We start from the raw sequence: 49,506 nt of genomic DNA on the forward strand, positions 1-49,506 counted from the left end.
CGATCAGCCGGCCGATCGTGCCATAGCCGATCACCAGCGCCGAGGTCTCGAACAGTTCGAGCTTGCCCGGCGCTTCCAGCGGCCATTCATGGCGGTCGGCGGCGCGGACCACTTCGTCATAGCGTTTGGCGGCGACCAGGCAGCCCATCACCGCATATTCGGCGACGGTGTGCGCATTGACGCCGCTGCCGTTGGTGACCCGCGTCCCGCGCGCATGGAGCGCCTTCGTGTCGAGCGCGTCGAGCCCGGCATAGATGGTCGATAGCCATTTGAGCCGCGTGCCTGCCGCCACCGCCTTGGCCCATAGCGCCGGCTTGTTGATGTCCACCCAGCCGATGTCCGCATCCGCGACCATTTCCATGGCTTCGTCGGGCGAGGTGAACCAGCGGACGTCGAGCCCGGCGGGGATATGCGGCTCGACCAGCGGGCGGGCGAGGGCGGGGAGGACGGCTTTCATGCCACCGGGATAGCCCGGCGAAGGGCAAGCGGGCAATTCCTCCCCGCCGACGGGTCAGTTGCGGTCGCGATCCTTGTCGCCATCCCGGTCGCGGCGCGGCTGATCGCTGGGTCGGGGCGAAGGACGGTCGCGGTGGTCATCCCGACCGCGTCCGGTCGCCGTCGGCGAAGGCGTGGGTGTCGGGGAGGCGTGAGGGCGTTCCGGCCGGCCGCGATCACTGTCGGGGCGGGCATGCTCGCGCGCCTGCTCGGCCTGGTCGTGGCGGGTGCGGGCCTCGCGCGCGGCGTCCGCCGCTTCCTTGGCATGGTCGGCCTCGGGCGCGCGGCCACGGCCGTCATGATCGAACTCGCGGACCGGCTTGTCGCCCTGATAGGCGAAGGAACGGTCGCCGCGCTGGACGAAGAAGGGCTTGTCCTCGCCGCGGCGGAAATAGGCGATGTTCTTGCCGTCGCGATCGGCGGTGCGGACGATGCGGCCGCTTTGCGTCCAGGCCCAGCCGTCGCCGTAGCGGACGCGCTGGATGCCGGTTCCCGTACGGATTTCCTGCTCGATCTCTCCCGCATCGGCGAGCGGCGCGGCCTCGGCCGCGGGCGTGCCGGCAACCGGCTTGGGCACCGCCGGAATGGCGACCGCCTCGGTCGTTTCCGCACCGACATCCTCGATCACCGGCGCCTCGTCATTATCGGGCACATCGTCCAAGTCTTCCGCGCCGGCGACGTTGACCAGCGCATTGTCGGTGGTCTCGGGCGTCTTGTTGCAGCCCGCGAGCGCCAGCGCCGCCACCAGCGCGGTCAGGGGAAGGGATTTATAAGCCATGCACATCTCTCCGGTTTGCGGCGCGCCGGGCGGGCGGCCGTCGTCCGGCTGTGCAATGCATGAATGTCCCGTATTTCTCCGTATCAGCCGAGCGCGGGCTTCCAATCCCAGCCGAGCGGATCGCCGTCCATCACTTCGACGCCCGCAGCGCTCAGCTCGTCGCGGATCATGTCGGAGCGGGTGAAATCCTTGACCAGGCGTGCCTGCTTGCGCTCGACGAGGCGGTCCTCGATCTCCTCGGCCGTCAGCGTGGTGCCGGCGGGGCGGACGCGCAGATCCTCGCGGCTGAGTCCCAGCAAATTCAGCCCCAGCACGGCGTCGAACTCCGCCAGCGTGGCAAGGCGATCGGCGGGCGACAGTTTTTTCTCGGCGAGCAGCTCGTCGAGGATCGGCAGCGCCTTGGGCGTGTTGAGATCGTCCGACACCGCTTCGTCCAGCCGCTTGACCCAGGGCTCGGGCACCGCCCCTTCGCCCTCGGCACGGGCCTTGAGCGCCGTGACCGCCATCACCAGCCGCTTGAGCCGGGTAAGCGCGGCGGCGAGGTTCTCGGCCGAGAATTCCAGCTCGCTGCGATACTGCGCCTGGAGGCACAGCAGCCGATAGGCGAGGGGATGCACGCCCGCGTCGATCAGCGACTGGAGCGTGGTGAAGCCGCCCTTCGATTTCGACATCTTCCCCTGGCGATCGACCAGGAAATTATTGTGCATCCAGAAATGCGCGCCGGTATCGGCGCAGCCGCAATAGGCCTGGTTCTGGGCGATCTCGTTGGGATGGTGGATCTCGCGGTGATCGATGCCGCCGGTATGGATGTCGAACGGCGCGCCGAGATACTTCAGGCTCATCACCGAGCATTCGAGATGCCAGCCCGGCGCACCCTTGCCCCAGGGGCTGTCCCATTCCATCTGGCGCTGCTCGCCGGGAGGCGACTTGCGCCAGATCGCGAAGTCCTGCGGGTGGCGCTTGCCCTCCACCGCCTCGATCCGGCCTTCGCGCGCATCGTCCTGCGATCCCGCCAGCTTGCCGTAATCGGGAACGGTGGTGCTGTCGAAATAGAGGCCGCTATCGAGCTCGTAGCAATGCTCGGGCGCGATCTTCTTCGCGAAATCGATCATCTCGCCGATATGATCGGTCGCGACCGACCAGCGCGAAGGCTCGCGGATGTTGAGGTCGCGGATGTTCTGCTTGAATGCCGCCGTATAGTGCGCGGCGACGTCCCAGATGCTCCTGGCCTGGGATCGCGCCGCGGCCTCCATCTTGTCGTCGCCGGCATCGGCGTCCGAAGTCAGATGGCCGACATCGGTGATGTTGATGACATGGGTGAGCTTATAGCCCTTCCACGTCAGCACCCGGCCCAGCGTGTCGGTGAAGACATAGGCGCGAAGATTGCCGAGATGGGCATAGTTATAGACCGTCGGCCCGCACGAATAGACGCGGACGCCCTTTTCGGGATCGAGCGGCGCGAAGGGCTCGAGGCTGCGGGTCAGCGAATTGTAGAGCGTCAGGCCGGTCATGACCGTGCCATAGCGCGCGTGCCGTTTTGGGCAACCTCAGACGGTGGCTTCCTGCTCCAGCGCGGCGCGGACCATCGCGTTCCAGACCTCGGCGGGGTCGCCCCCGGCTTCGCGTCCGGCCTGCACCATCTCCGGCGTCGGCTCGCGCAGCGTCTTGAGCACGGCGATCGCCCGGCCGATCTCGCCGCGCCAGGCCGCGTCGATCTCCGGCCCGGCGCTCGCATCGTCGCCTTCGCCGTTGATGCTCAGATCCTCGGCGGCGAGGACGCGCGCGATGCGCTCGACGGGCGACGTGACGGCGATATCGGTCATTGCGGCTGCTCCAGAGGGATCAGCCCGCCAACGTTCGATAGACCGGCGCGTTCCGACGGCTCAGGCGGCGAGCGAAGCCGCCTCTCCGCCGCGCTTGCGGAACAGGCCGGTGCCCGTGCTGCCCCCGCCGATCAGGGGCAGCGCGGTGCCGCAAAAGGCGCATTCGGCGGTGAGCCGCCCGATCATCCAGTGCGATTTGCCGCAGCCGGGGCAGTGATTCGTTTCCTGTGGGCGATAGGCAATGCGGTACCCGGTATACGCCTGGCGGATTCCGAAATCGTACATTCGTCGTCTCCCAGTATTCGTGCCCGAAACGAACGTGAATCACGCATTGTTCCGATGAGTCGGTCTTTTCCGTAGGTAAATTGCTGCAAACTGCGCCCAGGGCGCGGGATGAACGGCGGGTAACAATCGCGTTCAGCGTGGAAACACAGCGAAAATCCTATTGAGTCGTTCGACGGCGGCACGAAGCGCCACCGCGAGGAGTAGATATGAAGAAGTTTCTCATCACCGCCGCGATGGCCGCCAGCGTTCTAGTCGGCGGTGTCGCCGCGACCCCGGCCTCGGCCCAGAATTACGGCCATGGCTATCAGGACCGCGGCTATGGTCATGGCCGCGACTATCGGGATCACCGCGGCTATCGTGGCGATTACCGCAACTATCGCGGGTATCGCGGTAATTATCGCTATCAGCGCTGCAGCAGCGGCACGACGGGCACGATCCTCGGCGCGATCGCCGGCGGGCTCCTGGGCGGCGAGATCGGCCGCGGCGACTCCTATCGGGGCCGCAGCACCACCGGCACGATCATCGGTGCGGGTGCCGGCGCGCTCGCCGGCCGCGAGATCGACGGGGGCAATTGCCGCCGCTGATCCGGCCTGACCCCGGAAACAGCAAGGGCGCCCGCGAGCAATCGCGGGCGCCCTTCTTGCTTGCGCGCTTGGGAATGGAGGCCCGACCGGGAATCGAACCCGGGTGCAAGGATTTGCAGTCCTCTGCGTCACCACTCCGCCATCGGGCCAACCGAAGCGAGGCGCGCGAAATGCGCAGGGGTGTGTGGTCATGTCAACATAGTTTCAAAATCGCACTCGGTTAACTTGGCGGCGACGTTGCGGCGCGATAGAAGCGCGACGATATCAACAAGTGTATTGCACGGCTAATACGGTTGTGCGACAAGCCCGGAGTGATGATGGCCCTTTCGGTCGATACCGCGCCCGTCGAGACCCAGCGTTTCGAAGCGATGCGCCATGCGATGGTGGTAAGCCAGTTGCGGACCAATGCCGTGAGCGATGCTCGCGTCGTCGAAGCGATGGCGAAAGTGCCGCGCGAAGCCTTTCTTCCGCCCGAGCATCGCGGCATCGCCTACCGCGATACGCTGCTGCCGCTCGTCGGCGGCCGGCAGCATAATTCGCCGCTCGCCACCGGGCGCCTGATTACCGAGGCGCAGATCCAGCCGGACGACCATGTCCTGCTGGTCGGCGCGGCCGGTGGCTATTCGGCCGCGGTGCTGGCGCTGCTCGCCAAGTCGGTGGTGGCGCTGGAGGAAGAGGACGCGCTGGTCGCTATCGCTCGCGGCGGCCTTGCCGGTATCGCCAATGTCGAGCTGGTCCAGGGGCCGCTCGCCCAGGGCTGGACCAAGAGCGCGCCCTATGACGTGCTGCTGATCGACGGCGCGGTGGAGCATGTACCCGAGACGCTGGTCGAGCAGGTGAAGCCCGGCGGGCGGGTGCTGACCGGCGTGGTCGATCGTGGCGTCACCCGGCTCGCTTCGGGCCGGCGCACCGAGGGCGGCTTCGGCCTGATGGATTTCACCGACATCGAATGCGCGCAGCTTCCCGGTTTCAGCCGGCCCAGGACATTCCAATTTTGAAGAAGATGAGGCTCATGCGACTTTCCCCTCTGTTTCTGGGCGTGAGCCTGATCGCCATCGCCACGCCCGCGGCGGCGCAGACCACCACGACTCGCCACGGTACGGCGAAGACCGTCCGCGTGCAGACGGCGGAGCCGGCGCCCGCGCCGGCCCCGGTGCCGACCACGACCCTGCGCGACGCGCTGGTCCAGGCCTATGGCACCAATCCGGATCTGGCCGGCGAACGTGCCAATCAGCGCGCCAATGACGAGAATGTTCCGATCGCGCGCTCGCAGGGGCGCCCCGGCGTCAGCGGAACCGGATCGGTGACCGACAGCATCTACGATACCGATTCGAGCGCGATCGCGCCCAGCCGCCAGATGCAGCTCGGGCTCAACCTGTCGCAGCCCATCTATAGCGGCGGCGCGGTGCGCAATTCGGTGCGCGCGGCGGTGACGCGGGTCGATGCCGGACGCGCCAATCTGCGCGGCACCGAATCGGACATCTTCACCCAGGTCGTCACTGCCTATGTGAACGTGCTCCGCGACGAATCGGTCGTCCGGCTCAACCAGCAGAACGTCCACGTCCTCGAAGTGAACCTCCAGGCGACCAAGGACCGGTTCGAGGTCGGCGACCTGACCCGCACCGATGTCGCCCAGTCCGAGGCGCGGCTCGCGCTGGCGCAGAGCCAGCTCCGCAACGCCGAGGCGCAGCTCATCGGCAGCCGCGAAACCTATATCCAGGTCGTCGGCACGCCGCCGGGCGTGCTGGCGCAGCCGCCGGAACTGCCCAATCTGCCGGCCGACGTGCAGACCGCCGAGCAGACCGCGCTCGCCAACAATCCGTTCCTCGAGGCGGCCAAGCTCGCGAGCAACGCCAGCCGCTACGACGTCAGCGTCGCCAGGGCCGGCCGCCTGCCGCAGGTGAGCCTGGGCGTGGGCGGCACCTATTATAATTATCTCGGCTCGGTGGGTAACCAGGCGATTGCCAACGGCCTCAGCCGCGACGGCCTGGGGACGACGGTGGGCGCGCAGGTCACGCTGCCGATCTTCCAGGGCGGCCGTCCGGCGGCGCAGGTCCGCCAGGCCCAGGCCCGCCAGGCCGCGGCGATCGAGACCGTGACGCTCACCGAGCGCGGCGTGATCGCCCAGGCGCGATCGGCCTATGCCAGCTATCAGTCCTCGCTGCGCGTGATCGAATCGTCGCGCGTCGCGGTGGAGGCCAACCGGCTGAGCCTGGAGGGCGTCCGCGCCGAGAACAGCGTCGGCACCCGCACGATCCTCGACATCCTGAACGCCGAGCAGGAGCTGCTCAACTCGCAGGTGCAATATGTCACCGCCGAGCGCGACGCCTATGTCGCCGGCTTCACCCTGCTCGCGGCGATGGGCCGCGCCGAAGCCCAGGATCTGAACCTGGGCAATGGCCCACTCTACGATCCGGAAGCGAACTACAAGCGCGTCCGCAACCGCTGGAGCGACTGGGCGGACGACAAGGAGCCCACCGCCATCGGCACGCCGACCAGCGGGACGCCGGCGCAGGGCGCCGATGTTTCGTCGGGCGGCCTGGATCCAATCCTCGATCGGCAGGTTGACACTAAGCCCACAAATCCGTGATTGAGCGACTGGGGCGGTCAAACGTAGCAGGTGCCGGCATGGGGGACATTAGCAGCGAGCCGTCGATGGAGGAGATCCTCTCGTCCATCAAACGGATCATTGCCGAGGAAGGCGACGCCGCCGTCACGACGCGCGGGCGCCGTGGCACGCGCGCCGCGCCCAAGCCGGCCGGTTTCGACGACGCGGACGAGGACGAGGTTCTCGAGCTGAGCGAGCCGGTGACCGAGAAGGCGCCTCCGGTCGTCGCGCTCCCTGTCGATCCCGCCCCGGCCGTCGACGCACCGAAATCCGCCGATCCGATCCTGTCCGATCGCGCCGCCCAGGCCAGCCGCGGCCAGCTCGAGGCGCTGTCGCGGATGGTCGTGAAGCCCGAAGTGCCGGGATCGGACACGCTGGAGGGGCTGGTGCGCGAGCTCATCAAGCCGATGCTGCGCGACTGGCTCGACGCCAATCTGCCGCAGATCGTCGAGACGATGGTCAGCCGCGAGATTTCCCGGATCACCGGCGGGCAGTAGGCCGCGCGAAAGGCGTGCCGCGGCGATTGTAACGGTCGCGACCTTCTGCTCTATTTCGGCGCATGAAGCACATCCTGCTCGCGGGCGTTGCGCTCGCCTTTTCCGCTGCGCCCGCGCTGGCGCGTGACCTCACCATCGAAGACGTCGTCCAGCTTTCCCGCGTCGGCGCGCCTGCGGTGTCGCCGGACGGCCATTGGCTCGTCTGGCAGCAGCGCGAGACCGATCTCGCCGGCAACAAGGGCCGCTACGACCTGTGGAAGCTCGACCTGACGGTGAAGGGCGCCCGGCCCGAGAAGCTGATCGCCGAGGCGGACGTCAACGAGACGAGCCCCGCCTTCGCGCCCGATGGACAGACGGTGTTCTTCCAGTCCGACAAGGGCGGGGACGACAGCATCCAGTCGGTGAGCATCGCCGGCGGCGCGGCGCGGGTGTGGTATACGCCCAAGGGCGGGTTCAGCGGCTTCAAGCTCTCGCCGGACGGGACCAGGGCGCTGATCTGGGCCGATCGCAAGCCCGGCGCGCCGGGGATCGAGCCGGCGATGGTCAAGCAGGATCCAAACGCCGGATCGGGCCGCGTCTTCGACAAGATGTTCATCCGCCATTGGGATACCTGGGCGAACGGCGACCGCTCGCAGCTCTTCGTCGTGCCGCTGCGCCAGGAAGGCGTGACCGCGGTGCCGATCGTGCATGATCTCGACGGCGATACGCCCTCCAAGCCCTATGGCGGCGGCGAGGAGCTTTCGTGGAGCGCGGACGGCAAGACGATCTTCTTCGCACTGCGCGAGGCGGGGAAGACCGAGCCGCTTTCGACCAATCTCGACATCTTCGCCGCGCCGGCCGACGGATCGGGCGGCGTGGTAAACCTCACCGCCGACAATGACGGGATGGACAATCTCCCGACCGCGTCGCCGGACGGGAAATTGCTCGCCTATTTCGCGATGCAGCGGCCGACCTACGAAGCTGATCGCCAGGTGCTGATGCTCCGCAACCTCGCCACCGGCGAAGTCCGCGCGCTCACGCAAGGCTGGGACCGTTCGGTCGGCTCGATCGCCTGGTCGCCCGATTCCGCGAAGATCTACGTCACCGCCGAGGATACGCAGGAAGTGCCGATCTGGTCGGTCGATCCGAAGAGCGGCAAGGTGACGCGGCTTACGAAGGAAGGCGCGGTATCGGCGGTGGTGCCGACGAAGGCCGGTGTCATCTACGCGATGAACAGCCTGGTCGCCCCTGACGATTTCTATCGCCTGACTGCCAAGGGCACGTCCGAGCGGCTGACCTCGGTCAACGCGGAAAAGCTGGCGGGCATCGACCTGCCGACCGTCACGCGCTTCAGCTTCACCGGCGCCAACAACGACACCGTCTGGGGCTATGCCGTGAAGCCCGCCAGCCTCAAGGACGGCAAGGCCCCGATCGCCTTCATCGTCCATGGCGGGCCGCAGGGATCGAGCAACAACAGCTGGTCCTATCGCTGGAACCCGGCGGTATTCGCCGGCGCGGGCTATGCCGTGGTGTCGGTCGATTTCCATGGCTCGACCGGCTATGGCCAGGGCTTCACCGATGCGATCCGCAACAATTGGGGCGGCTGGCCGCTCGAAGACCTGCAAAAGGGCCTCAAGGCCGCGACGGACAAGTTCGCCTGGCTCGATGCCGGCAATGCCTGCGCGCTCGGCGCCTCCTATGGCGGCTATATGATGAACTGGATCGAGGGGAACTGGCCCGATCGCTTCAAGTGCATCGTCCAGCATGACGGCGTGTTCGACGCCCGCGCCATGGCCTATGAGACCGAGGAACTGTGGTTCGACGAATGGGAGCATGGCGGGCATCCCTATTATGAGGATCCTGCCGCGTTCGAGAAATGGAACCCGGTCAACCATGTGACCGCGTGGAAGACGCCGCAGCTCGTCATCACCAGCGAGCGCGACTTCCGCATTCCCTATACCCAGGGCATCGCCGCCTTCACTGCGCTCCAGCGCCGCGACGTGCCCTCGAAGCTGCTGGTCTTTCCGGACGAGAACCATTGGGTGCTCAAGCCGAAGAACTCGCTGCAATGGTATGGCGAGGTGCTGGGCTGGCTGGGCGAATATACCGGCAAGCAATAAGCGGCTGAAGGTTGTGGGAGAGGGCGGTTGCGCGCTAAGCGCCCTCCACCATGACCGAGCTTCCCAAGACCTTCGACCCCGCCGAAATCGAATCCCGCTGGTACAGCCATTGGGAGGCGAACGGCCTGTTCGCGCCCGAGCGCCCCGGCGCAGATCCCTGGACCCTGGTCAATCCGCCGCCCAACGTGACCGGCAGCCTGCATATCGGCCATGCGCTCGACAACACGCTCCAGGACATCCTCGTCCGCCACGCGCGCCTCAAGGGCAAGGACGCGCGCTGGGTGGTCGGCACCGATCATGCCGGCATCGCCACCCAGATGGTGGTCGAGCGCCAGCTCAACGCCAGGCACCAGAAGCGCACCGATTTCTCCCGCGAGGAATTCATCGCGAAGGTCTGGGAGTGGAAGGAGGAGAGCGGCGGCGAGATCACCCAGCAGCTCCGCCGCCTCGGCTGCTCGATGGACTGGGCGAACGAGCGCTTCACGATGGACGAGGGCTTCTCGAAGGCCGTCCTCAAGGTGTTCGTCGATCTCTATCGCCAGGGCCTGCTCTATCGCGACAAGCGGCTGGTGAACTGGGATCCGGGCCTGGGCACCGCGATCAGCGATCTCGAAGTCGAGACGACCGAGGTCCATGGCAAGTTCTGGCACCTGCGCTATCCGCTCGCCGACGGCAGCGGCTTCATCGAGGTCGCCACCACGCGCCCCGAGACGATGCTCGCCGATATGGCGGTGGCGGTGCATCCGACCGACGAGCGCTATGCCGCGCTGGTCGGCAAGCAGGTCAAGCTGCCGATCACCGGCCGGCTGATCCCGATCGTCACCGACGAGCACGCCGATCCCGAGCTGGGCTCGGGCGCGGTCAAGATCACCCCGGGCCACGACTTCAACGATTTCGAGGTGGGCAAGCGCGCGGGCTTCAAGGCCGCGGAGATGCTCAACATGCTCGATGCCAAGGCCGCGATCGCCCAGACCGCGGACGGGCTGGTGCCCGGCGACCTGATCGGCATGGACCGGTTCGAGGCGCGCCAGCGGATCGTCGCGATGCTGGAGGAGGACGGCGCACTGGTCCGCGTCGAGGATCGCGTGATCGCGACGCCCTTCGGCGATCGTTCTGGCGTGGTGATCGAGCCCTGGCTGACCGACCAATGGTATGTCGATGCCGAAACGCTCGCCAGGCCAGCGATCGAGGCGGTTCGCTCGGGCGCGACGAAGATCGTCCCGAAGAGCTGGGAAAAGACCTATTTCAACTGGATGGAGAACATCCAGCCCTGGTGCGTCTCGCGCCAGCTCTGGTGGGGGCATCGGATTCCGGCATGGTTCGCACCCAAGGTACATTCCGAAGGCTCGACTACGACCTATCAGTCGGGCTTTACGATCGATTCTTCGAGGCCGCCGGAGCTCACAAATCCGAACATTGCCGTAGCCGAGAACCTCGGCGACGCATTGAGTGAGCTGTCTAAGCACTACGCGAAAGGCACTGAGTTCCTGATATGCGACGATTGGGAAAGCTATCGTCAGTGGTTTGTGCGTGTGCTCGCGGAGCCAGAACATCCTGGTCGCCGCGGCGAACAAATCCCAGTAGTTCGAGATAACGACGTTCTCGACACCTGGTTCTCCTCCGCGCTCTGGCCGTTCGCGACGATGGGCTGGCCCGATGCGGACGTGAAGGCGGCGGGCCGCTACCCCAACGACGTGCTGATCTCCGGCTTCGACATCCTGTTCTTCTGGGATGCGCGGATGATGATGCAGGGCCTGCACTTCCTGGGAGAAGTGCCGTTCAAGACCTTGTATCTCCATGGTCTTGTCCGCGCTTCGGACGGGCAGAAGATGTCCAAGTCCAAGGGCAATGTCGTCAATCCGCTGGGACTGATCGAGCGCTATGGCGCCGACGCGCTGCGCTTCTTCATGGCGGCGATGGAGAGCCAGGGCCGCGACATCAAGATGGATGAGAAGCGGATCGAGGGCTATCGCAACTTCGCGACCAAGCTCTGGAACGCAGCGCGTTTCGCCCAGTCGAACGGCATCGGTGCGAGCAGCACGATCGAGCCGCCCGCGGCCGATCTGCCGGTCAATCGCTGGATCGTCGCGGAAACGGTGGCGACCGTTCAGGCGCTCGACCTCGCGCTGGCCGATCTGCGCTTCGACGAGGCGGCGAACACCATCTACCAGTTCGTCTGGAGCCGCTTCTGCGACTGGTATCTGGAGCTCATCAAGCCGGTGCTCCAGGGCGGCGGCGGGCCCGGCAGCTTCTCCGGCGACGAAATGCGCGAGGCGCTGGGCACGCAAGGCCCGGCAGCGGAGACGCGCGCCGTGGCGGGCTGGGTGCTCGACCAGATACTGGTGATGCTCCATCCGTTCATGCCCTTCATCACCGAAGAATTGTGGTCGAAGATGGGGCCGCGCGACCATGAGCTGATCGTCGCCAAATGGCCGATGGCGGACGCGCGGGCGCTCGATCCGGCGGCGGCGCAGGAGATCGACTGGCTGATCCGGCTGGTGAGCGAGATCCGCGCGGCGCGCACCGAGCTCAACGTGCCGCCGGGCGCCCGCCTGCCGCTGCACGTCCGCGATGCTTCGGCCGAGACGCAGGTAAGGCTGGCGCGGCAGGATGCCGTGCTGGCGCGCCTCGCCCGCGTCGATCAGGCAAGCGGCGACGCGCCCGAAGGCGGTGCGCTCCAGATCATCGTCGATGAAGCGACCTTCGTGCTGCCGCTGGGCGGCGTGGTCGACCTCGAGGCCGAGCGCGCACGCTTGACCAAGGCGATCGGCGCGGCGGAGAAGGAGCGCGACGGCCTCGCCGGCCGGCTCAACAATCCGAGCTTCGTCGAACGGGCCAAGCCCGAGGCGGTCGAGAAGGCCCGCGCGGATCATGCCGAGAAGGCCGCCGAGGCCGAGCGGCTAGGCGCGGCGCTGGCGCGGCTGGGTTAAGTCAGGTTCGTCACCCCGGCGAAGGCCGGGGCCCAGGATCACGAGCGACGTCCTGCATGGCTCCGGATCCCGGCTTTCGCCGGGATGACGGGCAAAAAAGGGGGCGGAACAAAGCCGAAGGGCAGGAGATAACAACGCAATGGCATCTCCCCCACAACGCCGCGATCTGACGCAGGGCCATATCGGCCGCACGCTGCTGCTGTTCGCGCTGCCGACGCTCGGCTCGAACATCCTTCAGTCGCTGAACGGCTCGATCAACGCGATCTGGGTCGGCCGCTTCCTGGGGGAAGGCGCGCTGGCGGCGACGTCCAATGCCAACATCATCATGTTCCTCACCTTCGGCGCGGTGTTCGGCTTCGGCATGGCGGCGACGGTATTGGTCGGCCAGGCGATCGGCCGGCGCGATCTCGATGCGGCCCGGCGGGCGTTCGGATCGGCGGTGGGGCTGGTGCTCGGCGGTGCGGTCGTCGTGTGCGTGCTGGGCTGGGTCTTCTCGCCCGCGATCCTGAAGCTGCTCGCAACACCCAGCGACGCGATGCCGCTGGCGCTCGCCTATCTGCGCGTGATCTTCCTCGGCCTGCCGGCGTCGATGCTGCTCGTGCTGCTGATGATGGGCCTGCGCGGATCGGGGGACGCCATGACGCCGCTCTGGTTCATGATCCTGAGCGTGATCCTCGATTCCGGGCTCAATCCGCTGCTGATCGCCGGCATCGGGCCGTTCCCGAAGATGGGCATCGCCGGCTCCGCCACGGCGACGCTGATCGCCAATTATGTCGCCGCGTTCGGCCTGCTCGCGACCCTCTACATTCGCGACCTCCCGATACGGCTGAAGGGGGCGGAACTGCGCTACCTGCTTCCCGAGCGCCACCTGATGCGGACGATCGTGAGCAAGGGGCTGCCGATGGGAGGCCAGATGCTGGTGATGTCGCTGGCCGGGCTCACCATGGTCGGGCTGGTCAACCGGCTCGGCGTCGATACCGCCGCGGCTTACGGCGTCTCGCAGCAGCTCTGGACCTATATCCAGATGCCGGCGATGGCGATCGGCGCGGCGGTGAGCGGCATGGCCGCGCAGAATATCGGCGCGGGCCGCTGGGACCGGGTCCATGGCATCACCCGCGCCGGGCTGGGCTTCAACCTGCTGCTCACCGGCGCGATGGTCGGCGCGGTGCTGATCTTCGACCGGCCGGTGATGGCGTTGTTCCTGGGCGGCCACAGCCCCGCGCTGCCGATCGCCCGCCATATCCAGCTCATCGCGAGCTGGAACTTCGTGCTGTTCGGCATGACGATGGTGCTGTTCTCGGTGGTGCGCGCCAACGGGGCGGTGATGGCGCCGCTGATCGCGCTGGTCATCTCGCTCTATCCGATCCGCATCGGCTTTGCGGAACTCGCCAAGCCGTGGCTCGGCGCCGATGCGCTATGGTGGAGTTTTCCGATCGGATCGACCGCCACGCTCGCGCTGGCCGCGCTCTATTATCGCTACGGCAATTGGAAGAAGGGCGCGCTGCTCCGCCCGCGTGAGGCCGAGGAGCGCGCGCTTGCCGGCACCGACCCCGCCGGACGCTTGCAACCCGGCGGCTGACGGCGCATCAGCGCGGCCATGAGTCACTATCCCGCGCTCCGCCTTCGCCGCACCCGTGCCGCCGCCTGGAGCCGGCGAATGGTTGCCGAGAATATCCTCACCCCCGCCGACCTGATCTGGCCGCTGTTCGTCACCGAAGGCGCGGACGAGGAGCCGATCGCATCGCTGCCGGGCGTGTCGCGCTGGTCTCTCGGCCGGGTGGTCGATCGCGCGCGCGAGGCTGCCGCGCTCGGCATCCCGTGCTTGGCGCTGTTCCCCAACACCCCGCGCGAGCTGCGCACCGAGGATGGCCGCGAGGCGCTCAATCCCGACAATCTGATGTGCCGCGCGATCCGCGCGATCAAGGACGCGGTGCCCGATATCGGCGTGCTGACCGATGTCGCGCTCGATCCCTATACCAGCCATGGCCATGACGGCATCGTCGACGAGGCCGGCTATGTCCTCAATGACACCACCGCCGAGATCCTGACCGAGCAGGCGCTGGTCCAGGCGCGAGCGGGGGCGGACATCGTCGCCCCGAGCGACATGATGGACGGCCGCGTCGGCATGATCCGTTCGGCGCTGGAGGCCGATGGTCATGTCAACGTCCAGATCATGGCCTATGCCGCGAAATATGCGAGCGGCTTCTATGGCCCGTTCCGCGACGCGGTGGGCTCGCGCGGGCTGCTGAAGGGCGACAAGAAGACCTATCAGATGGACCCGGCCAATGCCGAGGAGGCCCTGCGCGAAGTCGCGCTCGATCTGGAGGAAGGCGCGGACAGCGTGATGGTCAAGCCGGGCCTGCCCTATCTCGACATCATACTTCGTGTGAAGAATGCCTTCGAAGTGCCGGTGTTCGCCTATCAGGTCTCCGGCGAATATGCGATGATCGAGGCCGCAGCCGCAGCTGGGGCGGGGGATCGCGACGCGCTGGTGATGGAGACGCTGATGGCGTTCAAGCGTGCCGGCTGTTCGGGCGTGCTCACCTATCACGCACCCCATGCCGCCCGCCTGATGGCGGCGTGATCCGGACCGAACGCCTGATCCTGCGCCCCTGGCGCGCGGAGGATCGTCCCGCGTTCGAAGCGCTGGTCAACACGCCCGTCATGATGGCGAAGCTGGGCGGAGTGCGTCCGGCCAAGGATATCGATGCGATGTTCGCGCGGCGCCTCGATGATCAGAAGCGGTATGGCCATTGTTATTGGGCGACCGAGCTTCGCGATACCGGCGCGCTGATTGGTAGCTGCGGCATTCGGATCGCGAGCAATTATGGCGGCGGCGCTCCCGTGGCCGGCATGCCGGAGATCGGCTGGCGCGTCGCGGAGGCGCATTGGGGCAAGGGCCTCGCGCGCGAGGCGGCGCAGGCGAGCATCGCCTGGGGTTGGACCAATCTCGATGCGCCTGCGATCGGCGCCTGGACCACGACCGGCAACGTACGGAGCTGGGGCCTGATGGAGCGGCTCGGCATGGCTCGCCGGTCCGATCTCGATTTCCGCCATCACGACCATGCGCCGGGCGACCCGGCTGGCGCGATGATCGTTTATCTGCTGGAACGCTCGGCATGATCGAGACCGAACGCCTGATCCTGCGCCGCTGGGAGGAGCGGGACCGGCCCGTCTTTCACGCCTATTGCACCGATCCGGACGTGATGGAGTTTCTGGGGCCGCCCCAGGCCCGCGCCGAGACCGATGCCGCGATCGACCGGCAGAACCGCATTCTTGATGCGCACGGCCATTGCTTCTGGGCGGTGGAGCGGCGAGGGGACGGCGCGTTCTTGGGTTTTTGCGGCCTAAAGCCGGGTGCCGAGGATACGCCGATCGAAGGCGAGATCGAGATCGGCTGGCGCTTCGGCCATGCGCATTGGGGCAGGGGCTATGCGCGGGAAGCGGCGCAGGCGAGCCTCGACTGGGGCTGGGCCAATCTCGATGCGCCGGCGATCGCCGCGATCACCACTGTCGGCAATGCGCGGAGCTGGGGGCTGATGGAGCGGCTGGGCATGGTCAGGGTGCCCGAGGACGATTTCGATCATCCCAAGGCGGCCGAATGGCTGCGGGCGCACGTCACCTATCGAATCGCCCGCCCGCGCGGTTAAGCCTGCGGCAAGGACGCGCGGTTAAGTCCGCCCTGGGGAGAAGAAACGCATGGCGGACGAAGTGACCGGCGCAGCGCCGCCATCGAACGGGCGTCACTGGCTGTTCGTCATCGCGATCCTGGCGGGATCCTTCCTGCTGTTCCTCGTCCAGCCGATGGTCGCGCGCATGGCGCTGCCCCGGCTCGGCGGGGCGCCGGCGGTGTGGAACTCGGCGATGCTCGTCTATCAGGTGCTGCTGCTGGGCGGCTATGCCTATGCCCACTGGCTGGGCCGCGTGCCGCCCCGGATGCAGGCGACCATCCATCTCGCCGTGCTGCTGGTCGCCGCGATCTGGCTGCCGATCGGGCTGATGCGGATGGAGCTGCCCACCAATGCCGAGCCGGCGATCTGGGTGCCCTGGCTGTTCGGCGCCTCGATCGGGCCGCTGTTCTTCGCCATCTCGGCGCAGGCACCGCTGCTCCAGCGCTGGTACAGCGTCTCGACCGGCGGGCGCGATCCCTATGCGCTCTATGCGGCCTCCAATATCGGCAGCTTCGGCGGGCTGATCGCCTATCCGCTGATCGTCGAGCCCTGGCTGGCGCTCAAGGGCCAGAGCCTGCTCTGGAGCGGCGGCTATGTGCTGGTCGTGCTGCTCGTCGCCGGCTGCGCGACGCTGCTGCCGCGCAAGCCTGCCGATACCCCGCATGTCCGCCACGAGAGCCCGGCGCCGGGCTGGGGCAGGGTGATCCACTGGGTGATCCTCGCCTTCGTGCCTTCCGGCCTCATGCTCGCGACGACGACCTTCCTCACCACCGATATCGTCGCGGTGCCGATGCTGTGGGTGCTACCGCTCGGCCTCTATCTGCTGAGCTTCTCGCTCGCTTTCCGCGACAGCCCGACGATCCCGGATCTGCTCGCCAAGTTCGCGCCGGTGACGATCCTGCTGTTCGGCGCGACGCTGATCGCCGGCCATGAGAAGCTGGCCTATATGAACGCGCTGATCGGGCTGTTGCTGCTGCTCATGGTCGCGGTGGCGCTCCATGCCCGCATGTACCAGCTCCGCCCCGCGCCGGATCGGCTGACGGGCTTCTACCTCGCCATGTCGGTGGGCGGCGTGCTCGGCGGCGTATTTGCCGCGCTGCTCGCGCCGATCCTGTTCGACTGGACCTATGAATATCCGCTGCTGATCCTCGCGGCGGGCGCGCTGGTGCCCCAGGCTTTCCTGCTGCCCGTATTCGCGCGGCTCTGGAGCGGCACCGGGCAAGTGCTACGGATCAAGATATTGGCGACTGCGCTGCTCGTCGTGCTGCTGGTGTTCTTCGGCATCGACAATCCCGGCGGCGCGCTGGGCGAGATGCACGTCCAGCTGCTGTTCCTGTGCGTCGTCGTGGTGGGCCTGGTCGCCACCGGCAAGCGGTTGCCCTATATGATCGCGCTGGCCGGCGGGCTGTTCCTGTTCGGCGGGTACAACGCCATCCAGACGACGCTCGCGGGCGACCGGACCCGCAGCTATTTCGGCGTCTACACCATGACCGACGGCCCGACCGAGCGCCGGCTCGCGCACGGCACCACGCTGCACGGCATCCAGCTGAAGGGCGCGCTCTCGCGGCTGCCGACCACCTATTATGTCGCCGGATCGGGCGTGGGCCACGCGATGCAGGCCGCGCCGGCGCTCTACGGCCCCGCCGCCCGGATCGGCGTGGTGGGCCTGGGGACGGGAACGCTCGCCTGCTATGCCCAGCCGGGCCAGGCATGGCGCTTCTTCGAGATCGATCCGGCAGTGGTGAACATCTCGCGCGATTCGGGGCGCTTCACCTTCCTGCGCCAATGCGCACCCCAGGCCGAGATTTCGCTGGGCGACGCCCGGCTGCGGCTCGCCGAGATGCAGACCGCCAGCCTGGACCTGCTCGCGCTCGACGCCTTCTCGTCCGACGCGGTGCCGATGCACCTGATGACCGCCCAGGCCTTCGCCACCTATGGCCGCGTGCTCGCGCCCAACGGGCTGCTGCTGGTCCATATCTCGAATCGCTTCCTCGCGCTGGGGCCGGTCGTCTCGGCGGCAGCGCGCAGCGGCGGGTGGCACGCCGTGCGGCTTATCTATCACCCATCGGTGCAGGAGGAGCTGGACGAGGCCAGCACCTCGGACTGGATCGCGCTCAGCCGCGACAAGGCGACGCTCGACCGGCTCGTCGCACGCGGCGGCGATTGGAAGCCGCTCGCCGACTATCCGGGATTTACCGGCTGGACCGACGATTATGCCTCGGTGCTCGCGGTGATGCGCGCCTTCCACCCGTCATTGGAGCGCGATTAGGCTCCGGAAAGCGCGGTCTCCAGGCCCTTGACGCGATTCTCCTGCGCAACCTGCATCGCTTCGGCGGCGGCGATGGCCGAATCGAGCGCGGGATAAGCCGTCTGCCCCGCCTGGCCGCGCTGGCTGGCGAGTTCCTCCAGATCGGCGATCGCGCTTTCCAGCGGGGCGCGGAACCCGTCGAGCACGCTCAGTGCCGCCTGCGCGTCCAGCCAGCGTTCCGAACCCTCGGGCACGCCCCGCGCCACCGCGACCTTCGCCTCCGCGTCGCGCGCCGCTGTGGCGAAGCGCGCATTGTCGGCCTCGAGCGCCCTGGTGATCTCGGCGATTCGCGCATCGAGCGCCGCATCGGGCGTCGCCACCGGAATCGGCCGCACCGGTTCGGCGAATCCCTTCTGCTCCACCGCGCGCGGCAATAGCGAGGGATAGCGGCTCGTGGTCTGGGTGCAGCCCGCAAGGAGTATCACGGGCACGATAAGGAGGCTGCGCATGGCCGATGCTCTATGCTTGTGGAAAAGGTGGCGCAACGGGCTTGCGCTCCACGAAAAGCGCTTCTATGAGCCCACCTCCACAGCGCGCCCGTAGCTCAGCTGGATAGAGCATCAGACTACGAATCTGAGGGTCGGACGTTCGAATCGTTCCGGGCGCACCATTTTCCAAAACCCCGCCGGGCCATGGTGCCGGCGGGGTTTTTGATTCTTCGCACCAGACAAAGCGCTTGGCTGGCGCGCGCGCCGCGCTACAGCGCTCCCATGCGACACGACATCAATCTCACCGCCGAGCGGCCCAGCTTCGTCACCCATCTCGAATGCTCGATGACCGGCGAGCGCTATGAGGCCGACCAGCTCCACGGCCTGTCGCGCGTCGGAAAGCCGCTGCTGGTCCGCTATGATCTGGCCGGCGTGAAGGATGCCCTCACGAAAGAGGCGCTGGCGACGCGCCCAGCGGACTTGTGGCGCTATCGCGAGCTGCTGCCGGTGCGCCATGCGGAGAACATCGTCAGCCTGGGCGAGAATGCGACGCCGATCGTCCCGCTCGACAAGGTCGGCCGCGAAAAGGGCGCCGCCAATCTCTGGGTGAAGGACGAAGGGCGCCTGCCCACCGGCTCGTTCAAGGCGCGCGGGCTGGTGATGGCGATCAGCATGGCCAAGGAGCTCGGCGTCAAGACGATCGCCATGCCGACCAACGGCAATGCTGGCGCAGCCGCTGCGGCCTATGCCACCCGCGTCGGGATCGAATCGGTGATCTTCTGCCCGGCCGACACGCCCGAGATCAATGTCCGCGAGATCGCTGCCCAGGGCGCGCGAGTCTACCGCGTCAACGGCCTGATCGACGATTGCGGCAAGCTGGTGGGGCAGGGGGCGAAGGAGCGCGGCTGGTTCGATCTCTCGACGCTCAAGGAGCCCTATCGGATCGAAGGCAAGAAGACGATGGGACTGGAGCTGGCCGAGCAGCTCGACTGGCAGCTTCCCGACGTGATCTTCTATCCCACCGGCGGCGGCACCGGCCTGATCGGCATGTGGAAGGCGTTCGCCGAGATGGAGGCGCTGGGCTGGATCGGCTCGAAGCGCCCGAAGATGATCGCCGTCCAGGCCGAAGGCTGCGCGCCCATGGTCCGCGCGTTCGAGGCCGGCGAGCGCCACGCGACGCGCTGGGAGGATGCCCATACGGTCGCGGCGGGCATCCGCGTGCCGCAGGCGGTGGGCGACTTCCTGATCCTGGACGCGGTGCGTGAGAGCGGCGGCATCGCCATGGCGGTGAGCGACGCGGCGATCGTCCAGGCGGTGGACGATGCCGCCCGGCAGGACGGGCTGCTGCTCTGCCCCGAAGGTGGTGCGACGCTGGCGGCATGGCGCGCGGCGGTGGATCGCGGCGTGATCTCGCCCGACGAGCGCGCGGTGCTGTTCAATTGCGCGACCGGCCTCAAATATCCGCTGGCGGACCAATCGCGCACGCTCGACAAGGACGGTCCGATCGACTGGGCCAGCCTGTAAATCGGTGTTGCCACGCAACAATGCGCGGCAAACTCGCCAACATACCCCGTCACCCCGGCCGCAGTGCCGGGGTCCACTTCTCCTCCAGAGAGCCCCTCACGCCTCCAGCGGCTCCCCCAGCATCCCGGTGGACCCCGGCACTGCGGCCGGGGTGACGGGTCAGGGGGACGGCGTACACCTATCATCCCGGCCCCGGTTGCCGTCCTCCGCGCCCCGCCCTAAAGCCGCGCGCATGGCCGAACCCTATTACATCACCACCGCGATCCACTATCCCAATGGCCGTCCGCATATCGGCCATGCCTATGAGATGATCGCCGCCGACGTGATCGCGCGCTTCCAGCGCCAGTCGGGCCGCGACGTATTCTTCCAGACCGGCACCGACGAGCATGGTCTCAAGATGGTGCAGACCGCGCGCGCCCGCGACATGGACGTGCGTGCGCTGGCGGATGAAATGTCGGGATATTTCCATGAGATGGCGGACGAACTAGATATTTCCTATGATCGGTTCATCCGCACGTCCGAACCCGCCCATTATGCCGCCAGCCAGGCGATCTGGCAGGCGATGGCCGATGCTGGCGACCTCTATCTCGATCGCTACGAAGGCTGGTATTCGGTCCGCGACGAAGCCTTCTACGAAGAGAAGGAACTGACCGAGGGGGAAGGGGGCCAGAAGCTCTCGCCCCAGGGCACGCCGGTCGAATGGACCGCCGAGGAGACCTGGTTCTTCAAGCTCTCGAAATACCAGCAGCCTCTGCTCGATTTCTACGCCGCCAATCCGGACTTCATCCGCCCGGAATCGCGCCGCAACGAAGTGCTGCGCTTCGTCGAGGGCGGGCTGGTCGATCTCTCCGTCTCGCGCACCAGCTTCGATTGGGGCGTGCCGGTGCCGGGCTCGCCGGGGCATGTGATGTATGTCTGGGTCGATGCGCTGACCAACTATATCACCGGCGCCGGCTACCCGGACGATACCGAGCGCTTCGCGAAATACTGGCCCGCCGATCTCCACTTGATCGGCAAGGACATCGTCCGTTTCCACGCGGTCTATTGGCCCGCCTTCCTAATGTCCGCGAAGATCGCGCTGCCCAAGCAGGTCTTCGGCCATGGCTTCCTGCTCAATCGCGGGGAGAAGATGTCGAAATCGGTCGGCAACGTCGTCGATCCGATGGCGCTGGCGAAGCTCTACGGCGTCGATGCGCTGCGCTATTTCCTGCTGCGCGACGTCAGCTTCGGCAATGACGGCACCTTCAGCGACGAGGCGATCGTCACCCGCGCCAATGCCGATCTCTCGAACAGCTTCGGCAATCTCGCCCAGCGCACGCTCGCCTTCATCGCCAAGAATCTCGATGGCGTGGTGGAGGCGGGGAGGGTGGACCCCGCCGACGACACTCTGCTCGCCGAAGTTCACACCGCGTGCGAGGGCTTCGCCAGGGCATTCGGCGATCTCGCGCTCAGCCAGGGCCTCGAAAGCTGGATGGCCGGCGTCTTCGCCTGCAACCAGTATATCGACGTCCAGGCACCCTGGGCGCTGCGGAAAACCGATCCCGAGCGGATGCACGCAGTGCTCGGCACGCTGCTCAAGGCGATCCGCCAGCTCGCGGTAACGATCCAGCCGGTGGTGCCGGGTTCGGCGGCCAGATTGCTCGAACAGCTCGGCCCTGAAGGCGATGCGGACTTCCGCATTGCCCCGCCGACCCCCATCTTCCCGAGACTGGAGTTGAAGGAAGAAGCGTGAGGCAAGCAGCGTGAGACTGGCCGACAGCCATTGCCACCTGATCTACAAGGGCCTGGGCGAGCAGCAGCCCGAGGTGCTGGCGCGCGCCCGCGCCGCCGGCGTGGTGGCGATGCTCAACATCTCGACGCGCGAGAGCGAATGGGATGACGTCATCGCCGTCGCCGAGCGCGAGAGCGACGTCTGGGCCAGCGTCGGCATCCATCCGCATGAGGCCGACACCCACGAGCATGTCGACACCGCCAAGCTGGTCGAGCGCGCGGCGCATCCGCGCGTGGTCGGTATCGGGGAAAGCGGGCTCGATTATTATTACGACCATTCAGACCGCGATCGCCAGCGCGCCAGCTTCCGCGCGCACCTCGCGGCTTCGCGCGAAACGCAGCTCCCGATCATCGTCCACACCCGGGAGGCCGAGGCCGACACCGCCGAGATCCTGCGCGAAGAGATGGGGAAGGGCGCCTTTCCCGGCGTGATCCATTGCTTCACCGCCAGCGGCGAATTCGCGGACATCGCGCTCGATCTCGGCTTCTACATCTCGATCTCGGGCATCGTGACGTTCAAGAACGCCCAGGCGCTCCAGGAGACCGCCGCGCGCCTGCCGCTCGACCGCCTGCTGATCGAGACCGACGCTCCCTTCCTCGCGCCCGTGCCGCACCGGGGCAAGACCGGTGAGCCCGCCTTCGTGGCCGATACCTGCCGTTTTCTGGCAGGATTGCGGGGGCAAGACCCGGATGAGCTTGCCGAGGCGACTCGCCGCAACTTCCACACGCTCTTCTCGAAGACCGTGAGCGGAGCGGCGTGAAGGTCCGCATCCTCGGCTCCGGCACTTCGTCCGGCGTGCCGCGGATCGGCAACGACTGGGGCGATTGCGATCCCGCCGAGCCGCGCAACCGGCGTACCCGCGCCTCCGTGCTCGTCAGCAGCGAGACGACGACAATCCTGGTCGACACCAGCCCGGACATGCGCGAGCAGCTTCTCGCCGCCGATGTCAGCGATTTCGATGCGGTGCTGTGGACTCACGACCATGCCGATCATTGCCACGGTCTCGACGATCTCCGTCAGGTGATGCATGCGCGTGGCGGCGAGCCGGTGCGGGGCCTGGCGCGGCCGTTCACGATGGAGCAGCTCCAGCTTCGCTTCGCCTATGCGTTCTTCGGCCGCGCCGGCTATCGCGCCACCGTATCGCTGGAGGGGATGCCCGACAGCTTCCGGATCGGCGACATCCAGGTCACTGTCGCCGATCAGCCGCACGGGGGCATAACTTCTGCCGGTCTCCGTTTCGAATGTAACGGAAAATCAATTGGTTATGCGACAGACTTCCACGCGATGACGAACGAGATGCGCGCGCTCTACCAGGGGCTCGACATCTGGGTGGTCGATGCGCTGCGCCGCGCGCCGCATCCGACGCACCCCAATCTTGATTCGGTGCTGGGCTGGATAGGGGAGCTGGCGCCGCGCCGTTCCGTGCTGGTTCATATGGACAACAGCATGGATTATGCCCGGCTCGCGGCCGAGCTGCCCAGGGGGATCGAGCCGGGCTATGACGGCCTGGAGAGGTTCGCATGAATTCGAATGACAGCCTCAATCTGGTGTGGCTGGTCGGCATATTGGTGCTGGTGGTCAGCGCGCTTTCGGTGCGGCGCATGTCGCTCGGCTTCATCGTGCGGTCGCTCGCGTTGTGGGCAGTGGTCATATTGGTCGCGGTCGTTGCCGTCGCGCATCGCCACGAAATCGGCGCGGTGTTCGCCGCGGCCAACGCGAGGCTTGGGCTCGACGAGCAGCAGGTCCAGGGCAAGACGGTGCGCATCCGCATGAGCCCGGACGGCCATTTCTGGGCGCGGGTGACGCTCAATGGCGTCGAGCGGCGGATGCTGATCGACAGCGGCGCGACGATCACTGCGGTATCGGATCGCACGGCGCAGGCCGCAAACATCAGCGTCCATGGCGGATTGCCCGCAATCATCGAGACCGCCAACGGATCGGTCACTGCGCGCCGCGGCACGATCGACGAGCTCGCGATCGGGCCGCTCAAGACCCAGGGCTTGGGCGTGGTCGTAGCCGAGAGCTTCGGCGATCTCGACGTGCTCGGCATGAACTTCCTGTCGCGGCTGCACAGCTGGCGCGTCGAAGGCAATGTCCTGATCCTCGAACCCAAGGCGGCTGCGGACGACGACGGCAGCGACGCGACCATTGAACCGGCGGCAGCCGGCCCGAATGGCCGCCGGGGAGCCCGACAGGGCACCGCACCGAGAAACCCCGATACCGAGGATGATTTTACATAATGTATATTATCGTTCTAACGGAAACCCTCTCCGCATGACTTTCGCTGTCGTTTTCCCTGATTGAACGGACTCGTCACCGAATGCCCATATTCCAGCACCTAATTCGCCGGACAGCGCGCGGCTTGTGTTCCTGATCGAGCGGATTCTGCTCCGCATTGATCGGTCAATGACGCAAGCCGCCAGCGCGACGCGCCGATAAATGCCGTTCACCCCCTGGCGTGTCAGGGACGCGGTCCCGATCGAATAGGTCGTCCGCGCCTGCTCGGCGGGATGGCCTTCCAACCGTTCACGCCAGTGCCGCGTGTTCCCCGGAATGGCATCATAGGTCACGGGAGCGATCGCTAGGCGCGCCCGGCGCCGGTCGACGCCGACGCGACGAAACAGCGGCCCTTTGCGGATGCCACTTGCCTCAAGCCAGGCGCCGACGCGCCGCATGGTATCGGCCGACAGCCAAGCCCAAGCCCCCTCCTGCTCCTGGTCCGTCTTGGAAAACGGGATGAAGAGCGTCGCGGAGCCGTCTTCCTGAGGGTCGATATGCGCCTCTTCGACCAGGATCAGCTCGCTCACTCGCAAACCCGCATCATAGCCGAGTGACAATAGCGCGGCATCGCGTAACCCTTGAAGGTCACCGGAACAGGCCTCGAGCAGCGCCGTCAGCGTGAACCCCTGGGCTGGCGAAGGATCGAGCGCCTTGCCGAGCCGCAGCGGCGCGGCCTGACGCTGACGGGCGCCTTTGCGCCGACGCACAGCCTTGAGGGCGGCGCGAACCATCGGTGTATGGGTTGGCAAGACCCCTTCCCCCAGGCCGGTCAGACGATGCAACGCGCCGAGGCTAGCGATCCGCCGTGCCAGCGTCGAGGGCTTGTGGCCGCGCCGTTCGAGCATGCGCAGATAGCGCACCAGGCTCTCGGGATCGGCTGGGAGCGTCGGAAGCCCGCTTTGCCGGCACCATTCGGTATAGCAGTCAAGGTCGGCCGCGATCGCCACCTTGCTGTTGTCGGCCATCGCCTCGAGCGCCGCGGTGAAGCCGATCTCGCTGACCGGCGCCGCCTCGGCCGGCAGCGCTGCCGCGATTGCGCGGGTCAGCCGCTGATCCACAGGTTCAACATTCCCTCTTGCGCGCCGCGTGGGCAACGTCGCGTTATCGCGCACGATCAGGATTTCACCACTTTTGGACGGTTCGTCCGTCACGCTCAACTGCCCCCTTCCCTCCCAAATTCTGGCCCGTATAGTTACCATAATCTCCCATTATGGTAAGTGCGTTTTTCAACCGTCTTCAGACGAAAATGCCAAGTTTATCGATGTTATCGAATTACCATAAACTGCGGTAATATCCTTATAATCGCGCTCTATCGATTTACTTTGATGGGCGCCCTCCCTGCCCGCGCGCGCGGTTAACCCGCCCGCGGTCATTCAGAGAAGCTTCGATGCTTCCCGGAACCGGACATCGGTTCACTGGCGGGTTTCGGGGAACGATTCAGGGATAGCTGTTGTTCGCGCACGCCGAGATGAGCGGGCAGTTCCCGCCGACAAAGCGGTCGTTCCCTTGCCATTTTGCGCGCCCTGATATCTGCCGTCCGTTCAGGGGCTGTGTTGAGAACTGTTCTTGCCTCATTCGCTCACGCCGACAAGGCACAAGAGCCGGAACCGCTCACCGCTCTCACCGCCCCGATCTGAGACCAGCAGAGTCAGTGCCTGGATTATCTACGTGGGCAGGTTCGTACCCGTAAGCTGTTCGACGACGGTGCGGGTAACATCCGCCGGCACGGCAAGGCCGATGCCGACATTGCCGTCGCCAGGCGTGATGATGGCGCTGTTCACGCCGATCACCTCGCCGCGCATGTTGATGAGCGGGCCGCCGGAATTACCCGGATTGATCGGCGCATCGGTCTGCACGTAGCGATAGCGACCATCCGACGACGTTCGGATCGCGCTGACGATGCCGGACGTCACGGTCTGCCCGACCTGAAACGGATTGCCGATCGCCACGACATAGTCGCCAACCTGGGTTCGCCGCGCCTCGGCCAGCGGAAGCTGGCGCAGATCGCCTGTCGGGATTCTCAGCACCGCAAGATCGGTGCGTGGATCGCTGCCGATCAGTTCAGCCTCGAGCCGGCGGTCGCCGACGCCCACCGCAATGGCCCGCGCATTGGCGATCACATGGTGGTTGGTGACCACCAGACCGCGAGCTGCATCGACGATGAAGCCGGATCCCGCCGACACACGCGGCGCCAGCGCCTCATCGGGCACGCCCATGAACAGGCGATAATATGGATCGCGCAGCAGCGGGTTCTGGAGATGCGGCGATGCCTGGAGGACGGCGATGTTGACCACCGCCGGCGACACCCGCCTCACAAGGGGCGCCAGCGTGAGTTGATCGAGCGGAACCGGCTTACCCGTAAGGGGCGCGGCGGCGGCCTGCGCTTGCCGGTGCTCGAACAATGTCGTCACCGCGGCGCCACCGGCAAAGCTGCCGAGTCCGCAGATCGCAAGGAGCGCGAGGGTGAAGCGACATGAGCGCCCGGATGAAGCCGATCCCCGGTTCACGACCATACCTCCCATCGGAAACCGGCGCGAGACGCGCCCTTCCAAGCCGAAAATCGAAAAGATGGGGCCGGCATGAAAGCCGGCCCCGTCGATCGTCAATAATCCATCGCCGGCATCGGCGCGGCCTTCTCCTCCTTGGGCAACTCGGCAACGAGCGCTTCGGTGGTAATGAGCAGCGAGGCAACCGACGCCGCATCCTGGAGAGCGGTGCGCACGACCTTGGCCGGGTCGATCACGCCCGCCTGGACGAGATCCTGATAGAGGCCGGTAGCGGCATTGAAGCCCCAGTTATAGTCTTGGCTTTCCAGCATCTTGCCGACGATCCACGCGCCATCCTCGCCGGCATTGTCGGCGATCTGGCGGGCCGGCGCGCGCAGCGCCCGGCGGACGATGTCGATACCGGACTGCTGGTCGTCGTTGGCCGCCTTGAGACCATCGAGAGCGCTGATGGCGCGCAGCAGGGGCACGCCGCCGCCCGGGAGAATGCCCTCCTCGACGGCCGCGCGGGTGGCGTGGAGCGCGTCATCGACACGGTCCTTCTTCTCCTTGACCTCCACCTCGGTCGCGCCGCCGACGCGGATCACCGCGACGCCGCCGGCGAGCTTCGCCAACCGCTCCTGCAGCTTTTCGCGATCATAGTCGCTGGTGGTCGTCTCGATCTGCTGGCGGATCTGCGCGACGCGGCCTTCGATGTCGGACTTAGCGCCCACGCCGTCGATGATCGTGGTGTTGTCCTTGTCGATCGTGACCTTCTTCGCGCGGCCGAGCATCGAGACGGTGACGTTCTCCAGCTTCGTGCCCAGTTCCTCGCTGACGACATTGCCGCCGGTGAGGATCGCGATATCCTCCAGCATGGCCTTGCGGCGGTCGCCGAACCCGGGCGCCTTGACGGCCGCGACCTTGAGGCCGCCGCGCAGCTTGTTGACGACCAGCGTGGCCAGCGCCTCGCCTTCGACATCCTCGGCGATGATGAGCAGCGGCCGGCCCGATTGCACCACCTTCTCAAGCAGCGGCACCAGCGCCTGGAGGTTCGAGAGCTTCTTCTCGTGGATGAGGATGTACGGGTCATCCAGCTCCACCTTCAGCTTCTCGGTATTGGTGATGAAATAAGGCGAGAGATAGCCGCGGTCGAACTGCATGCCCTCGACCGTCTCCAGTTCGGTCTCAAGGCTCTTGGCTTCCTCGACCGTGATCACGCCCTCGTTGCCGACCTTCTCCATCGCCTCCGCGAGGATACGGCCGACTTCGGCGTCGCCATTGGCGGAAATGGTGGCGACCTGCGCAATCTCGCTGTTGGCGCTGACCTTCTTCGCATGCGCCTCGAGATCCTTCACCACGGCGTTCACGGCAAGATCGATGCCGCGCTTGATGTCCATCGGGTTCATGCCAGCCGCGACGGCCTTGGAACCCTCGCGCACGATCGACTGCGCCAGCACGGTGGCGGTAGTGGTGCCGTCACCAGCCTTGTCGTTCTGTTTGCTGGCCACCTCGCGCAGCATCTGCGCGCCCATATTCTCGAACTTGTCGGCGAGCTCGATCTCCTTGGCGACCGTGACGCCGTCCTTGGTGATGCGCGGCGCGCCGAAGCTCTTGTCGATCACGACATTGCGGCCCTTGGGACCCAGCGTGACCTTCACTGCATTCGCAAGCGTATCCACGCCACGCAGCATGCGGTCACGCGCGTCCGACGCAAACTTCACTTCCTTGGCAGCCATCTGCCTTACTCCTTTCTATCGATATCCTTCCTGAAGTTTGAGCGAAAGCAGCGGCTTTTCAGGCCGCCTGCTTGAGTGGGACGATGTTGTCGATCACGCCAAGGATGTCGCTCTCCTTCATGATGAGCAGATCCTCGCCGTCGATCCTGACCTCGGTGCCCGACCATTTGCCGAACAGGATACGGTCCCCAGCGTTGACCGAGAGTTCGACGAGCGCGCCGCTATCATCGCGGGCGCCCGGCCCGACGGCGACGATTTCGCCTTCCTGCGGCTTTTCCCTGGCGGTATCGGGGATGATGATGCCGCCCGAGGTCTTTTCCTCGGCTTCGACGCGGCGGACGACCACACGGTCGTGCAAGGGGCGGAAATGCATGGCAAAACCTCCAGATGCAAAACATGATGTGACGATGCTGTCGTTCATCGAAACGACAGGTTCCGAGGAGCTAGGAAGCGATATTTTTCCGTTCAAGAGGCGGAACAAAAATTTTTGGCACTCACCCGCATCGAGTGCAAATCTGTTTGGTATCGGTGGCTTGGGCGGCGATTCCCCCTCTTGACGCGACTCATCCGCGCACCAAAATTCTGTCCGCGCGGCAACTCGCCGCGCTCATGAAAGGAGCGGCATCAGGAAAGGAGGCAACAGCCATGTCGCAGCGATTTTCCCGTTTCCTGCACCCCTTCGACATTGCGCGTCATCCGGGCCTCGAGCCGGAAGTGAAGCGCGCCATCCTCGCATCCTGGGCGTCCGACCGCTCGGCGGTGAAGGACCAGCCGGCGATGCGCAAACCGCCCGGCGCCCGCCGCGCCGTGCCGGTCGACGACATCTTCGCCGCGATGCGGACGCTGGATGAACGACCGGATCACGCTTCGCTGCAATGACCGATCACGCGCTCATGATGCAGTTGCAGGGCTATGGCCTGACGACGGCCGAGATCCATTATTATCGGCCCGATGCTCCATCGTTGCTGCAACTGTTCGTCTGGCAGGAATATGACCTGGCGCCGGATTTTCCGGTGCTCTTCGACTTCGTCGATTATTGGAATCGCGAGATAGAGGCCGCGCTCCATTCCATCCGCATCGCTCACGACGGGTTGGTCCGGCCGGCCGAATGGCGTGCCGCCCGTGGCGAGCTTCGGCTCGACTGAACAACCGCCTGCGTAAAGGCCCGCCACCCGGTTCGCACGGGTGGCGGGCCTTTCAATGGCATCCGCTTCAGGTGGCGGCTTTGCTCTTGCCAGCCTCGCGCTTGCGCAGACGCAGCCCGAGCGCGATCAGCACAACCCCGGCGAACAGCGCCCAGACGGCAATCATCGTACCCACGGACAGGATGGTCGCGACCGGGTGTAGCCAGAGGAACGCCCAGACACCGAGGCCGAGCAGGATAGACAGCGCGCCGGAGAGACCCAGCAGCCATTCGCCCTCGATCTCCTTGCGCAGCCGGATCGCCGCCGCGATCTCGAAAGCGCCGGTGAGCAGCGCCCATGCGATCACCGTGCCCAGTGTCACGAGCGCATAGCTGACCAGCGCAAGCCCCGGCACGACCACGAAGATCGCCGCGCAGGCGATCCCGACCAAGCCGCGCAGCAGCGCGGTCCACCATCGCTTTTCCTTGCGCGAAGCGCGCCGGATGCCCGTGATGAGGGACAGGATGCCATCCGCGCCGGCATAGGCCGCGAACAGCAGGGTAAAGGCGAACAATGCGTTCGCCGGGAACAGGAACGCCGCGACGCCGAGCGCGAGGGCAAGGACGCCGCGCAAGATGAACCCGCCGGAATGACGGATGGTCAGCACCGGCTCAGACGGGTTGTCCCGCCCCGATTCCTGAAGCGGGAGGGTAGCGGACGTTGCAGTCATCTTCGTCTCCCTTCACCATTGACATGACGTTGATTGGTGGCCTTCGGGTAAAGCCCGCACCGCACAGGGCAGTCCCTGGCGCATGCAGTAGCCGCCCGCCGCTTCCGCGTTGGGAAAGCGCAGTTCGACATGGGCGAGCGGATCGCTGCCACCGGTCCACCCGGTCAGCGGATCGGCGAACGCCGGCGCCCTCGGCTCGAACCGCAGGCGCCACTGGTCGCGCAGTTTGCGCCGCGCGCGATGGTCAAGCAGCCGGACCGGCTCGATGATCGCGCGGGTATCCGGCGGGAATGCGCTTCCCCACGCCGGGCGCCGGGTGCCATTGTCGTTCGCTGACGGCTGCCGCTGGACATACCCATGGCCGAGCGGCCCGGGGCTCCCGCCCCGGACCGACGGATCAGGCCGCCTTTGCGTTGACCGGAATGCGCCGGACATTTTCGTTCGCCACGGCAGAACGCGGCAGCGTGACGGTGAGCACGCCGTTCCGGAAGGTGGCCTGCGCCTTGTCGCGCTCGATGCCGCGCGGCAGCGCGATGCGCCGCTCGAAGCGCCCATAGCTGCGCTCCGAATAGCCGCGCTCCTTGTCCTCGACCTCGGCACGCTTCTCGCCGCGCAGGGTCAGCACACCGTCCTCGACCATGATCTCGACATCCTTCTCGTCGAGACCCGGCAGTTCGGCGGTGATGCGGATCTCCTTGTCGCTCTCGCCAAGCTCGACCCGCGGCCAGCTCGCCACCCGGTCGAAGCCGGCGAACGGGCGCATGCCGAAGCCACGAAAGACGTCGTCAAACAGGCGGTTCACTTCGCGATGTAGCGAGAACAGCGGATGGGCCTCCAGTGCAGTCTCCCGCTCGGGCTCGACAGTCGCGGGCAGCCGGTTTTCCTGCCGGCTCCAGGGAATCAGATCACGCAATGCCATGATGCTCATCTCCTTTCTGGCTGGAATTGGGCATGACCCACCGGCCCGCCCAAAGGCGGCGCCGGCAAGCCACTTTGTCTTACGGATCAAGCCGCTTCGAGGGCCTTATCCTTCGGCGCCTCGATCCGATCGTTGGCAGCCGCGCTGCCGACGATCTCGATGCGGCGCGGCTTCATCGCCTCGGGCACGACCCGCTTCAGCGCGATGCTCAGCAGGCCATTGTCGAAGCTGGCTTCGCCCACCTCGATATGATCGGCGAGCTGGAAGCGCCGCTCGAACGCACGCGCGGCGATGCCGCGATGCAGATACTCGCCCTTGCCGCTTTCCTCGGCGCGCTTGCCGGTGACGGTGAGCTGGTTCTGCGGCGCCACCACCTCGATCTCGTCGGGTCGGAAACCGGCAACCGCGAGCGTGATGCGATAGCTGTCCTCGCCCTCCTTCACGATGTCGAAGGGCGGATAGCCATCGACCACGTCACCGCGCATGCCGGTCTCGAGCAGATCGAACAGGCGGTCGAAGCCGACCGTGGAACGCCGATAGGGCGTGAAGTCAAAGTTGGTCCTCATCTCCAAATCCTCCTATGAAGCGATCTGGGCATGAGCTGCGCCGGTAACGGAGAGCCGGCGCCCTCTATGTCCCACCGGACCCGAACACGGCGCCCGGCAAGGATGAGTTAGAAGCTGATTTTCCGGTTTCAAGACCTTGAGCAGGAGCCGCCGCGGCTTGCTCGTTCGCGGGGGTCACAACACCCCTCAGATCGCCGGGACCGTTCCTCCGTTTACCCTGACCTCCGCACCGTGAATGACGGAAGCACGACCAGACTGCAGGAAGGCGATCAGTTCCGCCACTTCCTCCGGCCGCGCCGGACGGTCGATCGGGAAGTAGTCCAGCGCGTCGAGAATGCTCGGGCGCGGCTCGCCCTTGCCTCCCGCCGGCACTGGCGGCGATCCGCTTCACCATCGCCTGGGCGGCGTCGGTGCAGATCCATCCCGGCGACACCACGTTGGCCCGTGAACCCCTTTGATCCAGTTTTTTTGGAAAGAGCCTTGCTATAGGTGACAAGCGCAGGATCGCTGCGGCATAGGAGGCTGTGGACTCGTGAACCGGTAAAGTGCGCTGGATCGAGGCAGTATGAACCACCGTGCATCTTCCCCGCCGCACTATGGTTGGGGAGCAGCGCCTTTCGCCGAATTGCAGACACTCGACCGTTCGAAACGACTCCCCACAACCTGCCCTTCGTTCATCGAGCTGCCGTACGGTAGCGAGCGACCGGACCATGGGACTTAAGGGAGCGCCTCGAACTCGCGCTGATGGCCATTGACCATCTCTCGCAGCGCTGCTGGCTGCAGCACCTCAACCGATTTGCCCCACGTGTAGAGGTGCCAGCACATCTCGAGATACCCAGACGCCCTGAACCTTACGAGCAGCGATCCGTCCTTCTCCTCTTCAACTGTTTGAGTCGGATGGAACACAAACCGGCGGGCGTGGTCGGCAGCGTCAGGGGAAAAGCGCCACACCACCTCTCCGTGCTGCGCCTCACTCTCGTACGAGCCGAAGCCCTTCTCGGCATGGGCGCTGAGGCTGAAGCCCGGATCGATGTCGAAGCTCTCGGCGAGCACTTCGGCCGAATAGATCTCCTCCACGCGGTAGTGTTGAAGACGTGGAACCTTTTTCGCCGTGTCACGCGCGACGAGATACCGCCGGACGCCGAGCAGCAGGCCGTGCGGTGCGACCACGCGTTCGCTCGGCTTGTCCTGCGTGCGCCGGCGGTAGGCGATCCGTAGCAGGAACGGCCCCTTCAAAGCGTCGGAGATCGCGGCGTTGACCTCGCTGTTCATGACGGGCTGCGGACCGGGTCGGGCGGCGTGGCCGAGCGCTTCCAGGAGCGCCTCCTCGTCGACCGCAAGCCGCGTCCCAGCACCGGGCGGGAGGAGCGCCCGCACCTTCGCCTGGAGCTGGCGTAGCGTCGTCGCCTCCGCCGTCATCTGGTCGGCCTCGAGCTGGGAGATCGCGGCCGCGAGTGCGGCTAGCTCCTCCGCCGACGGCGTCAGGAGCGGCGCGATGGCCTTTGCGTGAATACGCCAGCGGCGCTTGCGGTCGTCGCCGTCCACGGCCTCGGTTTGCGGGAACGCGGCCTGCAGCGCGTCGGTCATCCGCTGCGCGGTGCGGTGCGAGCAACCCCACTCCTCGACGATTTCCTCGAGCGACACGCCGCTCCGGCTCGTGGCCATCATTGCGAGCTTGAGCAGTTCCTGACCCTTCGCGAACGACATAGCATCACCCTGACAGCTTTTGTCACCCTTATGTGCTATATCGCAGGAAAGGGGAATGCGTATGCGCAGGATCGATGGAGCGATGAGGCTTTCGGCCTCCGATTTGATGCGGTTCAAGGGTTGCCGTCACGCGACCGCGCTGGACCTGCGGCTAATCGAAATCGGCGACCTGGCGCCAAGCGAGGACGGCGCCGAAGCCGAACTACTGCAGCGACAGGGTGATGAGCATGAGCTCGCCTTCCTGGACCAGTTGAAGGCCGACGGCCGTAGGGTCGTCGAGATTCCGAAGGACGGCCTGTCGCTGGAGGAGTCCGTGCGCCTCACGCTCGAGGCAATGCTGGAGGGACCCGATGTAATCTTCCAGGGCGCGCTACTCGACGGTGCGTGGGGCGGCTACAGCGACTTCCTCGAGCGTGTCGAACGGCCGTCCGAGATCGGCGCTTGGTCCTACGAGGTCGTCGACACCAAGCTGAAGCGCAAACCCGACCCGAAGCACGTCCTGCAGCTCTGCCTCTACAGCGACCTGCTTGCGAAGGCGCAGGGCGTGTCGCCCGAAGCTGCCCACCTGCAGCTCGGCGATGGCAGCCGCTTCACCGTGCGGCTGTCGGATGTCTCGTCGTATGCGCGCCACGCGCGCCGGATGCTCGAGGCTTTCCTCCTCGAGCGGCCAGAGACCCGCCCCGAACCCGTATCCGCATGCGCGCTTTGCCGCTGGAGCGACCGGTGCAAAGAGCGTTGGGAGGCCGAGGACAGCCTTGCGCTCGTCGCCGGCATCAGCCGGTCGCAGCGCCAGAAGCTGGAGGCTGCGGGAATCGACACCATGGCGAGTCTCGCCGCACGTACCGATCGCATTCCGAAGATGGCGGCCGAGACCCAGCGCAAGCTGGTCGCGCAGGCGCGGCTGCAGTCAGCTCGCCGCGCCGGAGGGCCACCCTCGTTCGAGTTGCGCGACGCCGAGCCCGGCAAGGGCTTCGGCCTGCTGCCCGCACCCGATGACGGTGATGTCTTCTACGACATCGAGGGCGACCCCTATTTTCCTGGCGGGTTGGAATATCTCCATGGCGTGTGGTTCCACGAGAATGGTGCGTGGGAGTTCCGCGCGTTCTGGGCGCACACCCGCGAGGACGAAGGCCGCGCCGCAGCCGACCTGTTGGCGTTCCTCGTCGAGCGCATGCGCCGCTTCCCCAACGCGCATATCTACCACTATGCAAACTACGAGATCGCTGCGCTCCGCCGACTTACCTCGCAGCACCGGACCGGCGAAGCGGCAATGGACCAGCTCCAACGCGAGCGGCGCTTCGTCGACCTGTTCAAGGTTGTGTCGGGTGCGATGGTCGCGTCGGAGAAAGGTTACTCGATCAAGGACCTCGAGGCCTTCTACATGGAGAAGCGTGCCGCAGACGTCGCGACCGCCGGCGCCAGCGTCGTATTCTACGAGGAATGGCGGCAGACGCAGGAGCAGCGCCTGCTCGACGAGATCCAAGCCTACAACCGAACCGATTGCGTATCGACCCAGCTGCTGCGCGACTGGCTCGTCCGCGAGGTGCGCCCGGCGGCGATGCCGTGGCCGGTGCTCGGCACAGTGCCCGAGGGTGGGGCCTTGTCCAACGTGGATGCGGAGGACGAGGAGGTGGCGGCGCTCCGCGCGCGGCTGCAGCCGGTCCGCGAGCGCATCGGCGAGCGGGTCGCGGACCTGCTGCTCGACCTCAGCCAGTTCCATAAGCGCGAGGACAAGCCGACCTGGTGGGCGATCTTCGATCGCCTCGCGCAGGAGAGCGAGGAACTGCTCGACGACCTCGAGTGCATTCAGGGTCTTGAGGCTGTCGGCGAGCCGGTGAAGGTCACTGCCAAGTCGTTCGAGCGGACCTACCGCTTCCCGGCGCAGGAGACGAAGCTGCGCGCGGGTAAAGCGCCGTGCGTGAAGCCGGCGGTGATGCCCGAGGATGTCAATCTCCGGTCGATTGACCATGATACAAACACACTCGTGCTGAGGCGTTCGACGGCAAAGGGGGAGCTCCCGGATCGGCTCGACCTTCTACCGCCGCAGCCGCTGCGCAACAGCGTCCTCAAGGACGCGGTCGCCGCGGTCACCGAGGAGATCATCGCCGACACAGGCCGGCTCCCGGCGGTCGAACACCTGCTGGCGCAGTCTCCGCCGATGTTCACCGACGGTCTGCGCCCCGCGGGTATCATCCCGGCTGATGGCGACCTGCCAGCGGAGACGAGTCGCGCGATCTCAGCGATGGCCGGCACGACCCTCGCCATCCAGGGACCGCCGGGAACAGGCAAAACATACGTCAGCGCCCTGTCGATCGTGGATCTCGTCCGCGACGGCAAGCGCGTCGCGGTCTCGTCGAATAGCCACAAGGCCATCGGCAATCTGCTCGAGGCGGTGGCCGATCGCGCCCGCGCCGAAGGTGTCCGGTGCAGTATCGTCCAAAAAGCGTCCGACGATGGTGACGACGAAGCGCATCCTGGCATCGTCTTCGTCAGCGACAACGACGCGCCAGAGGTCGCGGCAGCGGACGTTGTCGGCGCGACCGCGTGGCACTTCGCTCGATATGCTGGCGCGGCCTACGACTATCTGTTCGTTGATGAGGCCGGGCAGGTTTCGATCGCCAACATCCTTGCCATGGCGCGCTGCGCCCGCAACATCGTGCTCGTCGGCGATCCCATGCAGCTGCCGCAGCCGTTGCAGGGCAGCCACCCCGGCGACAGCGGCCGCTCCTGCCTCGAATACCTCATCGACGGTCATCGCGTCGTTCCGTCGGATCGCGGTGTGTTCATGCCCGTGAGCCGACGCATGCACCCGCGCGTATGTGGTTTCATCTCTACGGCTGTCTACGAGAACAGGCTCGGGAGCGATGAGGCGGCGAGCGGCCAAACGCTGGTCTCCCGTGCCGGTGACGATCTGGTCGGAGCCGGCATGCGCGCCGTGGTACACTTCGGCCGTTCGCAGGTCAGCTTCGAGGAAATCGACGCTGTCGCAGAGCGGATCGCCGAGGTGGAGGGGGCGACCTACCGCGACCGCGATGGTCGGGAGCGCATTGTTGGCCATGCCGACATCCTGGTCGTTGCACCCTACAACGCTCAGGTGAACGCGTTGCGCGCTCGGTTACCCAACAACGTCCGTGTCGGCACAGTCGACCGCTTCCAGGGGCAGGAGGCGCCAGTGTGCCTCGTCTCCATGACGACCTCGAGCGGGGAGGAACTGCCCAGGGACATCGCGTTCCTGTTCTCCCTCAACCGTATCAACGTCGCTGTGTCGCGGGCGCAAGTCGCGGCGATGGTCTTCGCTAGTTCGGCGCTCCTCGAGACGCCATGTCGGACGATCGAGGAAATGGCGCTGGTAAACGCACTTTGCCTGCTGCGCGAGTATGGGGGTGACAGCTTCTGACACCCGCGCGTGCGAATGTGCTCCTATCGAAACACGCAGGAGGCGCAAGAAAATGGCACTCTGGGACATCGGCTTTCGCCACATCGTCGACGTGGACGGGCAGCTGCTCGCGATCGACACGGACCTCATCGACTCTGTTGCGCTGCTCGCAAAGGCGAACCGGTCGGCCGACCAGCCGCTTTGGCTGGTCCGAGCCGGCGAACGCTTCCTCCTCCAGGCGCGGCAGATGATCCGTCTGACGCAGGATGAGGTGCTGTTCTTCGAGACGAATGCATCGTCCCAGACGGGCATGATCGAGCGACTGGCGGCCTAGGCAGGAGGATACGATGAACTTCACCCACTACAATCTGGGCCACCTCGATCGGGGGAGCATGGTCGTCGTGACCTTGAGCGGGAGCGCCGCGAACGTCCGTCTGATGGATGGCTCGAACTTGAGCAGCTACAAGTCGGGGCGTCAGCACCGATATATCGGGGGTCTCGCCAGAAGTTCTCCCGTCAGACTGCAGGTTCCGCATTCTGGCAACTGGCATGTCGCGGTGGACATGCAGGGCCTGCGCGGCACCGTCCGGTCGGGCGTCCAGGTCGTTAGGGGAGAGGCGCTTCGGCCGCTGCCGACGATCAATGAGGCACCCCTTGGAAGCGTCCCCACCCTCGTGCGGGATGCTGACCACGATCTTGCTCCCACAGCGGAAGGCCCCGACGGTCGGGTTTTCGATGTCTTCATTTCGCACGCCTCGGAGGACAAGGATGACGTGGTGCGGCCGTTGGCGAACGCGCTGCGCGAGGCTGGCCTGTCGGTTTGGTACGACGAGTTCGAACTCCGCATCGGCGACAGCCTGCGACGGAAGATCGATCGGGGTCTGGGCAGCAGCCGCTTTGGGGTCGTCGTGCTGTCTCAGGCCTTCTTCGGCAAGGGATGGCCCGAGTACGAATTGGACGGCCTTGTGACGCGAGCGGTGTCTGGCGATCAGATCCTCCTGCCCGTCTGGCACAATGTATCGAAGAGTGAGGTGATTGGGTATTCGCCCTCGCTCGCCGACCGGCTCGCGCGAAGCACCAGCACACATACCGTCGAAGAGATCGCCCGCGAGATCGCCGAGGTGGTGTGCCTGCCGAAAGCCGCCTGAAGAGGATGATTTCGGGAGGGTTCGAGATGAGAAAGCAGGTCGAGGACGAGTGGAATGGCTGGGATGGCGATACGGTCGTCAAACTCACCGATGGTTCGGTATGGCGTCAGGACGAATATCACTATGAGTATCGCTACTCCTACCGGCCCCAAGTCACACTCGCCGCCAACTTGATGCACGTCGATGGCATGAGCCGCGCCATCCGCGTTCGTAGGATAGACTAGGAGCAATCACCATGCAGTCGCGCGTTGAAGGAGCCTGGACGGGTTGGAGCGGGGATACGATAGTCAGGCTGGCGAACGGATCAGTATGGCGCCAAGACCAGTACTACTATAGATATCAATACAAGTATCGCCCGCGCGTCATCGTGGATGGCCGACAGATGCATGTTGAGGGCATGCCCAAAGCCGTTCGGGTGCGACGTATCGGCTGATGAGGACGTAATAAGTCTAGAACGAATTGGGACAAGGCAGGCGTTATTCCAGCACACAATTTAGCCTGCGTTCCCCCTAGGTAGAGAAGTAACACGATCAGCATTTTCGATCGTGACGCAAATCTCATCGCATGGCTCAACAATAGCGGGACGCGCCTGTTTGATACGGATATGAATTGGCTCGCGTATGTCGCTGGCGCCCATTTGTGGTACGCCCGGTCGCGCGCAGGCGGGGTAACGTTCTTGCGCCGGGTCCGGACATGGCCGCAGCCTGAGAAGCTTGCCACGCCAGTGCACGCTCGATGAGGGGAGACGTTTCAAAGTGGATATTAGCCCGGTAACGATGGCGAGTAGCGCTGATCCCCTGACCCCGTTGGAGCGCGATCGCTCGAATTTCGTCCGCGGATTGGTGCAGCGGCGCGAGGACGCCGTGAGCCCGCCCGCTCGCTATGGGCGGCCGACGCCAAAGCGAATCGTGCAGTTCTGGGATGACCTCGAGCGCCTTCCGCCAGACGTCGAGAATTGTATGAAGTCGTGGAGGCAGCTGGAGCGTGCTGGCTTCGAAATAGAGGTATTCGATAGGGACGCCGCTCGATCCTTCATCAGCGCTCGCCTTGGAGCGCGCTATGAAGCTGCGTTTGACAGGTGCTACCACCCGTCCATGATGTCGGATTACTTCCGCTATTCATATGTAATGGTCGAAGGCGGCTTCTACATCGATGCCGACGACGTCTACTACGATGCACCGATCGGCCATCTCTTTGAGGATGGCCGCCTTAAGCTCCAGCCGTTTTGCTACGACGTCCCGACGGGACAGATGGTGGAACCATCGATATTCACCGAGCCGGGCGCGGACCAGCCAGGTTGGATCTTCTATTTTAACACCACCCCTCTCATCGCAGCGGCTCAACACCCGATTGTCGAGAGGGCGCTGCTGAACGCAACGGCATCACTGGAAGCGAATCCTTCGAACCTTCTGCCAGAAGTCCAATCCTCGACCGGGCCGGGAAATCTGACCCGGTCCGTCTTCGAGATTATCAGCGAAGCAAGGTCATCGGAATCATTCCTAGTCGCGCACGACTGGGAGATGATCTCGACCAGCAAGTGGCCGCTTAGCTACCGCAATGATTCACGAAATTGGCGTCTCTCCAACCAGCAGGAATATCGCGCGGCATCGTCGTTGGAGGGGCGATGAATCCGCTTCGCAAGCCCGCAGTGACTCTCCGCTGGATTTTCCGAGTCGCCTACAGTCTTCGCAGGCTCCTCCCCAAGCAGACGGTGAACTGCTTCGGGCCTCGCCAAGGCCACGAAGATTGCACCATCGGGAAAATCTACGTGATCAACCTGTACCGAGAGCCTCGACGATGGTCGCGTGTGAAAGACGAGCTTGGACGCATCCAGGACCGCCTTGGCGACGATCTCCGCAGGCTAACTGAACGATATGCTGCTGTCGACGCGAGGAACTTCTCAAACGGTTCTCCCGAAGACGGCGAGGTCGATCCGCACTACACTTTGTCCGACCAGCTCTTCGTGGAACCGCAGCCAAGGACACTCCCGACGCGGTTTGAGCTGGAAGCTCCCATCGCGATGACAGCAGCAGAAGTTGCTGTCGCACGGTCGCATATCGCGGTTTGGAAGCGCGTTGCCGAAGGGGCCGAGGAATATGCACTCGTCCTCGAGGACGACGTATGGTTCCACCCAAGCTTCGCGCGAGATCTGGACCAGGCTTGGCAGGACTTGAGGAGCGCCGATGAAGGGGCCGGCGGCGTCGACATTGTCTATGTCTCGTACATGGAGGCGACGAACGGCGCCCCAAAGGCCTTTCTCTCAAGCCACGTATTCAAACCAGAACGGGGACTATGGTACCTGTCGGGGTACATCCTCTCGCGACGCGGGGCGCGCAAGCTCCTCGACGCGCTGCCCTGCCGCGGCCCGGTCGATCTTTGGATCAATCACCAGTTCAGCAGGCTGAACGTGTTCGCTACCAAACGCTCGATCGTGCGCCAGCGAAGGGATAGCATATCGACAAATACCTACTCCATTCTACCTGCACTCTCCGGAATCGGTGCCATCAATAGCGAGGGTGCAGCGCTATTCCACGCTCGTCCGCCTGGCGCCCCCGTGATTGGCTTTGGACCGCCCGGATCGGGCCAATCATCGCTCGCAATGGCGTTGTCCATGCTTGGCTATGCATGCTGCAGCGACTTGCGGCGATTGCCGGCGCTCGAGTGGAATCGGCTCCGAGCGGGAAGCGCCGATCGCGCATTTGGCGCCTATGTCAACGTGGGGTCGCTCACGACAGAGACCGAGCATCTCCGCAATCTGTATCCGCACGCCAAGTTCGTCATAACGACGCGCTCGAGCGGTGCGGACGATCCGGTCGTACGCGAGCTGCTAGCACGGCTTGAGGGCGCGGACGTCGCCTTGCTTGAAACCGGCAAGGCCGATGCTTGGCGGGTGCTGTGCGAACATCTCAGATGCGTGCCACCTCTAAGCCCATTCCCCCGCCTCGATGACCTTGGGCAACGCGACATCGTCGAAGTGCGGAGCGAAAGAGTCCTGCTCCCGGTACCTGCCAAATCGAAGTGGGATCGCTCGCCGTGGATCGTTGGGCCAAAGCATGATGATTGGGCGGGCATACAGGTCGCGACCGAGGATTGCGGCGGATGGGTCGATATCGATTGTGGCGAGGGGATCGACCCACGGCGTTGGGTTGCACGGTCGGATACCTTTACCGGCAACCTCGCATTGTTCCGCGACTTGAACGTCGAGTATGATAGCGCCGAGGGGGCGACGTTGCAGGTCCGCCAAGAAGACCTTGGCGTGCGAGGATATAGTGCAGGGGCCATCACGAGCCACACTGACTATCTTTTCGGTAGGTTTGAGGCCGTTTTCCAAGCATCTGGCGTGCCGGGGGTGGTCACCGGCTTCTTCCTCCATCGGAATTCACCCCACCAGGAAATCGACATCGAAATCGCGGGGAATAGGCCGAACCGCTTGCTCGTGAACGTCTTCTACAATCCGGGCGAGGACGGCGCCCGGTTCGACTATGGCTATCGAGGCTGCCCATACCATATCGATCTAGGCTTCGACGCTTCGAAGGGTCTTCACCGATATGCGATCGAATGGACACCCCATGAGATCCGTTGGCTGGTAGACGGCATCCTCGTCCATCGACGCGTGCTTTGGAATCCAACCCCCATCCCCCACCTGCCGATGAAATTGCACCTCAACGCTTGGCCATCCCGGGCCTCGCAGCTCGCAGGACGCCTTAAAAATCACCGCCTGCCGGCCACGGTTCGGGTGAGGTCGATAAACGTCCGTGGATACGGGCCACTCTTGCCGGAATCGCATCCCCGAGCCGAAAGCGGCCCGGATGGGTCGATCGTCGAGGCAGTGCCGGCATGAGGATACTTTCCTATAATCCCGGCCATGACGGGGCATTTGCCTACATCGAGGACGGCCGCTTGGTCTTCTCCCTGGAAGCTGAGAAGGGGTCGGGATACCGGCATTCTGCAGTGACTGTCCCCGACGCCTTTGATGCCCTTGGTGAGCTCGCTAGCGTTCCCGACGTCTTGTGCAAGGGTGGTTGGTGGCAAGACGGACCACCCCAAGCGGGAGGGTCCACGGTTGGCTATCATGGCTTGGAAGCCGGCAAGGTCCGCGCCGGCCGGAAACGGTTCCTCGGGAAGGAAATCGATATCTTTTTTTCCTCGCATGAACGGTCACATCTGCTGTGCGCGTTCGGGATGTCGAGCCTTCCAAAGGGCACTCCGTGCTACGCATTGCTCTGGGAGGGCAACATCGGCGCCTTCTACGACATTAGTGCCGAGCTACACATCACGAAGTTAGCGACCGTAGTACCGGAGCCAGGGCATCGCTACGCAATGCTCTATGCAATAGCAGACCCAACTTTCGACAAGCGCAACGCGGAATATTCAAGGCTTTCGGATGCCGGCAAGTTGATGGCGCTTGCCTCATTCTCGAGGCGAACGCAGGCAACTGGCGACGAAGAACTGATCACGGACTTCTTGTTGCAGGATCGCGAGCACCTCAAGCCGCGTGACTGCGAGGCCCTCAAAGACCTCATCCATTACAATGTTGGGCTTGATGACCAGGAATTCCGGAATTTTGCCGGCATCTTCAGCGATCGGCTGTTCGACCGATTTCACCAATTTGCCAAATCTAACTTGAAGAGAGGCATGCCCCTGCTGATTGCGGGCGGGTGCGGCCTCAACTGCGATTGGAATTCCAAATGGCGGGAATCTGGCCTGTTCAGCGAGGTATTCGTGCCTCCGGTCGCCAACGACTCGGGTTCGGCAATTGGCACCGCCATCGATGCCCAGTTCCACTTCGCGGGTGAGCCGAAAATATCGTGGGATGTGTATTCAGGCCTGCCCTTTGCGCACGACGAACCTATCGATCGCGCCGAGTTCGATAAGTTCGAATCTAGCGTCACCACCGTGGCGGCGATGTTGGCATCCGACCTCATCCTAGGATGGGTGAGCGGGAGGTATGAGATAGGTCCGCGCGCGCTTGGAAACCGCTCCATATTGGCTGCGCCGTTCAAGGACAGCACCCGGGAGCGCTTGAACATGATCAAGCAGCGTGAACAATTTCGCCCGATCGCGCCAGTTTGCTTGGAGGACGATGCTGAGCAATGGTTTGGGTGCAAGCAGCCAAGCCCCTTCATGCTTTACACCTATCGGGCGTCGACGACCGACCTTGCGGCCGTCACCCATGTGAACCGCACCGCTCGCATCCAAACTGTATCCGAGCTAACCAACCGCCCCCTGTTCGAATTGATAACTACTTTCAAGGCTCTAACGGGATTTGGCGTGCTGTGTAACACTTCTCTTAATTTCAAGCATAAAGGCTTCATCAATAGCGCATCGGATTTGTCCACATATACCTTGCAGCATCATCTCGACGGATTTGTCATCGACGGGCAAATCTACATGCGCAAGTCATCGACCAGTTACCAAGCTTATCTTCGCGATCGTTCGGAGCGTGTTCGTGGCGGCCCTGCAAATTGATGACCCGTTTACTCGACCGCTTCGTCGTATTGAGGCTCCTATCCGATGACTATGATGCGCGGTACCGATGGGAATGAGCTAGACGCCAGCGTCGATATAGGAGGAATGCCGTGATATTGCAAAGTCGGAGTGGTGTTTCCTTCAACCGGGACTAGGTCCAAGCCTAAGCCTTCCTGTTTAATGTCCGATTCCGGGGAGCCGCAAATTACGCGTAAACCACCGCTTGTGGGCGCGAAGCTGATCCGCCGACTAAAAGTCCGGAGCGTCCGCTTTGCCCGGCCGAGTGCTCAAAAGCGGACATTCCGGACTGTCCGACATGTCAGTCGTTCGTGTCTTGACCACATCCACCATCAACAAACGACCGCTTTCAGGATTGACGATACAACCGGTGAACGACCGATATTGGGAGCAGAGGAGCCGCGACGATGCGGCTAAACGAACGGCCGAAAACGCGATGCCGGCGCTGTAAAGTAGCCAGGCTGCCTCTCCCCAAAAATCGGTCATCTCCTCGATTCTCACGCCCGCCGTCGCACACATCGAGACTCGCGCTTCGGTACACACATTCAGATCTCCGCGTGCGCGGCATATCTATTGCCCTATAGGCGAAGTTCGATAGTCGCTGCGCTTAGCCGTTCTCGCACCTGTGTCGGCCAATTGATCGAACGCTCAAGCAGCCGACGCACGTCGTAGATCGCCAAGTGACTGACCATCCATTCGAGCGAGCCGCGCCACTTCATGAAGGGCCTCAAAATTGGCGACGTCGCGAGCTCGAGGTCTATGGACAACGCTTTGCAAACGTCCTCGTCGCCGATGATCGCCAGGATCGCGCCGATCACGGTCGCTCGCCAGTAAGGCGAAAGCGCGCAAAGCTTATGATCCATGTCGGGGAGATGAGGCAGCCGGTCGTATCGCCATGCACTGTTCTTGAGCCAGAACCCCTCGATCGGTAGCAAGAGGGAATATGAGCGGCGCGTGCACAAGGCATAGCCGATATCGTCGACGAGGGAGAGCAGCTCGTCGGCTGAAGCGTTTCCACACCATCTCGAAGAGGGTGCCCGCCCACCGAGCGCGGTAATGAGGTCGACCTCAAAGGCCAATTGCAGGTCGCGGGCGCGGGCAAGTCGCCGAGGACCATAACGTTCTTCCCCGCCAGGTTGCGCCACCGATCGCCCGCAGAAGCGACACACCAAGCGTGTACGCGCGCCCTCCGCTGTATGGATCGGCCGCCGTTCAGCGCCACACGCACAGTGGTTCGTGAGACGATGCTTGTGCCGATGGCAGTATCCGACACACGCCAGCGTCCATTCTAGGTGGATGTATTGCTGGCCCGTGCGGGCATAGTCCTCTGTCACGCAGAGGTCGCACCAACCCCACGCGAACTCCTCAGTGTATATGTCCTCCTCGGCCCACGGGTTTCGCCCAAAACTTCTCTGTGCGAACCAGTATTTGGGCGGTCGAGGGTGCCCCGCAGCCGCGTCGAGACAAGTGACGTCGGATGGTCTCAGCCGAGCGGCTGCAGCCAGACATGCTTTGTGTCGGGCCGGCATACGCCAGTCGATTTCCGTTCGAGGCCCGAGTGGCGGCGCCGGAATTAGGCTCCAAGCAAGCTCGCTACACGTCATTTCGTATCGACAGGCGATCCGCGACAACCAGGACGACATGATCTCGCCGGGGCACGGGCGAGGCGCGAACGGTAGGAGGATAGTCGGCCCGGCGGTGCTTGAATCCGCCATGCATCAAGCTGAGAACAGCTCCCGTCGCGCCCGCCCCGCGCGCTGCATCGAAGCGAGAGGCGGAACCAGAGCGTCATCCGCGAATGCGTCCTCGTCGATGCGCTCGCGCCCGCTCTTGATGGCTGCGATGGCCGCCTCCTCGACGAGCCGGAAGACGCGGCCCGTGATACCCTCGCTGAGCTGCATGAGGCGCTTACGAACAGCACCGCCCTCAAGATCGGATGGTTCGCGCAACGGGCGCGTTGAGGCGAGGCTCCGCAGCAGCAGCGCAAAGCTCTCGTCGTTACGCCAGGGTGTCAGCTCAATGGCGTCGAAGCGGTCGGCCAGGTGCTGATCGAACAGCAGCGCGCGGTGCGCCTCGGGGGTGCCAGCGCAGACGATCGGCATCGACAGCTCGTTAGTGATGAAGCGAATGAGGTTGAGAAAGAGCCGCTGCTGTCGCGAGGTGCCAGCGAGCATGTTGTTCATTTCGTCAACGATCAGAATGCGCGTGCCGAGCTCTTTGAGCATGCGCATCGAAAGCCGGGAAGCTTCGCGTTTGCCAAGCGCCTGACGGAACGACAGCCCCACCGCGGCAAGCAGCTGATCGTAGAAGTCTTCCTCGAGCGGTTCCTTCGGCATCTGGAAGGCCACCACCGGCATCGCCGTGCTGCCCTCCTGCTTGTCGAAGACCGCAGGATGCTCTCGCACGAACTTGGCGATCGCCATCGACTTTCCCATGCCGCTGCGCCCGTAGATCAGCAGGCAGGGCATGCGCGGCCGTTTTGGATAGTCGAGCAGCGTCTGCAGCCGCTCGACGACCCCGGCGGCCTTGGGGAAGCCGACCCATCGCTCGGTGCGGATCCACTCGATCCGCTTCTTGTCAGACAGCAGCGCTATCGGCCTGTAATCCGGATGAAGGTGGCCAAGCACCTCGCTCATGACCATTCCTCCAGCGGATATGGCAGATACCGATCCCGTTCTTCGAGATCATCGGCCTCATGTTGTGAACCGTGATCGATCGGCTGGGGATCAAATTGCAGCGTCGTGGCATCGAGAGCGTAAGCTGAGCGCCTTGCTGCACGTCGTGCCTTGATCGTCCGGTGGGCAGCGCCTGCAACCAAGGCGCGTTGAGCTTCAACCGCCTCAAAGATCAGGTGCTCGTTAACGGCCGCCCTGCCCTCTTCGCGAAGTCGCATCATCGCCTGGCGATGCTCCCAAAGTGTGATTGGTGGACGCCCAAGATCGGCATAAGGGATTGGCCAATGCTGGCCGTCCGGAGCTTGTAAGAATATGCGCGACAGATTGCGCGGGTCATACTTGACTGGCATACGCATTCTCTCGCCGATCCAAGTCGCAAGCACAGGATCCCAATAGCGGATATTGAAAAGCCAAATACCGTCGCGTCGCACCATACGATGCTCAAACGGCAGGAAATCGAGCAGGAATCGATGTTCGTCGGGCGGGTGGCGCAGTGGTCGCGGGCGAGCGGCGACGGTGTGCTCCCAAGCCAGGTTCGGCGGGCGGCCCAGCCCGCGATGAAGGCCAGCGTGATAGACACCTACGATCTGAATCGCGATCCACGTTTCAAGCTCCGTCAACGTCATCGCAGAGTTGGCTGCGGCGTCGTAGGTTCCTCGCTCGGCGACATTTGAAAAGGTAGTGCCTGGAAGAAGGTGCACCTCCCCCATCATTGTGCCGATCAACCGCTCAATGTGGCCTCCGTAATGCGGCGTAGCTGGTGGCCGGAACTGCTGCTCGATGCCGTATTCGACGCACCCCCTGGCCAGAGCGCGCGAGTGGAATTCCCGAGCGTTGTCCATATGCAAGCGATCGGGAATACCTGACGCAGGCCAAGGCGCTGATATACCCCGCTCGCTGAGCCATGCGGCTTTGGGCAGGACCGCATGCCGTAGCGCCATGGCAACCGAAACGGCGGATGGATGTTCCAGCGTGAGATAAAAGCCGGTAACTGCTCGGCTCGCGACGTCGATCGCTATCGTTAGCCAAGGCCTGCAGAGCGGCTGGCGGTTTCGATCGTCAACAACGATCTGATCGACTGGGGTATGGTCGATTTGCACTACCTGCAGGGCGTAGTCCGCCTCATAAGTTGTGGCGACGGGGCGGAATGCATCGTCTGCGGCCTTCCGCCCTTCGCGCGCGGCAATGAGCGTGCGCAGTTTTCGTCGCGCTAGCCGTGCCGAGATTGCTTTCCGGGATGGCGATCGTAATCCGTGCGCTTTACACTCATGCATAACCGCCCCACACAACGCGGCGACGCTTGGTTTCTGACGGCTTCGATAAAAGCGGTCGATGATTTCCTCGATCAGCCTATCGACAGGTTCGGGTAGATTGGATCGCCCAGGTTTAACGCCCGGTCGCTCCGGCATGAGAGCACTGGCTACGGGGTTGGATCGATACCGTGCTAGTAGCAGACAAATTTGGGAGCGACCCAGTTGCAGATCCCGCATCGCTGAGCGCAAATCTTCTTCCCGGACGCGCTCAAGACCCGCCAATCGCCGGATTACCGGCTCACGTTCCGCAGCCTTGCTCCACGCTGAATCTCCGGCGGGGAGCGAACTCGATTTCGAATGCTCCATTGCGACCTCCTTTGTCGGATGAGTCGCTATGAACATTGTCCGCTCATTCGAGATCAGAATCCAGTGGACTCGGGTGTTCCGTCCGGTGATTCAGGCGCAATGAACGAGGAAAACCTATCCGATGAATTTGGCAAACCGACATTCGCCAACATCGAGCGTCTAGTCCGTATCATGGAGCGCCTCCGCGATCCGAAGACCGGCTGCGAATGGGACACGGTCCAGACCTTCGAGACGATCGCGCCATATACGATCGAGGAAGCCTATGAGGTCGCCGACGCGATCCAGCGCGGCGACATGGCCGATCTCAAGGACGAGCTCGGCGACCTGCTGCTCCAGGTGGTCTTCCACAGCCGCATGGCCGAGGAAGCCGGCTTGTTCGACCTGTTCGACGTCGCGAACGCGATCAGCGACAAGATGGAGCGCCGCCACCCGCACATCTTCCTGGGCGCCACCGAGGGTGGCCATCACCTGTGGGAACAAATCAAGGCCGCAGAGCGGGGCGCAAAGCAGGCCGACGCCGGGGCGCTGGACGGCGTGGCGCTTGGTCTCCCCGCCCTGCTCCGCGCCGAGAAGCTCCAGAAGCGGGCCGCCCGCACCGGCTTCGACTGGCCCGATCCCAGCGGCGCCCGCGCCAAGATCGATGAGGAGCTGGCCGAGGTCGAGAGCGCCGAAACGCCCGAACATCGCGAGGAGGAAATCGGCGACCTGCTGTTCGCTGTGGTCAACTGGGCGCGCAAGCTGGGCATCGATCCCGAGGCGGCGCTACGCGGAGCGAACGCGAAGTTCGAGAACCGTTTCAAGGCGATGGAGGCTGAGGCCGGCGAGGCGTTCGCATCTCTCTCGCTGGATGCGCAGGAAGAATTATGGGTGAAGGCGAAAGCCAGCCTGCGCGCCGGCTGAGCTTCACCGCATCCCGAACCGCTCGAAGTCCCGCGGCGCCATCCGCACTTCATACACCGCCCGGTCGCCCTCGACCGATTGTTCCAGCACTTCGCCATGCTGGTGTAGCCATGCCGCGCCGGCGCCGTCGCCGGCATCGAGCGCGATCGTGTAGCGCCGATGCCCTTCGGTGAGCCGAGCAGCGACGGTCTCGATCAGGGCGTCCACCCCTTCCCCGGTCACCGCCGAGATCGGCATCACGTCCTCGCGCTTCGCGGCCTCCGCGAGCAGCGCCGCGCGGTCTTCGTCGTCGAGCAGGTCGAGCTTGTTCCATGCCTCAAAGCGCGGCGTTTCCGGCGCGACGCCGATCTCGCCCAGCACCTTCTCGACATCGGCGCGCTGCGCCTCGCTGTCGGGATGGGCGATGTCGCGGACATGGATCAGCAGATCGGCCGACACGACTTCTTCCAGTGTCGCCTTGAACGCGGCGACGAGCTGGGTCGGCAGATCGGAGACGAAACCCACCGTGTCGGAGAGGATCGCCTTGTCGATCCCCGGCAACTGGATCTGCCGCAGCGTGGGATCCAGTGTCGCGAAGAGCAGATTCTCCGCCATGACGTCAGCACCGGTCAGCCGATTGAAAAGCGTCGACTTTCCGGCGTTCGTGTATCCCACCAGCGCGATCACCGGCCAGGGTGCGCGTTGCCTGCGATCGCGGTGCAGCGTGCGCGTGCGGCTCACCTGGTCGAGCTCCTTGCGCAGCCGGGCCATCCGGTCACGGATCAGCCGGCGATCGGCCTCGATCTGGGTCTCGCCCGGGCCGCCCAGGAAGCCGAAGCCACCGCGCTGGCGCTCGAGGTGGGTCCAGCTTCGCACCAGTCTGCCCGCCTGGTAATCGAGATGCGCCAGCTCGACCTGGAGCCGGCCCTCGGCGGTGCGCGCGCGCTCGCCGAATATCTCCAGGATCAGCCCG

47 protein-coding genes, 2 tRNA genes and 1 pseudogene are annotated in these 49,506 nt (G+C 64.8%); 28 read left to right on the forward strand and 22 right to left on the reverse strand.

The features are described from left to right. From HB724_RS13865 to HB724_RS13885, 5 genes and pseudogenes are all read right to left on the reverse strand, one after another. Window positions 1-457: pseudogene (locus HB724_RS13865) on the reverse strand (D-2-hydroxyacid dehydrogenase); the annotation flags it as partial. A 54-nt stretch (window positions 458-511) separates the two neighbouring features. After that, window positions 512-1,273 carry a hypothetical protein gene (locus tag HB724_RS13870; protein WP_213981535.1) on the reverse strand — a complete coding sequence of 254 codons (762 nt, stop codon included), beginning with the start codon at window positions 1,271-1,273 and terminating at the stop codon, window positions 512-514. An 83-nt stretch (window positions 1,274-1,356) separates the two neighbouring features. Beyond that, a complete protein-coding gene (gene cysS, locus HB724_RS13875) occupies window positions 1,357-2,784 on the reverse strand; it encodes a cysteine--tRNA ligase (protein WP_213981536.1) in 1,428 nt (475 codons plus the stop codon). Between the two features lie 36 nt (window positions 2,785-2,820). Next, window positions 2,821-3,096, reverse strand: coding sequence for a hypothetical protein (locus HB724_RS13880; RefSeq protein WP_213981537.1), 276 nt, complete (start codon window positions 3,094-3,096; stop codon window positions 2,821-2,823). A gap of 60 nt (window positions 3,097-3,156) precedes the next feature. Then, complete coding sequence (locus tag HB724_RS13885; RefSeq protein WP_213981579.1) at window positions 3,157-3,381, reverse strand: hypothetical protein; 225 nt, start codon at window positions 3,379-3,381, stop codon at window positions 3,157-3,159. 206 nt (window positions 3,382-3,587) lie between these two features. Between HB724_RS13885 and HB724_RS13890 the strand changes: the two genes are divergently transcribed. Next, window positions 3,588-3,965 carry a glycine zipper 2TM domain-containing protein gene (locus HB724_RS13890; RefSeq protein WP_213981538.1) on the forward strand — a complete coding sequence of 126 codons (378 nt, stop codon included), beginning with the start codon at window positions 3,588-3,590 and terminating at the stop codon, window positions 3,963-3,965. Window positions 3,966-4,040: 75 nt separating this feature from the next. On the opposite strand, the gene HB724_RS13895 is transcribed toward HB724_RS13890, so the two are convergent. Beyond that, window positions 4,041-4,114: transfer RNA gene (locus tag HB724_RS13895), tRNA-Cys, on the reverse strand. A 165-nt stretch (window positions 4,115-4,279) separates the two neighbouring features. Here HB724_RS13895 and HB724_RS13900 point away from each other — a divergent pair. From HB724_RS13900 to HB724_RS13945, 10 genes are all read left to right on the forward strand, one after another. Then, window positions 4,280-4,963, forward strand: a complete 684-nt coding sequence (locus tag HB724_RS13900) for a protein-L-isoaspartate O-methyltransferase (RefSeq protein WP_213981539.1) — start codon at window positions 4,280-4,282, stop codon at window positions 4,961-4,963. Between the two features lie 14 nt (window positions 4,964-4,977). Next, window positions 4,978-6,555, forward strand: coding sequence for a TolC family outer membrane protein (locus HB724_RS13905; protein WP_213981540.1), 1,578 nt, complete (start codon window positions 4,978-4,980; stop codon window positions 6,553-6,555). Between the two features lie 38 nt (window positions 6,556-6,593). Further along, window positions 6,594-7,070: a DUF2497 domain-containing protein gene (locus tag HB724_RS13910; protein ID WP_213981541.1), complete on the forward strand. Its 477-nt coding sequence runs from the start codon at window positions 6,594-6,596 to the stop codon at window positions 7,068-7,070. Between the two features lie 62 nt (window positions 7,071-7,132). Beyond that, window positions 7,133-9,169, forward strand: a complete 2,037-nt coding sequence (locus tag HB724_RS13915; protein ID WP_213981542.1) for a S9 family peptidase — start codon at window positions 7,133-7,135, stop codon at window positions 9,167-9,169. Window positions 9,170-9,219: 50 nt separating this feature from the next. Continuing rightward, complete coding sequence (locus tag HB724_RS13920) at window positions 9,220-12,099, forward strand: valine--tRNA ligase (RefSeq protein WP_213981543.1); 2,880 nt, start codon at window positions 9,220-9,222, stop codon at window positions 12,097-12,099. 139 nt (window positions 12,100-12,238) lie between these two features. After that, window positions 12,239-13,678 (forward strand): MATE family efflux transporter, encoded by a 1,440-nt coding sequence (locus HB724_RS13925; protein WP_213981544.1) that lies wholly within the window; start codon window positions 12,239-12,241, stop codon window positions 13,676-13,678. An 18-nt stretch (window positions 13,679-13,696) separates the two neighbouring features. Further along, window positions 13,697-14,683, forward strand: a complete 987-nt coding sequence (gene hemB, locus HB724_RS13930) for a porphobilinogen synthase (RefSeq protein WP_213981545.1) — start codon at window positions 13,697-13,699, stop codon at window positions 14,681-14,683. Then, a complete protein-coding gene (locus tag HB724_RS13935) occupies window positions 14,680-15,222 on the forward strand; it encodes a GNAT family N-acetyltransferase (RefSeq protein WP_213981546.1) in 543 nt (180 codons plus the stop codon). The genes hemB and HB724_RS13935 overlap by 4 nt, the downstream gene beginning before the upstream one ends. Further along, window positions 15,219-15,749 (forward strand): GNAT family N-acetyltransferase, encoded by a 531-nt coding sequence (locus HB724_RS13940; RefSeq protein WP_213981547.1) that lies wholly within the window; start codon window positions 15,219-15,221, stop codon window positions 15,747-15,749. The genes HB724_RS13935 and HB724_RS13940 overlap by 4 nt, the downstream gene beginning before the upstream one ends. 49 nt (window positions 15,750-15,798) lie before the next feature. Further along, entirely contained in the window at window positions 15,799-18,039 is a 2,241-nt protein-coding gene (locus tag HB724_RS13945) for a hypothetical protein (protein ID WP_213981548.1), read from the forward strand. On the opposite strand, the gene HB724_RS13950 is transcribed toward HB724_RS13945, so the two are convergent. Beyond that, window positions 18,036-18,527 carry a hypothetical protein gene (locus HB724_RS13950; protein ID WP_213981549.1) on the reverse strand — a complete coding sequence of 164 codons (492 nt, stop codon included), beginning with the start codon at window positions 18,525-18,527 and terminating at the stop codon, window positions 18,036-18,038. The genes HB724_RS13945 and HB724_RS13950 overlap by 4 nt on opposite strands. An 84-nt stretch (window positions 18,528-18,611) precedes the next feature. Here HB724_RS13950 and HB724_RS13955 point away from each other — a divergent pair. The 6 genes from HB724_RS13955 to HB724_RS13980 all read left to right on the forward strand — a co-directional run bounded on the left by HB724_RS13955 (window position 18,612) and on the right by HB724_RS13980 (window position 24,041). Further along, a tRNA-Arg gene (locus HB724_RS13955) sits at window positions 18,612-18,688 on the forward strand. Between the two features lie 100 nt (window positions 18,689-18,788). Next, window positions 18,789-20,030, forward strand: coding sequence for a threonine synthase (locus HB724_RS13960; protein WP_213981550.1), 1,242 nt, complete (start codon window positions 18,789-18,791; stop codon window positions 20,028-20,030). 232 nt (window positions 20,031-20,262) lie between these two features. Next, the gene (gene metG, locus HB724_RS13965) at window positions 20,263-21,762 is read left to right on the forward strand and encodes a methionine--tRNA ligase (RefSeq protein WP_213981551.1); all 1,500 of its coding nucleotides are present in this window, start codon (window positions 20,263-20,265) and stop codon (window positions 21,760-21,762) included. Between the two features lie 10 nt (window positions 21,763-21,772). After that, window positions 21,773-22,561, forward strand: coding sequence for a TatD family hydrolase (locus tag HB724_RS13970; RefSeq protein ID WP_213981552.1), 789 nt, complete (start codon window positions 21,773-21,775; stop codon window positions 22,559-22,561). Continuing rightward, a complete protein-coding gene (locus HB724_RS13975) occupies window positions 22,558-23,325 on the forward strand; it encodes an MBL fold metallo-hydrolase (protein ID WP_213981553.1) in 768 nt (255 codons plus the stop codon). The genes HB724_RS13970 and HB724_RS13975 overlap by 4 nt, the downstream gene beginning before the upstream one ends. Next, window positions 23,322-24,041: a TIGR02281 family clan AA aspartic protease gene (locus tag HB724_RS13980; protein ID WP_213981554.1), complete on the forward strand. Its 720-nt coding sequence runs from the start codon at window positions 23,322-23,324 to the stop codon at window positions 24,039-24,041. The genes HB724_RS13975 and HB724_RS13980 overlap by 4 nt, the downstream gene beginning before the upstream one ends. A 6-nt stretch (window positions 24,042-24,047) precedes the next feature. On the opposite strand, the gene HB724_RS13985 is transcribed toward HB724_RS13980, so the two are convergent. The 4 genes from HB724_RS13985 to groES form a co-directional block, all read right to left on the reverse strand. Then, complete coding sequence (locus HB724_RS13985) at window positions 24,048-25,232, reverse strand: integrase (RefSeq protein ID WP_346344731.1); 1,185 nt, start codon at window positions 25,230-25,232, stop codon at window positions 24,048-24,050. A 513-nt stretch (window positions 25,233-25,745) separates the two neighbouring features. Beyond that, entirely contained in the window at window positions 25,746-26,687 is a 942-nt protein-coding gene (locus HB724_RS13990; protein ID WP_256731519.1) for a trypsin-like peptidase domain-containing protein, read from the reverse strand. Then, window positions 26,684-28,303 (reverse strand): chaperonin GroEL, encoded by a 1,620-nt coding sequence (groL, locus tag HB724_RS13995; RefSeq protein ID WP_213981555.1) that lies wholly within the window; start codon window positions 28,301-28,303, stop codon window positions 26,684-26,686. The genes HB724_RS13990 and groL overlap by 4 nt, the downstream gene beginning before the upstream one ends. Before the next feature lie 58 nt (window positions 28,304-28,361). Beyond that, window positions 28,362-28,676, reverse strand: a complete 315-nt coding sequence (groES, locus tag HB724_RS14000) for a co-chaperone GroES (protein WP_213981578.1) — start codon at window positions 28,674-28,676, stop codon at window positions 28,362-28,364. Between groES and HB724_RS14005 the strand changes: the two genes are divergently transcribed. From HB724_RS14005 to HB724_RS14015, 3 genes are all read left to right on the forward strand, one after another. Continuing rightward, complete coding sequence (locus HB724_RS14005; protein WP_213981580.1) at window positions 28,675-28,860, forward strand: hypothetical protein; 186 nt, start codon at window positions 28,675-28,677, stop codon at window positions 28,858-28,860. The genes groES and HB724_RS14005 overlap by 2 nt on opposite strands. A gap of 88 nt (window positions 28,861-28,948) precedes the next feature. Next, entirely contained in the window at window positions 28,949-29,182 is a 234-nt protein-coding gene (locus HB724_RS14010; protein WP_213981556.1) for a hypothetical protein, read from the forward strand. Next, window positions 29,179-29,448 (forward strand): usg protein, encoded by a 270-nt coding sequence (locus HB724_RS14015; RefSeq protein ID WP_213981557.1) that lies wholly within the window; start codon window positions 29,179-29,181, stop codon window positions 29,446-29,448. The genes HB724_RS14010 and HB724_RS14015 overlap by 4 nt, the downstream gene beginning before the upstream one ends. Before the next feature lie 67 nt (window positions 29,449-29,515). Here the strand turns inward: HB724_RS14015 and HB724_RS14020 are convergent, their stop codons facing one another. The 6 genes from HB724_RS14020 to HB724_RS14045 all read right to left on the reverse strand — a co-directional run bounded on the left by HB724_RS14020 (window position 29,516) and on the right by HB724_RS14045 (window position 33,349). Next, window positions 29,516-30,157 carry a DUF308 domain-containing protein gene (locus tag HB724_RS14020; protein ID WP_213981558.1) on the reverse strand — a complete coding sequence of 214 codons (642 nt, stop codon included), beginning with the start codon at window positions 30,155-30,157 and terminating at the stop codon, window positions 29,516-29,518. Window positions 30,158-30,169: 12 nt separating this feature from the next. Further along, window positions 30,170-30,592 (reverse strand): NADH dehydrogenase ubiquinone Fe-S protein 4, encoded by a 423-nt coding sequence (locus tag HB724_RS14025; RefSeq protein WP_213981559.1) that lies wholly within the window; start codon window positions 30,590-30,592, stop codon window positions 30,170-30,172. Next, window positions 30,555-31,076 carry an Hsp20/alpha crystallin family protein gene (locus HB724_RS14030; RefSeq protein WP_213981560.1) on the reverse strand — a complete coding sequence of 174 codons (522 nt, stop codon included), beginning with the start codon at window positions 31,074-31,076 and terminating at the stop codon, window positions 30,555-30,557. The genes HB724_RS14025 and HB724_RS14030 overlap by 38 nt, the downstream gene beginning before the upstream one ends. Before the next feature lie 86 nt (window positions 31,077-31,162). After that, a complete protein-coding gene (locus HB724_RS14035) occupies window positions 31,163-31,642 on the reverse strand; it encodes an Hsp20 family protein (protein WP_213981561.1) in 480 nt (159 codons plus the stop codon). Between the two features lie 186 nt (window positions 31,643-31,828). Then, a complete protein-coding gene (locus HB724_RS14040; protein ID WP_213981562.1) occupies window positions 31,829-32,014 on the reverse strand; it encodes an SDR family oxidoreductase in 186 nt (61 codons plus the stop codon). Between the two features lie 345 nt (window positions 32,015-32,359). Further along, window positions 32,360-33,349 (reverse strand): WYL domain-containing protein, encoded by a 990-nt coding sequence (locus HB724_RS14045; protein WP_213981563.1) that lies wholly within the window; start codon window positions 33,347-33,349, stop codon window positions 32,360-32,362. A 61-nt stretch (window positions 33,350-33,410) separates the two neighbouring features. Here HB724_RS14045 and HB724_RS14050 point away from each other — a divergent pair, with 61 nt between their 5' ends. From HB724_RS14050 to HB724_RS14080, 7 genes are all read left to right on the forward strand, one after another. Continuing rightward, window positions 33,411-36,746 carry a TM0106 family RecB-like putative nuclease gene (locus HB724_RS14050; protein WP_213981564.1) on the forward strand — a complete coding sequence of 1,112 codons (3,336 nt, stop codon included), beginning with the start codon at window positions 33,411-33,413 and terminating at the stop codon, window positions 36,744-36,746. Window positions 36,747-36,798: 52 nt separating this feature from the next. Continuing rightward, window positions 36,799-37,059, forward strand: a complete 261-nt coding sequence (locus tag HB724_RS14055) for a hypothetical protein (protein ID WP_213981565.1) — start codon at window positions 36,799-36,801, stop codon at window positions 37,057-37,059. A gap of 13 nt (window positions 37,060-37,072) precedes the next feature. Continuing rightward, complete coding sequence (locus HB724_RS14060) at window positions 37,073-37,873, forward strand: DUF1883 domain-containing protein (protein WP_213981566.1); 801 nt, start codon at window positions 37,073-37,075, stop codon at window positions 37,871-37,873. 26 nt (window positions 37,874-37,899) lie between these two features. Next, complete coding sequence (locus HB724_RS14065) at window positions 37,900-38,097, forward strand: hypothetical protein (RefSeq protein ID WP_213981567.1); 198 nt, start codon at window positions 37,900-37,902, stop codon at window positions 38,095-38,097. A 552-nt stretch (window positions 38,098-38,649) separates the two neighbouring features. Then, window positions 38,650-39,501, forward strand: a complete 852-nt coding sequence (locus tag HB724_RS20725; RefSeq protein ID WP_346344730.1) for a glycosyltransferase — start codon at window positions 38,650-38,652, stop codon at window positions 39,499-39,501. Continuing rightward, the gene (locus tag HB724_RS14075; RefSeq protein ID WP_213981569.1) at window positions 39,498-41,714 is read left to right on the forward strand and encodes a family 16 glycosylhydrolase; all 2,217 of its coding nucleotides are present in this window, start codon (window positions 39,498-39,500) and stop codon (window positions 41,712-41,714) included. Before HB724_RS20725 ends, HB724_RS14075 begins: the two co-directional genes overlap by 4 nt. Further along, window positions 41,711-43,342 carry a carbamoyltransferase C-terminal domain-containing protein gene (locus HB724_RS14080; protein WP_213981570.1) on the forward strand — a complete coding sequence of 544 codons (1,632 nt, stop codon included), beginning with the start codon at window positions 41,711-41,713 and terminating at the stop codon, window positions 43,340-43,342. Before HB724_RS14075 ends, HB724_RS14080 begins: the two co-directional genes overlap by 4 nt. Before the next feature lie 249 nt (window positions 43,343-43,591). On the opposite strand, the gene HB724_RS14085 is transcribed toward HB724_RS14080, so the two are convergent. The 4 genes from HB724_RS14085 to HB724_RS14100 form a co-directional block, all read right to left on the reverse strand. Beyond that, the gene (locus tag HB724_RS14085) at window positions 43,592-43,846 is read right to left on the reverse strand and encodes a hypothetical protein (protein ID WP_213981571.1); all 255 of its coding nucleotides are present in this window, start codon (window positions 43,844-43,846) and stop codon (window positions 43,592-43,594) included. Between the two features lie 92 nt (window positions 43,847-43,938). Beyond that, entirely contained in the window at window positions 43,939-44,505 is a 567-nt protein-coding gene (locus tag HB724_RS20520) for a hypothetical protein (RefSeq protein ID WP_256731520.1), read from the reverse strand. A gap of 573 nt (window positions 44,506-45,078) precedes the next feature. Further along, on the reverse strand, window positions 45,079-45,996 hold the full coding sequence (locus HB724_RS14095) for a TniB family NTP-binding protein (protein ID WP_213981573.1): 918 nt from the start codon (window positions 45,994-45,996) through the stop codon (window positions 45,079-45,081). Beyond that, window positions 45,993-47,654: a Mu transposase C-terminal domain-containing protein gene (locus HB724_RS14100; RefSeq protein ID WP_213981574.1), complete on the reverse strand. Its 1,662-nt coding sequence runs from the start codon at window positions 47,652-47,654 to the stop codon at window positions 45,993-45,995. The genes HB724_RS14095 and HB724_RS14100 overlap by 4 nt, the downstream gene beginning before the upstream one ends. A gap of 99 nt (window positions 47,655-47,753) precedes the next feature. Here HB724_RS14100 and mazG point away from each other — a divergent pair, with 99 nt between their 5' ends. Then, window positions 47,754-48,554, forward strand: coding sequence for a nucleoside triphosphate pyrophosphohydrolase (mazG, locus tag HB724_RS14105; protein WP_213981575.1), 801 nt, complete (start codon window positions 47,754-47,756; stop codon window positions 48,552-48,554). A gap of 3 nt (window positions 48,555-48,557) precedes the next feature. On the opposite strand, the gene hflX is transcribed toward mazG, so the two are convergent. Continuing rightward, window positions 48,558-49,506, reverse strand: a 949-nt coding sequence (gene hflX, locus HB724_RS14110; RefSeq protein WP_213981576.1) for a GTPase HflX, incomplete at its 5' end; no start/stop codon positions are given.

The sequence above is a fragment of the Sphingomonas sp. dw_22 genome (genome assembly GCF_018449795.1).
Lineage (GTDB): Bacteria > Pseudomonadota > Alphaproteobacteria > Sphingomonadales > Sphingomonadaceae > Sphingomonas.

Bases quoted from the DNA above. Each gene is read 5' to 3' on its own strand.
- HB724_RS13870 (WP_213981535.1), bottom strand. From the start codon at position 1,273: ATGGCTTATAAATCCCTTCCCCTGACCGCGCTGGTGGCGGCGCTGGCG.
- cysS (WP_213981536.1), bottom strand. From the start codon at position 2,784: ATGACCGGCCTGACGCTCTACAATTCGCTGACCCGCAGCCTCGAGCCC.
- HB724_RS13880 (WP_213981537.1), bottom strand. From the start codon at position 3,096: ATGACCGATATCGCCGTCACGTCGCCCGTCGAGCGCATCGCGCGCGTC.
- HB724_RS13885 (WP_213981579.1), bottom strand. From the start codon at position 3,381: ATGTACGATTTCGGAATCCGCCAGGCGTATACCGGGTACCGCATTGCC.
- HB724_RS13890 (WP_213981538.1), top strand. From the start codon at position 3,588: ATGAAGAAGTTTCTCATCACCGCCGCGATGGCCGCCAGCGTTCTAGTC.
- HB724_RS13900 (WP_213981539.1), top strand. From the start codon at position 4,280: ATGATGGCCCTTTCGGTCGATACCGCGCCCGTCGAGACCCAGCGTTTC.
- HB724_RS13905 (WP_213981540.1), top strand. From the start codon at position 4,978: ATGCGACTTTCCCCTCTGTTTCTGGGCGTGAGCCTGATCGCCATCGCC.
- HB724_RS13910 (WP_213981541.1), top strand. From the start codon at position 6,594: ATGGGGGACATTAGCAGCGAGCCGTCGATGGAGGAGATCCTCTCGTCC.
- HB724_RS13915 (WP_213981542.1), top strand. From the start codon at position 7,133: ATGAAGCACATCCTGCTCGCGGGCGTTGCGCTCGCCTTTTCCGCTGCG.
- HB724_RS13920 (WP_213981543.1), top strand. From the start codon at position 9,220: ATGACCGAGCTTCCCAAGACCTTCGACCCCGCCGAAATCGAATCCCGC.
- HB724_RS13925 (WP_213981544.1), top strand. From the start codon at position 12,239: ATGGCATCTCCCCCACAACGCCGCGATCTGACGCAGGGCCATATCGGC.
- hemB (WP_213981545.1), top strand. From the start codon at position 13,697: ATGAGTCACTATCCCGCGCTCCGCCTTCGCCGCACCCGTGCCGCCGCC.
- HB724_RS13940 (WP_213981547.1), top strand. From the start codon at position 15,219: ATGATCGAGACCGAACGCCTGATCCTGCGCCGCTGGGAGGAGCGGGAC.
- HB724_RS13945 (WP_213981548.1), top strand. From the start codon at position 15,799: ATGGCGGACGAAGTGACCGGCGCAGCGCCGCCATCGAACGGGCGTCAC.
- HB724_RS13950 (WP_213981549.1), bottom strand. From the start codon at position 18,527: ATGCGCAGCCTCCTTATCGTGCCCGTGATACTCCTTGCGGGCTGCACC.
- HB724_RS13960 (WP_213981550.1), top strand. From the start codon at position 18,789: ATGCGACACGACATCAATCTCACCGCCGAGCGGCCCAGCTTCGTCACC.
- metG (WP_213981551.1), top strand. From the start codon at position 20,263: ATGGCCGAACCCTATTACATCACCACCGCGATCCACTATCCCAATGGC.
- HB724_RS13980 (WP_213981554.1), top strand. From the start codon at position 23,322: ATGAATTCGAATGACAGCCTCAATCTGGTGTGGCTGGTCGGCATATTG.
- groL (WP_213981555.1), bottom strand. From the start codon at position 28,303: ATGGCTGCCAAGGAAGTGAAGTTTGCGTCGGACGCGCGTGACCGCATG.
- HB724_RS14005 (WP_213981580.1), top strand. From the start codon at position 28,675: ATGGCAAAACCTCCAGATGCAAAACATGATGTGACGATGCTGTCGTTC.
- groES (WP_213981578.1), bottom strand. From the start codon at position 28,676: ATGCATTTCCGCCCCTTGCACGACCGTGTGGTCGTCCGCCGCGTCGAA.
- HB724_RS14010 (WP_213981556.1), top strand. From the start codon at position 28,949: ATGTCGCAGCGATTTTCCCGTTTCCTGCACCCCTTCGACATTGCGCGT.
- HB724_RS14015 (WP_213981557.1), top strand. From the start codon at position 29,179: ATGACCGATCACGCGCTCATGATGCAGTTGCAGGGCTATGGCCTGACG.
- HB724_RS14020 (WP_213981558.1), bottom strand. From the start codon at position 30,157: ATGACTGCAACGTCCGCTACCCTCCCGCTTCAGGAATCGGGGCGGGAC.
- HB724_RS14025 (WP_213981559.1), bottom strand. From the start codon at position 30,592: ATGTCCGGCGCATTCCGGTCAACGCAAAGGCGGCCTGATCCGTCGGTC.
- HB724_RS14030 (WP_213981560.1), bottom strand. From the start codon at position 31,076: ATGGCATTGCGTGATCTGATTCCCTGGAGCCGGCAGGAAAACCGGCTG.
- HB724_RS14035 (WP_213981561.1), bottom strand. From the start codon at position 31,642: ATGAGGACCAACTTTGACTTCACGCCCTATCGGCGTTCCACGGTCGGC.
- HB724_RS14045 (WP_213981563.1), bottom strand. From the start codon at position 33,349: ATGTCGTTCGCGAAGGGTCAGGAACTGCTCAAGCTCGCAATGATGGCC.
- HB724_RS14050 (WP_213981564.1), top strand. From the start codon at position 33,411: ATGCGCAGGATCGATGGAGCGATGAGGCTTTCGGCCTCCGATTTGATG.
- HB724_RS14055 (WP_213981565.1), top strand. From the start codon at position 36,799: ATGGCACTCTGGGACATCGGCTTTCGCCACATCGTCGACGTGGACGGG.
- HB724_RS14060 (WP_213981566.1), top strand. From the start codon at position 37,073: ATGAACTTCACCCACTACAATCTGGGCCACCTCGATCGGGGGAGCATG.
- HB724_RS14065 (WP_213981567.1), top strand. From the start codon at position 37,900: ATGAGAAAGCAGGTCGAGGACGAGTGGAATGGCTGGGATGGCGATACG.
- HB724_RS20725 (WP_346344730.1), top strand. From the start codon at position 38,650: ATGGCGAGTAGCGCTGATCCCCTGACCCCGTTGGAGCGCGATCGCTCG.
- HB724_RS14075 (WP_213981569.1), top strand. From the start codon at position 39,498: ATGAATCCGCTTCGCAAGCCCGCAGTGACTCTCCGCTGGATTTTCCGA.
- HB724_RS14080 (WP_213981570.1), top strand. From the start codon at position 41,711: ATGAGGATACTTTCCTATAATCCCGGCCATGACGGGGCATTTGCCTAC.
- HB724_RS14085 (WP_213981571.1), bottom strand. From the start codon at position 43,846: ATGACCGATTTTTGGGGAGAGGCAGCCTGGCTACTTTACAGCGCCGGC.
- HB724_RS14095 (WP_213981573.1), bottom strand. From the start codon at position 45,996: ATGAGCGAGGTGCTTGGCCACCTTCATCCGGATTACAGGCCGATAGCG.
- HB724_RS14100 (WP_213981574.1), bottom strand. From the start codon at position 47,654: ATGGAGCATTCGAAATCGAGTTCGCTCCCCGCCGGAGATTCAGCGTGG.
- mazG (WP_213981575.1), top strand. From the start codon at position 47,754: ATGAACGAGGAAAACCTATCCGATGAATTTGGCAAACCGACATTCGCC.